Source organism: Neobacillus niacini NBRC 15566, assembly GCF_001591505.1.
Classification (GTDB): domain Bacteria; phylum Bacillota; class Bacilli; order Bacillales; family Cytobacillaceae; genus Neobacillus; species Neobacillus niacini.
In genome coordinates, this window is the sequence record NZ_BCVA01000015.1 from 1 (window position 1) to 57671 (window position 57671).

Genomic DNA, 57671 nt, shown 5'->3' on the forward strand with positions numbered 1-57671 from the left:
GGACAAAACCCAGAGCGAGTTGTTAAGATTTGTCCCCAAGCAGTGGGATTGGGGACAAATCCAAGAGCAAGTTATTAACATTTGTCTCTAAGCATGTGGATAGAGGACAAACCCAAGAGCAAGTTTACAAGAATTGTCCCCAAAGCAGGGTTTGAGAACTAATAAAAAAAGTCCTTAAGACGTTCTCTTAAGGACAAAACTCAATACTCAACCTATAAATCTATCTCTCATTCGTAAAAGGCCCATTGCCCCAGGCCTGTCATTTTAAAATTCTTCTGCAATACCCTGCTTATTCTTTTCCGAGAATCCACAATCCCACACCATTCATGAATAATTTTAGCGGTGACTTTCCGCTCAGGAAAAAGTATCCTAAATTCTTCTACATTACGAAGAACAGCGGTTGCTACTAATTCTTCGAATCCACATTTACCACAGATTAATTTCTTCCCCACTATTCTCACAGAAAAAGTGTTACATTTGCAACAAGTCATCCCTTTTTTCAGATTTTCATAGGTGTAGGTGGGTAGATGGATAATAGGTGGTACCGTTTGGTGCAATGAAATGAGTTTGTCCGCCAGATTCGTATGCGTCTGATTGAGCCGTGACGGTTTTTGATCTAATTTTTTCATAAAGGGATCGAGCTGGGTTGGAAGGATAAAAGGCAAATCAGGAGGAGTTTGATATAACGTAAAATGGGGGTTGATAAAAATGACATATGCTTCAATTGTTAATTTACTTCCTAGTGATTGAAGAACCTGATTCAGAAATAATTTACTACGTTTAAGTTGATCAAGTGGATTTTGGATATCCTTTCCGGAGGGTGTTTTAAAATATTCAGAGTCATAAACGTACTCTCCTTCAAAATTTTTCACCTCAAAAAGGGAATAGGTTTCTTGAAAAATAAGTGATGAATCAAGTTGAAAACTGGACTTATTACTCTCAAGCTGTAAATCATTCAAAATATGACAGCTGCGTTGAAGTTTCTCTGTCAATAAATCAAACTGGACTTCCCCTTCAAATCCTTTTTCTTGGTTTAAATAATACCTATGTTCATCGTCGGTTAATTTCATCCGTTTATTTAGGATTCTTAGAGTCTTTAATAAAACTGATTCGCTTCGGGCTTTATATGGCATATTCCACATCCTTTCTACTTTCAATCATATAGAAAAATCAGAACCAAGAGTATGAATACTTTGTTAAAAATAAGAGTTACATTCCGCTGTTCAAACTTCCGTCAAACCATTTTGAACGTATTGTGAAATGATTCACATATCTATGTTATCCAAGGTAAAAACGAGTATAGTGTAAGTATAGAGAACAAGTTAAATTTGAAAGGCGGAATGACTTATGTTTAACAATTTTTTAAGAGAAAATAAGATCTCAGCTGCTATTTTAACCGTTATTCGTTTATATCTTGGTTATTCTTGGTTCACAGCAGGTTTTCATAAAATCACAGGCGGATTTGACGCTTCTGGATTCTTAAAAGGATCGATTGCAAAACCAGTAACAGGTCCGGATGGCAACATGGTATATGCTTGGTATGTAGATTTCTTAAAACACTTTGCCCTGCCAAACATTGATGTATTCAACTTCATTGTGCCTTGGGGAGAAACATTAATTGGATTAGGATTACTACTAGGATGTTTAACAACAGCCGCAATGTTCTTTGGTCTAGTGATGAACTTCAGCTTTTTCTTAGCAGGAACAGTATCTCATAACCCAACTGACATCTTTTTAGGCTTCATCATCTTAACTGCAGGTTACAACGCAGGCAGATATGGTTTAGACCGCTGGGTGGTTCCATTTATTCGTAAAACAACAAAGACTAATACTTCAAAACATAAAGCAGCAGCCTAACTAGTAGGCGCAAAAAGACGATTCGCTCCCCCCGAATCGTCTTTTTGAATTTAAAAAAAGGAGTTGAGAAGTGAAATGTTGAATTAATCATTCTGGTAATCGTAAAAATAAGGAGCAATCATATGAAAATTTCTAGTGAATTTCAGGAGAAAATCACCAATGCTTTTGGCCATGCTGGGAAGGCGTGGATAGATTCTTTAGAGCAAAGAGTCGAGACATATTTACAAAAATGGGAGCTTACGAGTGAAGGTCCAGTAGATAATCTTTCTTATAATTTCGTTTTAAAAGTCAGAGATTCAAATGGAACCCCTTTGATTTTAAAACTAGGGGTACCAAACTTTGATACGAGAAATGAGATGGTGACCCTCAAAGCCTATAATGGAGAAGGGTGTGCTCAGCTTTTAAAGTCAGATCCCGAAAATGGCGTCATGCTGCTGGAACGAATTGTCCCAGGCACAATGCTTTCAGCGGAACGTGATGAGATGGTGGTTATAGAAAACTTTATAAAGGTTTGTAAGGCTATTCGCAGACCGGTACCTGGTGGAACCTCGACGCCATCGCTCACACACTGGTTTGATGGGCTAACTCGCTATCGTAATGCCGGAGAGGGGCCTATTTCATTGGAACATGTTCAGTTAGCAGAAGAATTTTTTCAAGAGGTAATGGAAACATCGAAAGGACCTGAACTGTTGCACGGTGATTTACATCATGAGAATATACTCTATTCCGAGGAAAAGGGCTGGATGGCGATTGACCCAAAAGGTGTTGCAGGAGACCCCTATTTTGATGTCGTTTCGTTTTTAATTAATCAATTAGAATCAAAGGCTGATCCAAAAAGTACGCTAAAGCTTCGTGTCGATACAATCAGTGAACAAATGGGGCTTGATCGACAACGATTGTTGAAGGCTGCAATTGCATTAGGAACACTATATGCTTGCTGGGGTGTAGAGGATCTAGCTGATTGGGAAACAACGTACGAATGTGTCAAATGGTTTATTGAATTTCTAGGGTAGGGCGATTCAAATTGAATCGTCTTTTTTTGTCTAATAAAACTGAATGAACAGAAACCATTTTAAATAGAATGAAAGGAGGATATTTTAACACAGCCTAAAAGTCCAAGTGAATGGTGGGAATGGAATGAAGGAAATAACCATTGACCCTTATATCCACGTTCGAATGGTAAAAAGTTTTGAATACGACCCGAGGGGAAAGAAAATTAGCTTTATTTCTGATTTTACAGGGGTACCCCAGGTATGGGAGCTTGACCGGGAGGACAGGTGGCCGGCGCAAACCTCTTTTACCATGAAAGGAATCACCTTTATTAAATATATTGCTGGAACGTCCGACTTAGTTTATGGAATGGATAGCGACGGTGATGAAAAGGAGCAGCTGTACTTATTGAAGGAGAATGGTGAAAAAATCGCTTTAACCAACTCGCCGAAACATCTTCACTTATTTGGCGACAGCTCACCGGATGGAAAGTGGATTTCTTGGTCTAGTAACAGACGGAATGAAGCTTATTTAGATATTTATATTCAAAACTTGGAGACGTTGGAAATTCGCCGGGTATTTACCCAAGATGGAACCTATATGGTTGAGAAGTGGTTTCCTGATGGAAAGTCGCTTTTAGTAAAAAAAGCAAACTCTCCCCTTGATCATGATTTAGGGGTATTTTCACTTTCTACAGGAAAAATGGATTGGATTACTGCGCATAAGGATGAAGCCAGTTATAAGAATTTTCATTTTAATAGGGAAGGAGATCATCTTTACCTGTTAACCAATCAGGATAGTGAGTTCTTTGGACTCGCGGTAATTGAGATCTCTACAAAACAATTGACTTGGCTGGAAAGGCAGGAATGGGATATTGAAGACCTAGCCATGAATAAGGCTAAGAATAAAATCGCTTTTTCCGTGAATGAAGGGGGAGTTTCTAAGGGCTATCTTGTGGACTTGGACCGAAGTAAATTGTATACATGGGATACCCCAATGGGAGCGATATATAATCTCAGATTTTCACCGAATCAGCAAAAGCTGGGCTTTGTGTTAAATGGCCCCACCCATCCACCGGATATATGGGAGGTGGATATTAATACCCTTCAGGCAAAGCGGCTTACCTACATCTCGCGCACGCCGCTTCTAGAGGAAAAGCTAGTAGAGCCTGAGTTAATTTCGTTTCCGTCTTTCGATCAGCTTTCTATACCAGCTTTTTACTACAAGCCCAATCGTAAAGGTGGAAAAACCCCTGTGGTTGTCTATATTCACGGTGGACCTGAAAGCCAAAGCCGTGCGGTGTACAGCCCTTTTTTGCAATATTTCTTAAACCAGGGTTATGCGGTGGTGGCCCCTAATATACGAGGAAGTACTGGTTATGGAAAGACCTACACACATCTCGATGATGGGCGAAAGCGAATGGACGCGGTTAAGGATGTTATTTTTTTAATGGAATGGCTGAAAAAAACAGGTGATATTCAGGAAGATAAGGCAGCGATTGTTGGTGGAAGCTATGGTGGATTTATCGTTCTGGCTGCCATCAGCCACTTTCCGGAGCGCTGGGCGGCAGCCATCGATATTGTAGGAATGTCAAGTATCCGAACATTCCTGCAAACGACCAGCCCGTGGCGAAAAAAACTGCGTGAGGCGGAATACGGTACGATTGAAAAGGATGGCGAGTTTTTTGATCAAATTGACCCGTTGAATCATGCTGATAAGATTAAAGCTCCGCTCATGATTATTCATGGCGTAAATGATCCTCGCGTATCAATTCAAGAGTCAGATCAGATTGTCACGAAACTCAAGAAACGAAATCATCCAGTCCGGTATATTCGTATTGAAGAGGAAGGACATACGATGATGAAATTAAAAAATAAAATAAATTCCTATACAGAAATGGCGGAGTTTCTTGAAAACTATTTAGGAAAGTCAAAATAGCAATATTTTCATAGGCTAATAGTCCGATTTTAGATGAAATCTCTAAACAGAACAAATGTTTTGTTGTATGATAAGATTTATTATACTAATAGAGGTGGAACTAACATTGAATGGTACCGCACATACAGCCATTGGAGCCGCAACAGGATTTGTCGCTGCCAACACCTTTCATTCCAATCCAACAGAAACCATCATTCTCGTTGGACTAGGAGCGGTTTCAGGTTTGATGCCTGATTTGGATATTGATGGAAAGCTTCGCGGTAAAATTACTTTATCCCATAAGGTAATTCGCTTGGCGGCAGTATTAATTGGAGTTTTAATGGTGTTTTATAGTTTTTATGAAGGAAGGGCACAAGAGCAGTGGTTCGGCATAGCGAGCGGATTGGCCATCATAGGTGTTTCTTCGCTCATTAAACAAAAGCATATGCTCACGATTACAGGAATTGGTGTCCTTGCGGGGGGAATCTCGCTTTCGGAAGTATGGCTGATTTTGCTTGGGGTTTACATTGTCATTGCATCTATCTCCTCGCATCGCAGTTATACACATTCTATCTTAGGCGTCATTTTCTTTGGGGTCATTTCTTCAAAACTTGAAGGATCACTGGGAATCGAAGGGGTTTTTTATGCCTGTCTTGGGGGATATATCAGTCATTTAATTGCTGATTTAAAAATATTACCGTTTAATAGGCGTGGTATTAAGTTGTTTTTACCATTATCAAAGATAGAATTATAGCTGGTCACATCTAGGTTGATGTGACCTGTTTTTTTATATAAATTCCACAGTTTGCAAGACTTGCCGGCGAGCCTCGTTTCCAGCAGCCGGATAAAGCCGCGGAACACGCTTCCCGATTAAACAGACAACCTCATAGTTAATCGTCCCCATGAGCAGGGCAATCTCATCAACGGATTGAAACGCTTTGTCATTTCCTCCAAAAATAACAACTTCATCACCCTGCTGGCAGGAAGGTACGGTGGTAACATCAATCATCGTTTGGTCCATACAGACACGGCCTGCTACTAAAACCTTTTGTCCATTTAGAAGAAATTGCCCGCAGTTGGAAAGATGTCTGGAGAGACCGTCGGCATATCCGATTGGAAGAGTGGCAATCATACGTTCACTTGAAGGAGTATAGGTGCAGCCATAGCTAATTGGCTGCGATTTAGCTACCTTTTTGAGTCCAGCAATTTTTGTTTTAAGCGTCATCGCTTGCTGAAGTGAAATCGTATGTTCCTTTAACGACATGTCGGGATACAGACCATATAACCCAATTCCGACACGGACCATATCTAGGTGCATTTCTGGAAAATTCATTGTCCCCGCCGTATTACAACAATGCTTTAGCGGGATAGAAATTCCTATGTCTTCTAAATAGCTGGTAGCAGAAAGAAACCGTTCGAATTGTTCCAATGTATAAGATGGATCCTCACTATCTGCATTAGCAAAGTGCGTGAAAATACCTTTCAGAACAATAAAGGGTGATTCCAATGCTTTCAATGCTAAATCCAGTGCTTCTTCACGGGTTTGAACACCGATTCGGGTCATACCGGTATCGATTTTCAAATGGATGGCTGCTGTTTTTTGAAGCTCTTCGGTCTGAAAAATAATTTCGTCCAGTACATCCTCACTAAAAACCGTTAAATCAACTCCAGCCATAATGGCCTGCCGAATGGAGCGGGGCGGGGTATATCCTAATATTAAAATAGGCTCTGTTATCCCTGCCTCACGCAGTTCGATTGCTTCATCCAAAATAGCCACTGCCAGATAATCAGCGCCCGCTTCTACAGCGGCATTGGCTATCTGGACAGCACCGTGGCCATAACCATCCGCTTTCACCACGGCCATTAAGTTCACGGAGGATCCAATATAATTTTTAAATTGGTTTGTATTATGTTTAATGGCTTCTGACGAAACTTCAGCCCACGTATCTCGATAGCTTTTTTGAATCACAAGTCTTCCCCCCAGAATTTCCTATGAAAATACCCTCAAGATAAACTTGAGGGTACCAAGATGGTTAGTTCAATACAACTTCCTTTTCCAATGCAATTTCCACTGGTACATATACATATTTAAGGTCTCTTGCTACCGCTTCATAGGTGATTTCACCGTTCGCCACGTTTACTCCAAGCTTTAATGCCGGATTTTCAGAAATGGCCTTCACCACACCTTTATTGGCAATTTGCAATGCATATGGAACCGTCGCATTTGTAAGAGCCATTGTAGATGTTCTTGGAACCGCTCCAGGCATGTTCGCAACAGAGTAGTGAACAACACCATGTTTCTCAAATGTTGGGTTATCATGAGTGGTTACATGGTCAATCGTTTCAACGCTTCCGCCTTGGTCAATCGCAACGTCCACGATTACAGAACCAGGTTTCATCGTTTTAACCATTTCTTCTGTAACTAGTTTAGGCGCTTTTGCCCCTGGAATTAGTACCGCACCAATCACTAAGTCGGCTTCTTTCACTGCTTCAGCAATGTTAAATGGATTTGAGATTAATGTTTTAATTTGGTTTCCGAAAACGTCATCCAAGTAACGAAGACGGTCTGCACTTAAGTCGATAATCGTAACATCTGCACCTAAACCAATCGCCATTTTTGCAGCGTTTGTTCCGACAATACCGCCGCCAATGATCGTAACCTTACCACGGCTGACCCCTGGAACACCTGCAAGCAGAATCCCTTTACCGCCATTGAATTTCTGTAAGAATTGCGCCCCGATTTGTGCGGACATACGGCCAGCTACTTCACTCATTGGTGTTAGAAGTGGAAGCGTGCGGTTAACAGAAACTGTCTCGTAGGCAATAGCAATGACACCGCTATCTTTAAGTGCCTGAGCTAATGCAGGCTCTGCTGCTAAATGCAGGTACGTAAATAATACTAACCCTGGGCGGAAGTATTTGTACTCACTTTCAAGCGGTTCTTTTACTTTCATAATCATTTCAGACTGATTCCAAACATCAGCTGCTGGCTCAATGATTTCTGCGCCTGCTTGAGTATAGTCTACATCTACGAAACCGCTTCCAATTCCAGCCCCTTTTTCAACTAAGACTTTATGTCCAGCTTGTACGAATGAAACAACACCTGCTGGAGTTAATGCCACACGGTTTTCATTGTTTTTGATTTCCTTCACTACACCAATAATCATTCTCGTTATCCCCCTTGGAAGTCTTTAGTGATTTTTTCTGACTTTAGAATAATCCCTTCGAAACAATTTTTCTTTGTTTAGAAAGCAGAAATACGAGAACTCAATTTGTGAAATTACACAAAACGTTCACAAATTCCTTGATATAAAAGGAAAAATCACATGGGATAAAAAGTAAAAAAAATAAAATTTGTTTTGTTTAAATATTCAAACGGAAAGCGAGCCCCTCCTAGGTGTCTGGTGCCTGTCACCGTCCGTGGACAGTGTCCACCTGAGGTGGACACCTTTTGGGTGTTACCATTTATTTAAACTTTTCTAGTTTAAGGTCTAGGTAAAGGGTTATTTTTTGGTTTGGATCTTTGAGATTGATTTCACCGATTTCTGATATACGTTTGAGACGGTAATTTAGTGTGTTGGTGTGTACATTTAATTGATTTGCGGCTTCATGGACATTGCTGTCATGGTTTAGAAAGACTTCTAATGTTTCGACGAGATCGGTGTTATTTTTTTTATCATATTCCTGAAGCTTTTTCAGAGAATAGTTTTCATTTTGATCTGTACCGGATTTTTCAATCAATACATCGATATATTTATAGATTCCGAGACTTTGATAGCCATGGATTTCTTTTGCTTCACGAGGGAATTTTCTTTTTACTGATAATACGGTTCGCGCTTCTTTGTACGATTTTTCTACTTTACCTAAATCACTATAAACACTACTATAGCCCTGAACAATGGAGTCAATTCCAAATCTTTCCTTCATTTTGGCAACAAATAGCTCACAAAATGCATTTAGTTTATTCACTGGCTTCTGAATACCATCAAGGGAAATAAACAAGACTAATTGTTGATGGTCAATGGTGTGCAGCAGGATTTTTGGCATTTGAATTGTTTTTAACAGGTAAGCGATATGCTTTTCATCATCTCTGCCTAATTCTTTAGAAAATTGAAAAACGGCAACTGCAAAGGATGAAGGAGGCGAAATTTGCAGCGCATGAAACTTATTTATAATTTCTTCATTGGTAGAAAGGTGACTTGTTAATAGCTGCCAAAAAAACTCTTGAAATTGCTCTTCTTTTTTATTTTTGCGGTTTTGCAGTTGAATCAGTTTGTTTTTTGTTGCGTCTGCGGCTTGCTTCAAACAGTTCATTTCTTCTTCGCCTAGTGTTTTTTCAATCTCTAACGCCCAAATGAAACCGAGCACTTCATCGTTTTTCCAAATGGATACAGCAACCCTATTTCCCAGTCCAATCTCATCTACCGTCTTAACTCGGATAGGATCACGACTGTTTAATAGTGAAGGAATGACCCCTTCCTTCCATAAGGAATTAATGACCTTTTCCGGAACACGACGGCCGATGATTGTGGCAATTCGTGCCGGGTCGGTTCGATCATCATGGGTACTGTAGGCAAGAAGACGGTGGTTCGCGTCTTCTATCGTTATCGGACAATGTAACACTTCACTTACCATATCTGCAAATTCTTCTAGACTATCAAAGCTGGCGCGAAACGGATCATTTTTCATAAATTACCACCTTTATCAATGAGATTGTGCAATCTGTAACGTATTTGTTATTTAAAACAATATTTTTTTAATAGATTTGTATTTATTCTACAATATAAAATGTTCACAGATATGTTATATTAATTTCACAAAGTTTTAACTTTTCTTCATCTAACACACATTGTAAACGCTATCATTCCGAAAAAGAATAGGAGGATATTATTTAAATATAAACAGTAGGTTTTATTTAGAATAATATTGTAACTTTTTTAGTGAAAAAGGGAAATAGGAGATTTAAACTATTAGAGGGGGTAGACTATGCAAAAAAATCCAAATCAATTACAACGAGGTTTAGAAGAAAGACACATTACGCTCATGTCACTAGGAGCAGCCATTGGGGTAGGTCTGTTTCTAGGTTCAGCCACTGCGATTAAGCTTGCTGGACCAGGTATTATTCTCGGTTATGCATTTGCCGGTATGATTATGTTCTTTATTATGAGAGCACTTGGGGAAATGGCAATTCAAAAACCTGTTGCTGGATCCTTCAGTCAATATGCTCGTGACTATTTAGGTGCTTTGCCTGGTTTCTTAACAGGATGGAATTATTGGTTTTTATGGGTTGTAACGTGTATGGCTGAAATTACGGCTGCAGGAATCTACATGGAGTATTGGTTCCCTGATGTACCACGCTGGATTTGGGCATTGGCAGCACTCATTATTATGGCTTCCGTCAATTTTCTAAATGTAAAAGCCTATGGTGAACTTGAATTTTGGTTTGCATTAATTAAGATTATTACCATCTTATTCATGATTGTAAGTGGTCTGGGAATGATTGTTTTAGGGATTGGTAATGGCGGTATTGCTACTGGCATCAGCAATCTTTGGGAGAATGGAGGAATTCTTCCGAATGGGATTACTGGGGTATTAATGTCCCTGCAAATGGTTATGTTTGCTTTCTTAGGTATTGAGATGATTGGTATTACTGCCGGGGAAGTAAAGAATCCGGAAAAAACATTATCTAGAGCGATTGATACTGTCTTCTGGCGAATTCTTATTTTCTATGTAGGTGCCTTGTTTGTCATTATGTCGATTTATCCTTGGACCGAAATCGGTGCACAAGGCAGTCCGTTCGTTTTGACCTTTGATAAGCTTGGAATCCCTGCTGCAGCTGGTATCATTAACTTTGTTGTCTTAACGGCTGCGTTATCTTCGTGTAACGGTGGTATTTTCAGTACAGCACGTATGTTATTCAACTTAGCTGAAAATGATGAAGCACCAAAGAGTCTTGGTAAATTAAACAAGAATGGTGTTCCGAGTGCTGCGGTTTTAGTAACAGGGGGTGCACTATTAGTAGGTGTTGTTCTTAACTATTTAGTCCCGGCAAAAGTATTTACATGGGTAACAGCGATTTCAACGTTTGGTGCAATTTGGACGTGGTCGATGATTTTATTATCACAAATCAAGTACCGTAAGAGCCTAACGCCAAATCAATTGAACGGATTAAAATATAAAATGCCATTATTCCCATTCACATCCTACTTTTCATTAGCATTCTTATTACTAGTTGTAGGATTAATGGCATTCTTCCCAGATACAAGAATTGCTTTAATCGTTGGACCGCTTTGGCTCGGAATTTTAACTGCCTTCTATTATGGTAAGGGATATCATAAACGAGATAAACAAAATCAGGACCAATTTCAAAAAGTGATATAAGTGGTGCCTGTCAACCAAATATAATTCTCTATAAAAAAGCGTAAGTGGGCACTTGATCCATTTACGTTTTTTTATTGTTTTGAAGAAATTAACTCATACTGTTGTTAGATAAAAAAATGTAACCGTTTTAAAAAGAGCGTAAATTATCGGATATTTTTTAAATTTTTTCGGATAGTGAAAAAAATGAAAACCTTTACAATAAGACATGTAAGCGATTGATATTAATAAGGGGGAAACACCATGAAGAAGCTAGGCGTTTTAGTCTTAGGCTTATTATTACTATTTTTAACCGCATGCGGCGGTGGAGAAGAGAAAACTTCTGGGGACAGTAAAGTCACAGAACTTACCGTGTGGAATGACTGGACTGAAAATCGTCCGGAATATAAGGTTTATAAAGATATCATTGCTAAATTCAATGAAGAAAACAAAGGCAGTATCCACGTTAAAATTGAAAGTATTCCACATGATCAATATGAAACAAAGCTAAGAACACAAGCAGCAGGAAAGCAATTACCGGATATGTTCCGCGTATGGCCTGGTGCACGTATTCAGCCTCTAGTTGAAGGAAAAGTGTTACTTCCTTTAAATGATATCCTTGATACGTGGGAAGGAAAAATCCCAGAAGGTATCTTAAAAGATTATGCAGTTGACGGGAAACAGTATGCGATTCCAGCAAATATTAGTGAAACTAGCTTGATTTACTATCATAAAGATGTATTGGCAAAAGCAGGATTTGAAGAATTTCCAAAAACGTATGATGAGTTAAAAGATTTAATCAAGGCATTAAATGATCAAAAAGTAACGCCAATTGCATTAGGTAATAAAGCGATTTGGCCGCTGCAATCTGTATACATTTCAACCATTGCAGACCGTTTCACAGGCAGTGAATTCTTACCAAGCACGTTAAGTGGTAAAGATTCTTTTACAGATGAGAACTTTGTAAAAGCATTAGCAGTTGTGGAAGAATTAGCGAAGCTTAAAGCATTTAATGAAGATTTCAATACCATTGACGAAGCTCAATCTAGAACATTATTCAATAGTGGGGAAGCAGCTATGCACTTCGCAGGTTCTTGGGCTATTGGACCAATCCTTGAAGGTGTAGAAAATATCGATAATATCGGAGTTGCTCCGTTCCCAAGCTTTGGCGGCGAAGGTGATACAGCAAAAATATCTGGTGCAGCGGGCGGCGGTATCGCTCTTAATGCTGAATTATCTGGTAAGAAGAAAGAAGCAGCATTTAAATTCTTACAGTTCTTCTACGGCGATGAGTTATACCAAGGACTAGCTAAATCTAATATCGTTGTTCCAGTACAAGTAGAAATGGACGATAGCATTCCTGAAATTTACAAAACAGCTAACGGATTTGCACAAGGCGGTTTAGCACCAGTTTATGATGCTACCTTAACACCTGAGTTAACAGACATGATTAACAATGGATTACAATCGATCACAATCGGTGAAAAGACACCTAAAGAATTAGCTGAAGAAATGCAGAAGGAAAACGAACAAGGAAAGAAATAATCTTTTAAAATACAGGTTGCCTTCTCTAAGGCAACCTGCATTTCATAGGGGAGATAAATATGCAACTAACTGGAAAAAGTAAAGCGGCTCTTATTATCGGTTTACTGCCGGCATTTTTGATTTATACCGTCTTTGCTATCTATCCGATTATCCAATCGTTTTATTATTCCTTTATGGAATGGGACGGTTTTTCGGAAATGGAATTTATCGGTCTGCAAAACTTTGAGAATCTTTTTCAAGATCCGTTATTTTGGAATTCAGTTGGCAATAACATTTTTGTTGTCATCGCCTCCGTATTTGGACAGATTCCGATTGCTTTATTTATAGCTCTGTTATTAAATCGAAAAATTAAGGGCTTAAAGATTTTTAGAACCATTGGCTTTCTGCCTGTTGTCTTATCAACGGTTGTTATCTCGCTAACATGGAGCCTGATTTACAATACAAAGGATGGCATGATTAACGAAATTTTAAGAGCTGTTGGGTTAGACTTTTTGGCACAAAACTGGCTTGGTGATACAAAATGGTCCATGGTGGCTGTTTGTATTACGGTCATTTGGCAATTCGTTGGACTTTATTTAATTATTTTCCTGGCAGCTTTGCAAAACATACCGGAAGAAGTAATGGAAGCGGCAAAGATGGATGGTGCTTCTGAATGGGTGACTACATGGAAAATAACCATTCCAATGATTTGGGATACCGTTATTGTTGCGATTATTTTGTGTATTTCCGGTAGTTTAAGAACCTTTGATTTAATTTATGTTATGACACATGGCGGACCATCACATTCTACCGACGTGATGGCGTTGTATATGTTCAATGAGACATTTTCAAATCTGCAATATGGTTACGGCAGTGCGGTATCCGTATTTATTTTCTTCTTCAGTCTTATCTTGATTGGAATTGTAAAAAAAGTTCTTGGCCAAAAATTTATTTGATGGGGAGGGGCACAGAATGGAAACAACGATTAAAAAAACAACACAATCTGCATTGCCGCTGCCACAAAGCACAAGGAAATTGAGTGTAAAAAATACCCTCATTTATGCAGTCTTGATTATTTTTTCGGTGATTAATGTTTATCCTATTATTTGGATGATTATTAACTCTTTTAAGTCAGAAAAAGAATTTGCGGTGAATCAATTTGGTTTACCTAGGACTTTGGTAATTGATAACTATATTGAAGCGTGGGGCACTGCTAATTTAGGCGTCCTCTTCAAAAATAGTATTTTTATATGTTTACTTGCAACTATTCTTACTGTGTTAATCGGCGCGTTAGCATCTTATTTTCTAGCAAGAATTGAATTTAAGTTTAAGAACGCCTTGTACACATTCTTTATTTTCGGGATGTTAATTCCGATTCACGCAACGCTTGTTCCAATGTTTATTTTATTGAAAAATTTAGGGTTATTAAATAATCCGATTACCTTATTATTTCCGTACATTGCCTTCCATTTACCGATTACGATCTTTATCTTAACCAGTTTTATGAAGGCATTTCCGAAGGATATTGAAGAATCAGCGATTATCGATGGCTGCGGAATTTTCCGGATTTTCTGGTCGATTATTTTGCCGATGTCCCGTCCCGCACTTGCCACCGTTATCATTTTGAACTTTATTTATAACTGGAACGAGTTCTCGTTTGCACTCGTACTGCTAAATGATCCAGCCCTTCAAACATTGCCTTTAGGTCTAGCAAGTTTTGCTGGACAGTTTACCGTGAATTATGGAGCACAGATGGCAGGATTAACGATGTCCATGATACCAATTATCATTTTCTATTTATTCTTAGAAAAAGAAATTGTAAATGGTATGACAGCCGGAGCTGTAAAAGGATAAACTAACGGTAATAAATAAAAAGGCTGATGTGCAATGATCCGAAATTGGGGATTGAAAAATAAGTTTGTCACCGTATTCTTACTCTTGATTACCTTACCAACCTTTATTATTGGCTGCATTATCTACTATCAAACGACAACCGTTTTTAAGCAGCAGGCTGAAAAAAATGCGGTTGACAAACTAGAAAAAAATGAAGATAACTTAACTTCCCTCATTCGTGGGATTGAGAATATGTCTTCTTACATGATCTATGAAAAAAACTTCCGAACGTTTTTTACCGCTACGGAGGAAGACCTTACTCAAGCAGAGTATAAAGAGGCAGTTGCAGGGATTAATGGTTATTTTACCTTTCAGCTTATGAGTCATAGTTATATCGATTCGATTCTATTGGTCGCAAATGATGGACATGTTTTAGAAATTGGCAGCCATTTAATCGGAAATGAAGTCAGTATGAATCAAGGAGCCAGGGAGCTTGAAGGCCGTCCATATTGGAGCAATACCTATCAAGTGATTGAAAATGGATCTGCAAAAAAAAATGTTGTTAGTTTAACAAGGGTTATTAATGATATTAACCATATCAACACACCTATCGGAATGGTGAGAATACGATTAGACGAATCTAAGCTATATAAGACAATTGAAAGTAATTCCATTAACCAAACTGGTGATTATTTTGTATTGAACAAAAAAGGAGAAGTCGTCCTGCATCAGAATCCTTCATTAGCGGGGAAACCCTTTCCTGATTCAAAAATAACCGGCTGGATTTTAAACGGTAAAAATAAAACGTTGAAAACCAAGGCTGATCAAAGTGACTATTTACTAGTGAAAAAAGCAATTACAGGAACGGATTGGGTTTCGATTGCGATGGTAAATGAGGGAGAAGTGGTTAAAAGTTTATATAATGTCCGCGGCTTGTTTGTTTTTATGATTCTCCTTTTATTAGCACTTGGAGCATTAGCTTTTGTCGGATTTTATCAATCCTTTATCCGAAGGATTGTGGAATTGACGAAGCAAACAAAGCAGCTGGGAGAAGGCGACTTCAGTGCAAAGGTCCAAATCTCTTCACAAGATGAGATTGGGAAATTAGGACTCCGATTTAACCAAATGGTCACAACCATACAAAATTATATTAATCGAGAATATAAGTTAAAGATTAAGCAGCGTGAATCGGAATTGAAGGCTCTTCAAAGCCAGATTGATCCACACTTTTTATACAATACACTGGACATGATTCGTTGGACGGCCCGATTAGAAAAAGCGATGGAAACAGGTCAGTTAATTGAGCGGTTATCTAAAATATTCCGGATGAATTTAAACATGGGGAAAATGTGGGTAAAGGTAGAGGAAGAAATTCATTATATTCAAAACTACCTGGAGTTACAAAAGAGCCGAATTGGAAATCGTTTAAATTACAGTATTTTTTATGACGATCAAATAAAAGATATCTATATCATTAAGCAAATTTTACAGCCATTAGTAGAAAATAGTATCCTTCATGGTTTTAAAAATTTGCCTAGACAGGGCGTTATCCAGATTCGCATGTTTAAGGTTGATGAGGAAATTTGGATAGATGTAATCGACAATGGCTGGGGATTTAAGAGTGAGAAACAGGATGAAGATGATAAACGGAAAGGCGGCTATGCCATTCCTAATCTCATCGACCGCTTAGAGATGGCCTTTGGCGAAGAGGCAAAATTCGAGTTGTTGGATTCTCTTGCGGGAACATGGATTCGCTTGAAGCTTCCTATATCAGAGAATGATAATCGCAATCTAATTCCAAATGAGACAGGTGAGTAGTATGCCCTTTAAAATGCTAATTGTTGATGATGAACCCATTATTTGTCGTGGTTTGCAACAGACAATTCCGTGGGATGAATATATGGTGGAAGTTGTTGACCTTGCGTATGAAGGGGCGGAGGCTATTCAAAAGATTCAGGAACATGGTGATATCGATTTAGTCCTAACCGATGTCAGAATGCCGAATGTTGATGGCTTGAGACTGGCGGCATTCCTTGCAGAGAACTATCCAGATATTCGAATGATTATCATAAGTGGGTACGACGATTTTAAATACGCACAGCAGGCGATTCAATTAGGTGTAAAGGATTACTTATTGAAGCCGGTAGAGGTAGATGAGCTTTTACAGGTCATCACAAAAATCACCAGTACTTTACAAGAAGAAAGAAAAGCTGCACAGCAAATCTATCAGATGAATTTACAAAATGCTATTTTTCATCAAGTTCTAGATTTACCAGATACTGCTCCAAACCATTCGGGTTTATTTGCTGATGTGCGTATTTATCCCTTTGTTACCATGTTAAAAGAGTATAAAAATAAAACAAAAGGTCTTTCTGAAGAAGAACTGCAAAACGTGGCTGTGGACTGGGAAAACCAAGTAGAAAAATGGTTAAACAGTCAGGGGTTTTCATGTGTATCGGTGTTTCCAAGTAAAAATGTCTTACTCACTTGTGTAACCAATCATTTGTCTGATTTTACTCCTCGGAATTTGGATTTCCAAGAGTTAAATGGTGTTGTTAATGATACTGACATCACAATAGGTCAGCTGAATGAGGTTTACTTAAGATTATATGAAGATACCCGGTATATTCCTTTTAGTGAAGACGGGGTTGTTGTCAGCCCTGTAAGTGAATCATTGGCGAATAAGTCAAAGGCTAACGACTGGTTAATGGATAGGGCAGAACAATATATCAAAACCTTTTATGCGTCACCAATCAAGGCACATGAAGTAGCGGACGTCATTAATATTTCCCCTAATTATTTCAGTTCTTTATTTAAACAAAAAACGGGCAAAAGTTTTAATGAATATATTAATACCTTGCGTGTGGATGCAGCCAAACAGCTGCTTGAAGAAACCCCTTTTAATGTAAATGAAATAGCTGAAAAGGTCGGATATCGAGAATATAAGTACTTTGTGGATGTGTTTAAAAAATTTACAGGCTATACGCCAACAAAGTATAGAAACGTAAGGGCAAACAATATCAATTAATCATAAGAGTGACTTATGAAATTGGAGGTAAGTAGTATGCAAAAGAAAATTAATGTACCGAATGACTTTTTCCTAGGAGCAGCAGTGTCTGCATGGCAAACGGAAGGATGGTCAGGAAAAAAAGAGACACAGGATTCCTTTCTAGACATGTGGTATAAAGAAAATAAACATGTTTGGCATAATGGATATGGTCCTGCTGTAGCAACGGATTTTAAGAATCGATATAAAGAAGATATTGGTTATATGAAACAAATAGGTTTACAAAACTTTAGAACATCTATTAACTGGTCTCGTTTTTTACTAGATTATGAAAATGCCGTAGTAGATGAAGAATATGCTAGTTATATAGATGATATGATTAATGAGTTAATCAAGAATAACGTGGAGCCGATGATTTGTCTTGAACACTACGAGCTTCCTGCTGAATTATTTAAGAAATACGGCGGCTGGGGATCAAAACATGTTGTGGATCTATTCGTTAAATATGCAGAAAAGGTGTTTGAGCGTTATGGTGATCGCGTTAAGCACTGGTTTACTTTCAATGAGCCAATTGTTATTCAAACACGTGTCTATTTAGACGCGGTTCGTTATCCATTTGAACAAAATACGCAGAAATGGATGCAATGGAATTTTAACAAAAGCTTAGCAACGGCTAAAGTCATTCGTTTATTTAAACAATTGGCCTTAAAAGAAAAACATGGCGCAAAGATTGGTAACATCATTAATCCAGAGGTAGCCTATGCGCGTTCTTCTGCTGAACATGACCAAAAAGCTGCACGCATTTTTGATTTATTTTACAACAGAATTTTCTTGGATCCTTCGATTAAAGGGGAATTCCCTGAAGAATTGTTTGAATTAATGAACAAGCATGATATTGCTTTCGTGGCAACAGAAGATGAGTTGCAAATCATTAAAGAGAACACCGTTGATTATGTGGGATTAAATATCTATTTCCCATACCGTGTAAAAGCACGTTCAACCGCGTGGAATGAAGAGACGCCTTTCCATCCTGCCTACTATTATGAAAGCTTTGATTTGCCAGGCAGAAAAATGAATCCTCACCGCGGCTGGGAAATCTATCCTCAGGTGATGTATGATATCGCTATGCGAATGAAAGAGGAATATGGAAACATCGAATGGTTTATTGCTGAAAATGGCATGGGTGTGGAAAATGAATACCGCTTTAAAAATGAAGAAGGCGTGATTCAGGACGATTACCGCATTGAATTTATTAGTGAACATCTAAAGTGGTTATTAAAGGGTGTTGAAGAAGGCTCCAACTGTACAGGCTATATGCTTTGGGCTTTCAGCGACAACGTATCACCTATGAATGCTTTTAAGAATCGTTACGGCTTGGTTGAAATTAACCTCGAAGAAAATCGAAACCGTACGCTTAAAAAATCTGCTTATTGGCTAAAAGACGTCATCGAAACCAAACAATTTGAAGGACAGGATGACAATATCTATAAATAAAAAGCTACCTAGGGGCGTTTCTTAAAATGAGTAAATATTTAGCTTTTGATATCGGCGGAACATTTATTAAATACGGATTAGTGACCGAGAAGGCTGAAATCCTAGAGAACCATAAAGTGAAAACACCTAAAACATTAGATGAATTGCTTTCGGTTATTGAAGAACTGTCTGGGAAGTATTCGGATGTTAAAGGGATTGCGATTAGTGCACCTGGTGCTGTTTCGGATGAAGGCGTGATTTATGGTTCTAGTGCCATTCCTTATTTACACGGACCAAATATTAAAAATTTGGTGAGTGAGATAACTTCACTGCCGGTTTACTTAGAAAATGACGCCAATTGTGCGGGCTATGCTGAGCTGTGGAACGGCGCAGCAAAGGGGAAAAAGGATGTACTTGTTATGGTGATTGGAACCGGAATTGGCGGATCGGTGTTTAAGAACGGCCAATTGCATAAAGGGGCTCATCTCCATGGTGGCGAATTTGGTTATATGCTGCTAACTGGTGATATTCAAGATAGCAATGATGTTTGGAGCAGAGTGGCTTCAACAGCTGCGCTGGTGAGAAATGTCGCAAAAAGAAAGCAAATCGGTGTAGAGTCTATTTCAGGTGAAGAAATTTTTCAGCTTGCTGAATCAGGAGATGAGGATTGTATCGAAGCTATCCATCATTTCTATCATTTATTGGCCGTAGGAATTTATAATTTACAGTACATTTATGATCCCGAAGTAATCGTCATTGGCGGTGGAATCAGTGCTAGAGACGAACTGATTGATGGAATCAATGAGAAGCTGGATAGCATTTTAGCAAGAGTAGACTTAGCGAAGATTAAACCGGAAATCGTGGCATGTATGCATCGCCAAAATGCTAACTTACTAGGTGCAGTATACGGTGCCATGCACATTCATTAGGAATTCGATTTTTAGATAAAACCGCTTGGATACAAATTATCCAAGCGGTTTTTGCTTATCCATTCTAAAAATGATGAGTTATGGAAAGGTATTTTCTGATATAGTATAATATTAAGAATATACTATTAAGCATAGCAGGGAGAGGGAATTTTGGAAGGTTTTTTTGGACTTGCTTTAAATATCATTCTGACTATTTATTTAGTTATTGATTCTAAAAAGCATGGTAAGAACCCCATTCTATGGGGAATTCTAGGTTTTGTTTTTGGTGCCATTGCTTTAGGAATTTACTTAATTAAAACAGATCGAAAGGTAGTCGGCTGGATTGTTACCATTCTAAGTATTTTAGGTTATTTGGCTTTCCTCCTATTAGTTGGCTTGGCTATCTTATTTACGGTTGCAGGATTTTCATAAGAATAAGGAAGGGATTCTCTTCCTCAGATTGTCGAGAAAGGTTTCTTTCTCGGCAATTTTTATTTTTCTGCCTGCCGAGGGCCTGTTGATTTCCGCTCCAGGTGCTTCGCTTTCCGCGGGCTCCCCAGCCCCGTACTCCCGCAGGAGTCTTCGCACCTTCCGCTCCAATCAACAGGGGGAGAAATTACTTGGAGATTGCCACACTTATATTATTTGGAGCGATTTACCTCCATCAATAACCTTAAAAATATGATAGAATTTTTACATAATTTCATAGACTAGTTCAATAAAAATACACTGACATCAAAATGACTATTATTAATTTATCTGGTAAACTAATTTTGTTACCTTCACTTTAATAGAAAAAGGGGGGCTTATAATGTACAAAATAATCATTGTTGATGATGAGAAGAACATCCGTGACCGATTGGCCCATTTTTTTCCTTGGTCTGAAGCAGGATTCGAAGTAGTTGGAATAGCGGAAAATGGCGTGGAAGCATTGGAACTCATTAAACAGGAGCGTCCACATGCCGTATTGACAGACGTTCTTATGCCTGAGATGACAGGATTAGAGCTTGCGAAAGAAATTCAAAAATCATACGCAGAAATAAAAGTGGTCATTCTAAGTGCTTATGACGATTTTAAATATGCCCAAGAGGCGATTCGTTTTGGTGTGAAGGGGTATTTGTTAAAACCATTGATGAAAAATGACTTTTTCAATGTTTTTACGAAACTAGCTGAAGAATTAAGAGAAGATGAAGAAGCAAAAGCAGTGGATCGAGTTGAGGAATTAATGCTCTTGGATTTAATTAAAGGGGAAAATCTATCGCAGTATGCGGACCAGTGGAATCAGCATACCCAAAGTTTTAGAGTCGCTATTTTTTCCTTTGATCGAATGTTTAAAGAGGTATCGACTTTTTCAATCAGGCAGAAGATTACAGAGCTTGCTGCGAATTTTTGGAATCGCTATCAAGTTTCCATTTTGTTTTACGGGAATAGTCTGATTGTGTTAAGTACCGATTCCAAGATTGTTTCGAAACAGAATCTCTTACCGAAAATTAATTTGTTCATTGATTCACTAAGAGATAACCTTGGTGACTTATTTAAGGAACAAGAAAATTTTGTGGTAGGTGTTGGCGATTCAGTATGCACGTATCAAGAAATTTGCCGTTCCTATAATGAGGCGGTTTACGCGTATAGCTATAAATACTTTAAAGAATATGAAATCGTAATCTTCTATGAAGATTTGAATGTCGAAGGTGATAGAGGGAATCATACAGAACAACAAAATTTCATGTTAGACCATGTGAACAAAATTGAAAATCGCCTCATGGAGTCAATGAAATCAGATGGAAAAATGTCTATTGGTGACTTAGTCAATCATTTCTTTGACCCATACAAACAGATTGGTGGACTGCCGATTGCCGAAATACGCAGTTCTTGTTCTGAACTTATTATTATCCTTATGTTCCGATTTAAAGAGAAGGGACTATCTCTTGCGTCTATTGATCAGCAGCATGTACTAGGCAGAATTTACGAGATTGATTCTTTAAAGGAATTAAAGCGATGGCTGACGCAAATGTTGGAAACGATTTCTTTTGATTTGATGCATCAGGATAAAAAGGATGTAAACAGTTACGTCCTTATGGCTAAGGAATATGTAAAGGAAAATTATCAGGAACGGATTACGCTTGAGGATATTTCACATCGATTATTCTTGCATCAAGCTTATTTCAGTGCGATTTTTAAAAAGGAAACAGGACAAAATTTTATCGATTATGTCAATCAAGTTCGTGTCGAAAAAGCGGTGCTGCTTCTTAAAAATACAGATTATAAAATCAAAGTAATCTCCGATATGGTCGGTTTCCAAAGCCATTCGTATTTTAACAAAGTATTTAAAAATGAAACAGGTGTTACCCCTGTTGTGTTTAGAAGACAGTAAACGAGGTCAGCCTTCAGGAGGTAAACCATGAAAAAAGCTAAAAAGCTTCATTTCCATACCTTTTTATTAAAATTTTCGTTGATCACTGTATTTGTATTTCTTTTGCTGTTAAGCAGTTTATATTTTATAAAAATAAAAAACTTTATTGAAGAAAAGAAAGAATCGTCAATCCAGTTAAGAATGGAACAGATTTCCCATGAGCTGCAGACAGAGTTTAATAATATCTATGATACGACAAATAACTTAAAGACCAATGAGATTGTTATCCGCTACATCGATGAGTTGAGCGGTTCAAAGATAAGCCCATCAGAAAAGTATTACCAGTATGCGGGTTTTGAGGATTATTTGAATACAATCAAACAGAACAATAAACTTATTGAAAATATCCTCATCATTACACCGACAACTCAATACAGTTCAGACCAAAAATATGTAGATTTCAAATTTAATGGTATGAAGGTTAAAACGGAAGTCGAAAATAATTTTTATTTTATTAACATGGGCGAGGCAAACAGAAAAATTGAACTCCCTTCATTTACTGGGGAAAACGGGTTGAAAGCATCGGAATGGAATGACTTAAATAATCATCTGTTTTTTGGAACAAATATCAATTCTCCAGACGGGGTTCATAAAGGAGTCATTTTAATCTTTATTAATCCAAAAAATCTTGATGAATCTCTCTTTTATGCCGATCAAATTCGTTTATTTGATCAAAATGGCAGGCTTTTTTTTAAAGGCGACCAAGTAGAAGGGGAGAATCCGGAAAAGCTAGATAGTCAAAGTAAAAAGGAGTTATTGATATCCAGAGGAGATAAGGGAGTCTATTATTCAAGCATCCCCTATTATAATTTTCAGCTTATTTATGAGGATTCATTAGGCTTTTATAAAAAACAAATTGGGCTAATGTGGAAAATGATTTTAGTAACGTTCGTTTGTTCCGCTTTAGTTGCGATTATTTTTTCCAGAATGATAGGCCGAAAGGTTATTCAGCCGCTTCATCAATTAATCGCATCGATTAAGGAGTACGAAGAAAGCAGGAATTACAGCAGTCTTGTACAGCAAAATAAAACGTTTGGCATAAAACTAAGCTTACAGGAGCGCTTCTTTTTTTATTTTGTGATAACCGTTTTGCTTCCACTATTTATTTTTATCGGAATTCTCTATGGACAAACTTCTAAACTTGTTTCGGGAGATATGCAGGAAAGCTATCATTCCGTCCATGAAAAGATGGCTCGGTTGATGAATAACGAAATTAACCAACGAGAGCTGACGATGGCACGAATTGCGCATAATAACAATGTCCAGCTTCACATTATGGATCATGATGCTGAAAAGATAGGCCAAGAATTAGTAGACAGGAAGCAATTCCTTGAATTAAGACGGCAAAATATCAAAATTTATGATGAGTCAGGAAAAATTTTGTATACAAACATGCACAGTCAGGAGAAGGAACTAGCTATTGAGTTCATGAGAAATTTAGAAGTCTCAGGTCGGAAGATAAGTTATACACTAGAAAGGGACCGCTTTGATAATGTTACCATTGTGATTGGGATGCCGGTTTTTTCCCCGGTGGAATATTCAAAAATTATTGGCTATATAACCGTTGATATTGAAAACAATCAATTGGAAAAGTATTATTCTGATTGGCAAAAAACGGGTCTTGAAATGCTGATCGCAGATAAACGAAACATGATTCTTTCCCATCCGAATCCGCTAAATATTGGCAAAGTTTTTGATAGTAAAGAGAAAATGCTGAAAGCTGATGGGTCTAAGGTTCATGCTTACAGCACAAAAATTACTGGTCTGGACTGGGTATTTATTTCAAAATACAATTATTCTGATATACAAAAGCAGGTCAATCAATTGTTTATCAGTGACCTCTATCTATTTTTTTTCATCATCCTTTTGCTGCTTGTCTTTGCCTATTGGATTTCAAAACGGATGCACAGGCCGATTGGACAGTTGAACGAGTTGGTTCAAACCTTTGATTTAAAGGGCTCCCATCATGATGTAATGGAACGATTATCTGGAATTGAAGAGGTTGACGCCCTTACAAAAAACTTCAATCATATGATGGAGAGAATAGAAGGATTGATTCATGAGACAATCGTAACGAATCAAGAACGAATTCAATTAAAATATGAAAAACGCGAGCTGCAGCTAAATGCGCTGCAGTCGCAAATTAATCCACACTTTTTATATAATACGCTCGATAATTTAATCTATCTCGTCGAAGCCAATGAGACCGATAGAGCGACCGAGATGATAGAGTCTTTAAGCCAGTTTTTTCGATTTGTTACCAATCGGGAACAATTTATGATTACACTACGAGATGAGCTTAAATTTGCGAAAACCTATATTAAGATTATGTCCTACCGGTTTGATAATTTTAAATGCATTTGGGATGTTGATGAAAATGTATTAAATTATAAAACGGTTAAGCTGATTATGCAGCCGGTCATAGAAAATGCCATTCACCACGGAGCAAGGAAAACCAAGGACATGGTAACCATCCATATTTCATGTGAGCTTAAAGGAAGCGAAATTCATATCGTTGTAGAGGATAATGCAGTAGGGATAGGAGAAGAAGAACTGTTAATCATAAAAAGTCACCTAGCTTCATCTTCACTGGATAAAGCCGGTATTTATAATGTAAATGGGAGAATACGGCTTCATTTCGGTGAAAAATATGGACTTAGTATAGAGAGTGTACGAGGTGAGGGCACAAAAGTTACGATTGTGCTTCCCGCTGCTATTTAAGACTAATGTAGAGGTTTTCTGTAAGGGGATCTTTTCCTTTGGAACAGCCTCTTTTTTTTGTTTTTTAAGAAATGAAAAAAGCTTTAAATAGTTTTAATTTACATTTAAAAATTTTAAGGAACTTAAAATAGTGCTATTTAACCTTAAGAAAGTATAACTTCACCAAAAGAAATTATACTATTCTAAAAATAGAAATCGGTTTCATTTTACAAAATAAAGAGGAGGATAGATTCAACTAATCGGTTTAATCATCACTGTCAATGCAAATATGGAAAGAAAAAGTGACACTACTTGGTTAAGGGGGAGCAATAATGAAAAGAAAATTGAAAGCACTTTCTTTGGCAGCTGTTTCAGGTGCACTCATTTTTACATCTGCATGTTCAAATAAGGAAGCAAGTAAAGAAGCAGAAAAAGTTGAAGTAGGAAGCTTGCCTAAAGCTGGTGATTTTTCTAAAGAGGTTGAACTTAATCTTTCAGGGTCTTTTACAAGAGGCAAAGCGGAAGATGGGAACTATGTTCAAAAGAGATTAGAAGAGCAATTTAATGTCAAAATTATTAATACAAAAACAGATACTTGGAATACTGACCAAGTAAACTTAATGGTTGCATCCGGGGATCTTCCTGATACATTTGGTTTTACAGCAGGCGGCAAGTCAGCACAAGAGTTATTTGATTCTGGATTAACTAGAACGATTCCGAAAGAGATGCTTGAAAAATATGCACCTCGATATATGAAAATGTTATCTGAAAATCCACCGGGTCCAATCATGAACTTAAAGCAAGGAACTGATAATGAGTACTTACAACTAGTTGGTCAATACGACCATGTTGATGGGGTGGCTTGGGGGCCAACATTCAGATTGGATTGGCTGGAAAAATTGGGTATTAAGCCTCCTGGAGAAATAAAGCAAGTTGGTCCTAGCGGAGGTCGTGAAAAAATTTATTTCACAGATGCTGCATATACACTTGAAGAAGTGGAAGAAATTTTGAAAGCCTTTACTTTTGATGATCCGGATGGAAATGGTAAAGACGATACGTATGGTTTATCGCCTTATAACAATCAAATTCACTGGTCAGCTTCGTTAATGGGGGCATTTGGATTGGCTCCTGGTTATAATTTTATCGAAGATGGAAAATTGGTTCAAACTGAGGTTTCACAAAAATATAAAGAATTCCTAAAATTAATGGCAAAATGGTACAAAATGGGATTAATAGATCCAGAATTTACAACTCTTGACAATAATAAGAGTTGGGAAAAATATAAGCAAGGAAAGATCGGCTACTATATAGCCCAGCCTTCTTATATTGCCATGGATGATTGGGCAAAAGGCCGTGCTCCGCAGAACATCGTTGAAAGTCCAGATTCTACTGCAAAATTACTTGCGACTGCACCAGAGATTGGCAAGGGCGGCCAACAAGGTGTAGGAGCCTATCTTCCTGTTGTAAATTTAGCTGATGCATTCTATGTTTCAAAGCATGTAACGGATGAAGAATTAGCGAGAATCCTTCAAATCTTTGATTATATTAATTTTGACAATGAAGCAAGATGGACATTGTATGGAGAAGTAGGCGTGCATTCTGATTGGGAAGGTACACCAGAAAAATCCGCACTTAAAGTACGTCCAGAATTTGCAAAGGAAGAAGGGAATTCAGGATTTTGGGCCTATAACTTCCGTACCTATGATAAAGAGCGGGTACAGTGGTTCCAATCTGAATATACCAATAAAATAAAAAGTGAATTCTATGCTCGTGAAGATGTGAAAGAAAAGATGCTGATCCGTCCATATAAATGGGATATCTTAAATGAAACAAAGTTAAAGGAACTTTCAAAACGATATAGTGGTCAGCTGACAACCATTGTCGACGAATTTAGAATGAAAGCGATTGTCGGCGAAGTTGACATCGATAAAGAATGGGATAAATACGTTGAAAATTGGATGAAAAACGGCGGGAAAGAAACCCTGGATGAGTTAGAAAAGGCTCCTAAGGTTTCCGACTTATTAAGTAATAAATAAGGTAACCCAAATAAAAGGCGCATGAATTTTTCATGCGTTTTTTCTTTTTTACTATTCTTAAAATAGTGTTATTTTTACCTAAAGATAATAAAACTATTACATTAAAAATTGTATTATTCTAAATACAGGAAACGTTTTCAATGTAAGTAATGAGAGGAGGACATCATATGCAAACAGTAGTACAAAAGGCGGAAACAAAAACAAAACCTAAGCGAAAAGCAAATACGAAGTGGATTGAAATGAAAAAGATGAAAACGCTTTATATTATGCTAGCAATCCCAATGGTAATGCTATTTATCTTCCATTACATTCCAATGTATGGGATATTAATTGCTTTTAAGAATTTTTCACCTGGCTTGGGTATATGGGATAGTCCATGGAACAATTTTGACCACTTTAAAAGGCTGTTTGATGATTTCTTATTTTTAAGGGCATTACAAAATACAGTTGTCATCAGTTTATTAAAATTAATTATTGTTTTTCCAGCACCAATCATCTTTGCAATCTTGTTAAATGAAGTTAAAAATGAAAAGTTCAAAAAGGTGAGTCAATCGATCTCCTACTTACCACATTTCATGTCCTGGGTTATTTTATCGGCAATGGTCATTGAAGTGTTTTCACCGCAAAGAGGAATTATCAATTTCTTTATTACTCTTGTTGGCGGGGATCCAATCAACTTTATGTCGGACAAAGCATCCTTCATTCCAATTTTGATCTTAACAGATATGTGGAAAGAAGTTGGTTGGGGAGCAATCATTTACTTAGCATCAATTGCCTCCATTGATCCACAGTTGTATGAGGCAGCTGAAATGGATGGAGCAGGAAGATTCCATAAAATGATTCATGTTACTCTTCCATCGATTATGCCAATGGTTATCATCTTGTTTATTCTTAGACTTGGAAGTGTGTTGAACGCAGGTTTTGACCAAATACTTAACTTGTACAACCCATTAGTCTATGAAGTGGCAGATATTATTGATACGTATGTATATCGAAGTGGTTTGGAGCAATTCCAATTTGACTATGCAACAGCAGTGGGATTATTTAAAAACGTTGTCGGAATTATCCTGATTCTTTCTGCAAACGCTATTATTCGCAGAAAAAGTGAACACGGAATTTGGTAGGAAGGAGGACTTACTATGGGGGCTACACGAAAAAAGATATCACTATTCGATATTCTCAATGTGACGGGATTCGTTTTGTTTTCAATACTCGTGCTATATCCTTTTTGGCAGACAATTGTTCTATCATTCTCAGACGCAAACGCATCTTCAAGTCTAGGAGTTCATTTATGGCCTGATCGATGGATTACAGATGCGTATGAATTTGTGTTTTCATATGGGAACATTATGAAAGCGTATATAAATACGATAGTTCGTACCGTTGCTGGTACCATCTTGATTGTTACATTTACGATTCTGGCTGCATATCCGCTTTCAAAAAAAGAATTGCCTTACCGTAATTTCTTTACAATCTTTTTCTTGATTGCAATGTTTTTTTCAGGGGGAATCATTCCCGATTATTTATTAGTAAAGAATTTAGGTTTATTAGACAGTAGCCTGTCGCTGATTTTACCATCAGCGGTGAATGTATTCTTTATTATTATCATGCGAAACTATTTTATGACCATTGATAAAGGGATTGAGGAATCAGCGATTATTGATGGAGCAAATTACTTCCAAATTCTAACGAAAATTATTATTCCCATTTCAAAGCCGGTTATTGCCACAGTAGCACTTTGGGCAGCGGTGTATCATTGGAATGAGTGGTTCCACGCGCTAGTTTATATCCAGGATGACGCGAAAACTGTGTTACAAATCGTAGTTCGGGACATGCTGACGGCGATGGATCTATCAAATAATTCAAGTACCGCAGTGGGCGGCGGTGGTATGAGCGGTTCAGAGCTGTTGTTGAGTAATGTTCGGGCAGCAACTGTAATCATCTCTATCGGTCCAATCGTACTGGTTTATCCGTTCGTACAGAAATACTTTATTAAAGGAATTATGATTGGTTCATTAAAAGGATAAAGGAGAAGTACTCATGAAAAAATTGGCGAAGAAACTTTCATTTGCAGCAATTTCCGGCGCATTGCTTCTAACAGCGGCATGCGCTAATCAAGAAGCAAGTAAAGAAGAGAAAAAAGTAGATGTAGCAAGCTTACCGGAAGCAGGGGATTTCTCAAAGCAGCTTGATCTGAATCTATCAGGATCGATCACAAGAGGTAAAGCCGAAGATGGAAACTATGTTCAAAAGAGATTAGAAGAGCAATTTAATATCAAAATTTCAAACACAAAAGTAGATACTTGGAATGCTGACCAAGTTAACCTAATGGTTGCCTCTGGAGATCTTCCTGATACGTTTGCGTTCACTACAGGCGGGAAGACAGCTCAAGAGTTATATGATTCTGGTTTAACGAGAACGATTTCGAAAGAGATGCTTGAAAAGTATGCACCTCGTTATATGAAGATGTTATCTGAAAACGCTTCAGGTACAAAGAGGAACTTATTGAAGGGTACAGAAAATGAATATGTAGCATTAATTGGTCAATATGCCCATGTTGATGGGTTGGTTTGGGCCCCAACATTCCGTCTTGACTGGCTGGAGAAATTAGGAATTGAGCCGCCAGGTGAAATCAAGCAAGTTGGACCAAGCGGCGGACGTGAAAAAATCTATTATACAGATGGTGCTTACACGCTTGAAGAATTGGAAGAAGTTTTAAAAGCGTTTACGTTCGACGATCCTGACGGTAATGGAAAAGATGACACGTACGGAATTTCACCATGGAATAACAATATCAACTGGGCTCATACGCTAATGGGGTCATTTGGAATTGCTCTTCAACCAAATTACAACTTACTAGAAGATGGAAAATTGGTTACAACCGAGATTTCAAAAAACTATAAAGAGTTCCTAAAGCTGATGGCAAAGTGGTATAAAATGGGCCTAATTGACCCTGAATTTACTACACTTGACGATAAGAAGAGCTGGGAAAAATATAAGCAAGGAAAAATCGGCTACTATGTAGCGCAGCCTTCTTACATGGCTATGGATGACTGGGCTAAAGGCCGGGCACCACAGAACATTGTCGAAAATCCAAACTCTACTGCAAAAGTACTTGGAACATTACCTGAAATTGGCAAGAATGGACAACAAGGTGAAGGTGCCTATATTCCTGTAGGAAATTTAGCTGACGCCTTCTATGTTTCAAAGGATGTAACGGATGAAGAATTAGCAAGAATTTTGCAAGTCTTTGATTATATTAACTTTGATAATGAGGCTAGATGGACATTGTATGGAGAAGTTGGAGTGCACTCTGATTGGGAAGGCGAACCAGAAAAGTCAGCTCTGAAGGTACGTCCTGAATTTGCAGCTGAAGAAGGTAATTCAGGCTTCTGGGCATATAACTTCCGTACGTATGATAAGGAAAGAGTATCATGGTTCCAATCAGAATATACAAGTAAGTTAAAAAATGAATTGTATGCTCGAGAAGATGTGAAAGAAAAAATGTTGATTCGTCCATATAAGTACGATTTATTAAACGAAACAAACATTAAGGAAGTTGAAAAGCGTTACAAAGGACAACTTGATACAGTTGTTTCAGAGTTTAGAATGAAAGCAATTGTCGGCGAAGTCGATATCGACAAAGAGTGGGATAACTACGTTGAAAATTGGAAGAATAATGGCGGAAATGAAGTGCTTGCTGAGCTAGAAAAAGCACCAAAAGTATCCGATTTAATGAAACAATAACTAAAATCGTAAGCGCCCTTTGCGCTGAAGCTGGTTAACTAAAAACTAAATGTGGGTGCTTTAGTACCCACATTTATCTTTAAACACTATCGTTAGGAGCGAATGAGATGACAACGATTCAAGCGGAAGCAATTTTTTATCCAAATCTTGCAGGTTCAAGAGCATACCGGATTCCATCCATGATTACAACAACGAAGGGAACAGTTATCGCTGGCATTGATGCGAGAATTGTCGATCAAACAGACAATCCTAACCAAATTGATGCTTCAATCCGACGCAGTGAAGACCATGGGGTAACATGGGGTCCTGTACAAAAATTAGTTGCATTTGCAGGTGAAGGTTTAGACGGAGCTGCTGCCATTGATACATCGCTTTTACAAGATGAAGAAACAGGAACCATTTTTATGATTTATTGCCACTCACCAGGTGGAGTTGGTCTATGGAATAGTGAACCAGGAATTGGTTTCGATGCAGATGGACGCAGAAAATTATTTGATAACGAAGGAAATGTTTACTATTTATCACAATCAGGAAACGTTTATGATACTGAAAACAATGTAACGAGTTATACCGTTGACGAAAATGGTTATGTTTTCAATGATGAGCAAGCCGAGGGGAATATTTATTTTAAAAAGGGAATTGACCCTAATGAAAGTTTACTAGAAGCAAGAACATGCTTTTTACAAATCATTCAAAGTGATGACGACGGACTTACTTGGTCGAAACCAAGAGAATTGAACACCAGTGTTAAGGAAGAATGGATGAAGTTTATTGGCTCTGGTCCTGGCTGCGGTATTCAACTAAAGCATGGGGAAAAGAAGGGCCGGTTAGTGTTCCCAATCTATTTTTCAAATGAAGCAGGAGCTCTGTCTTGTGCTTGTATGTATAGTGATGACCATGGTGTGACGTGGCAGCGCGGTGAATCTCCAAACGACGGACGAGAGCTTGACGGTGAGGTTCTATCAGCCAAAACCATCTCTGAAGGTAAACAATATTTAACAGAGTCACAAGTCATTGAATTGCCAACGGGTGAATTGAATTATTATTTGCGAAACCATTATGGACTCCAAAGAACAGCCGTTACAACTAGTACGGATGGAGGCGAAACATGGGGCGAGGTTACGTTTGATATGGAATTGATCGATCCAATCTGCCAATCTAGTGTTGTTACTTATCCAGATTTAGGAGATGGAAAGGTACGAGTATTATTCTCCAACCCAGCGGATGAAAAAACGAGAGTAAAAGGAACCGTTCGCTTAAGTGAAGATGGGGGTAAAACATGGCCGTACAGCAAGGTGGTTGAAGACGGCTACTATGGGTATTCTTGCTTAACAGTCCTAAAAAATGGTGAAATTGGTGTCCTATATGAACGGGTTTATGATTACTCCGATTGGAATAACATGGACATAGCGTTTGTTAAGTTTTCGTTAGATTGGTTGAAGTCTTAACTAGTTTTATAGCTGGATATAATTGGAGGAATAAACTTGAAGCAGATTCCATTATCTGAAAAGTTGTTTCATGGAGCCGTTTCATTGGAAAAAACGAAAGAGTATGTGAAGCCTTGGAGAATCCCTTTCGACAAGAAGGAGTTTTATCCACCTAAGGGTATAAGTGGGCAAGCGGTGCTTCCGGCAGGAGTTCGGATTAAAATCCACAGCAATACTCAATCGATTAAGATTGGGATTGTAGAAGCAGTGGAATTGATGGAAATGGATTGTCTCATCAATGGTTCTCTCGTAAAAACGGCTTATATTCCAGCAGGGAAAACAATGGTTTCCTATGATTCCCTCGGTGGGCAATCAAAGTTGATTGAAATCTACTTATCTCAAAAAGTACCTGTTCCTATTTCAGGAATTTGGATTGATGAAGGGGCAGAGTGGGAACTAGTAGAGGATTCCCGTTTGCACTGGATTACGTATGGGAGTTCTATCACTCATTGCTATTATTCAGATAGCCCATCGCAAACATGGCCGGCTCTCGCTGCTAAGAAGATGGATTTCAATCTTACTTGCCTTGGATACAGCGGAAATTGCCACTTAGAGCCCATGATAGCAAGGATGATTCGTGATCTGCCTGCTGATTTTATTTCCATATGTGCAGGAATCAATATCGTGGGGGGAAATACATTATCGGACAGAACTTTTTCCCCCGCCTTGATTGGGTTTATTGAAACAATTCGTGATGTGCACAAGGATGTGCCGCTGGTGATCATTTCTCCTATTTTTCACAGGGAGAGAGAAAAGGTTGAAAATCAAGTTGGATTGTCACTGGAAAAAGTAAGGGCTGAAATTGTTCAGGTCGTGGATCTTCTAAAGCGGCATGGCGATCAAAACATCTCTTATATAGACGGTCTTGACTTGTTTGGCGAAGAATATGAAAAATATATGCCTGATGGACTGCATCCAAACGGAGCAGGCGACAAAATCTTGGCAGTGCGTTTCCAGCAGTTAATCGAATCGCACGTGCCAATGAAAGTAATACCTAGTTAATTTTAATCTAAAAAGAGGTGGGAATATGTTTCACGCTGGCTACATGGAGAAGTTAAACACAATCATGGAATGGATCATGAGATTTTTTGTCCTTCAATTAATTTGGATATTATTCTGTCTTGTGGGTCTGGTGATTGGAGGCATATTCCCGGCCACTTTTACGATGTTTGCAATTTGCCGAAAATGGCTTAATAAACAAACGGATTTCCCCATTTTTCGAACGTTCTGGGATATGTACCGAAAAGGCTTTCGCAAAACCAATCTTCTAGGTTGGGTTACCACGTTAACGGGCTTGAGTCTCTATTATTATTTCCAGCTGTTCAAAGGAGCAGAGGGGATGATCGATCTTGTATTACTCATTGTCGTGTGGATTGCAGGAATCCTTTATTTGATGACGGTCCTGCTAATGATTCCAGTCTATGTCCATTTTGACATTAAACTGATTAACGTTGTTAAATATGCACTGATTATTGCTATTTCAAATCCATTCCATTGTCTAAGTATGGCGGCGCTTATTATTGGCTTCAGCATGGTAATGATTCTAATTCCAGGACTAATTCCGTTTTTTAGTTTCAGTGTGCTGGCGTTTGGACTAATGTGGATGGCAAAATCGGCTTTTACGAGAATGGAACAAAAAGTTTCAAAATTAGAGAAGATAAATAATAGCTTAGTATAAAAACTTGATTTAAAAAAAGGTGGATATCATGACACAGTTAAGAATTGGTGTAATTGGTACAGGATTAAGGAGTACGATTGCGAAATATTGGCATAACCCCGATGGAAATTCAGTTGTAGTCGGCGCGGCTGATGTGTCTTCGAAGGCGCTGGAACGATTTAAAAACGAGATTGATAAAGATGTATATGTAACGACCGATTATAAGGAACTGCTAAAAAGAGAAGACGTCGATGCCGTTGCGATTTTATCCCCAGATTATTTACACGAAGAGCATGCAGTAGCCGCATTGCAGGCAGGAAAACATGTATATTGTGAAAAGCCTTTGGCGATCACCCAAGAGGGCTGTGACAGGGTTCTTGATGAAGCCCAAAAATCAGGAAAACATTTAATGATCGGTTTTAATATGCGCTACATGAGCATGTACCAAACGATGAAAGAAATTATTGATACGGGTGTCATTGGCGATATTAAAGCCGTATGGGTCAGACATTTTGTCGGACTTGGCGGCTATTATTATTACCATGACTGGCATAGTACTGCAGCAAATACAACATCATTATTGTTACAAAAGGCCTCTCATGATATCGATGTGATTCATTGGCTGACAGGCAGTTATGCAACCAAAGTATCGGCTTTTGGAAGTCTAAATTATTATGGCGGGGACAAACCGAATGACCTGCATTGCCCGGACTGCGAACTCAAAGATACTTGTCCAGACGCTAGTTTACAAACCTTAACACAGTGTGCCTTCAGAGAAGAAATCAATGTAGAAGATAATAATATGCTGATTATGGAGTTAGAGGGCGGAATTAAAGCTTCTTATATGCAATGCCATTTTACACCTGACTATTCGCGAAATTATACCTTTATTGGAACAAAAGGCCGTCTCGAAAATGATGATGTGAATGACAAAGTCTATGTGAAAACAAGAAAATCAGGTTCGTGGCATGAGATGAGTGATATCACCTATGAAATGAAGAAAATGCCTGGGACTCATAGCGGTGCAGATCCACGCATCTGCCAGGACTTTGTGAATTTAGTTTTATATAATAAGCAGCCGTTAACAACACCTTTTGCCGGACGGATGAGTGTTGCTGTTGGCTGTGCAGCAACAGAATCGATTCGCTCAGGCGGAAAAGTTGTTCAGATTGAGCAAGGGAGACATAAACCAAATCAATCAGGTTTAGAATTTGTAGAATTATAGAAGAACAACTGCCAGTTTTACTATAAAAGTCTAAAGGGGAAACCAACATGAAAGCTTGGGATTTAGATCAATTTAAAGGTGTATTTGTTGCCATGTATTCAGCCTATGATGAGGCTGGTGAGGTTTGTGAGGAAAGAGTAAAAAAGCTGGCTCGTTCCTATGTAAATAGCGGAATGACAGGTTTATATGTCGGGGGCAGCTCTGGCGAGGGAATCCTGCAAACAGCGGAAGAAAGAAAGAAAGTAGTAGAAGCTGTTACAGAAGAGGTTGGCCGAGAGCTAACGATTATTGTACATGTTGGGGCGAACTCTACAAAAGAAAGCAAAGAGCTTGCGATTCATGCAGAGAAATGCGGTGCCCATGCGATTTCAGCCGTTCCAGCAATCTATTACCGTTTGTCTGAGCAATCCGTTGAAAAGCATTGGCAGGAAATGATCGACAGCACTTCATTGCCATTTATTATTTACAATATTCCACAGACAACAGGATTCAATTTAACTCAGCCACTATTCCAGAGAATGGCTGCTCAAGAAAAAGTAATCGGAATTAAAATGTCTGGAGAAAGTGTATTTGACTTGCAACAATTCAAAGCGAATGCAGGAAAAGAGTTTCTCGTTTATAACGGACCAGATGAGCAATTCTTAGGCGGACGCATTATGGGCGCTGATGGCGGTATTGGCGGAACATACGGTGTTATGCCGGAACTATTCTGTTCACTCGATAAATTGTATCGCGCTGAGAATCTCGAAAAGGCTCAAAAATTACAATTTGAAATTAATAGCGTGATTAAAAAGCTATTAAGCTATCCATCTTTATATGGTGCTTGTAAGTATATTTTATCACTTAGAAATATTGAAACAGGTTCTCCAAGACTACCATTATTACCTGTAACTCAGCAAGACCATGCCTCTCTTGCTGAATTAAATGATACGATCCAAGCTTTAATCAACACCTATACAAATGAAGTAGAAAAAGTATATTAATAGGTTATTACTTGTCCTTCATAGCTTTATGAAGGACAAACTGCATTAAAGAATGGCTGTTGATTTGCGATTGCTGTAACCAGCGAAGGAAAAATAAGCGGAGACTTTTCGGTTAAATGCAGAATGAAGCCTGTTTCGGGGTAAATAAGGGGAAATTTTCCGGTTATGGAAAGCAATATGATCCGATTTCACGTATTTCTGGTCAATAGGCGGAATCCCTCCGTCTATTCAGGCTATTTTTAATAGTAATGACTAATTAAGCGGAATTTTTCCGCCTATTTAGATTCTTAAATAACTCAACAATAACCTTTTTCACGGCATAAAAATAAAAAGTTATAAGGAGATCATGACATGAACACTCATCCTTTTTTCACGACAATACACAAAGATTTAATTGTATCCTGCCAGGCGCTTGAACATGAGCCGCTGCATGGATCTGAAATCATGGCGAAAATGGCTCAGGCAGCTAAGGAAGGCGGAGCAAAGGTAATTCGAAGCAATTCTGCAGTTGATGTCGCTGCGATTAAACGCCAAACAGGACTGCCGGTCATTGGACTAGTCAAGCGTGATTATCCAGATAGTGAGATTTTTATCACCGCAACCCTTAAAGAAGTAAAAGAACTACTGACGGTAGAGGCTGATGTCATTGCACTTGATGCTACTTATCGCAAGCGGCCAAACGGAGAAAACTTAAAGGATTTAGTCGACTATATTCATGAAAATAGTAATGCGTTAATAATGGCGGATATCGCAACGATTAGGGATGCCGAATATGCGCTAGAATGCGGTGCTGATATGGTCTCTACGACTCTATCAGGCTATACCGATGACAGTCCAAAACAAGATGATCCAGATTTTGAACTAGTCGAACAGCTTTCCCAACGATTACCGATCCCTGTCATTGCCGAAGGCCGCATTCAAACACCAGAACAAGCACGCAAAATGCTGGAATTGGGCGCTTGGTCGATTGTGGTAGGGGGCGCGATTTCAAGGCCGCAATTGATCACGAAAACATTTGCGGAGGGAATTCGCAAAAATGAAGCACTATCTGGCATTTGACATCGGGGGTACACAAATTAAATATGGGATTGTGACAGAAAGAGGAGAAATCCTTTCTCATTGGATTATGGACACCGAAGCGCATCTCGGCGGCCGGGCGATCATTGATAAAGTAATTGCAGCAGGTAAAAGCATTGTAGCGGACAATGCTGTCAGCGGAATCGCCATTAGCACAGCCGGACAAGTTAATTTCCATACGGGAACCATTGTAGCTGCAGGTGATACAATCCCTCATTATACGGGTGTCGAAATTAAAAAACTTGTCAGTGAGGCTCTCGGTCTGCCAGTTGAAGTTAGAAACGATGTCGACTGTGCAGCCCTTGGTGAAATGTGGCTTGGTGATCACGGCTCAAGCAATTTTATTGCTTTGACCGTAGGTACAGGCATTGGCGGAGCGATTGTGATTGATGGAAAAATGTATTCGGGGCATTCCTTCAGTGCAGGGGAATGGGGCTATATGCTCGTTGACGGAGAACCCTTTGAAAAAAATGCTTCAGTTTCTGGATTAATTCAGTTTGCCAATCACTATAAAGAAAAACGTCAATGGACTGGAAAAGAGATTTTTGATCTTTATGATCAAGGTGACGAGCAGATTCAAGAGGCTGTCAGGAAGTTTTATCGTTATTTAGCAATTGGAATCTCCAATCTTATTTATATTTTCAACCCGGAAAAGGTCATCATCGGCGGAGGTGTCACGGCCCGGGGAGAGAAATTTTTACAAGAGGTACAAACAGAACTCAACACCTATTTGCTTCCTTCTTTTCAAAGAAATACAGAGGTTGTTCTTGCTAAACTCTCTAATCATGCCGGAATGATTGGGGCGGTTTATCACTTTATGGACGATTTATATGAATCAATTAACTGAAGGCAGTAAGGAAATTGAACTTGTTGGGTTGACTCATCAAGTTCCGATGGTATAATTTAGATAATTTAGATTAATTAAGGAGGCAATGGCTGATGGAACTAGAATTTGTAACAAGATGTTTAAGTTCTTTAACAAAGGTTTTTGCTGATCAAGAATTGAAAGATCAGGCCTTTAACAAAGGTTCAACGCTTTTAAATGAATCGTACTCTTTTCAGATTGCCTATAAATCTAGCACACTCGTAAAGAATATTAAGGTGAAAGTAAATTCAGCTTTTCATGATAAAATCACAGTCCGTTCCGTAGGACTGGTTCCATCCGAATTACCATGCTATCACGATCATGATGATCTCATACTGAGATCAACACCGGGATTATACCCTGATCCGCTTTATCCGATTCATGACAAGGAGGGTCTAATCGCTTTTCCAGAGCAGTGGCGTTCTGTTTGGATTACTGTTGATCTTCAGGGAGACAGTGATCCAGGCAAATACGCGATTGAAGTTAATTTTGAAAAAGAAAATGGGGAATGCCTAGGCAAGCAAGCGTTCGAATTAGAGGTTATGGCCGCCGAACTGCCCAAACAAAAATTAATACATACAGAGTGGTTCCACACCGATTGCCTAGCTACTCATTACCAAGTAGATGTCTTTAGTGAGGAACATTGGAGAAGAATTGAGCAATTTGTTCAAACGGCTTCAAAGCATGGTATGAACATGATCTTAACCCCATTATTTACCCCGCCTTTAGATACCGAAGTAGGGGGAGAGCGTCCGACCGTTCAACTGGTTGATGTAGACAAGTCTGGTGAAACGTTTCAATTCCACTTTGAAAAGCTAAAAAGATGGATTGAATTATGCAGTAAACAAGGGATAGAGTATTTTGAACTTTCCCATCTCTTCACCCAGTGGGGAGCAAAGCATGCGCCAAAAATAGTGGGTATTGAAAATGGAGAGGTTAAAAAGTTCTTTGGCTGGGAAACGGATGCTGCAGGCGTTGAATACCGAGGTTTTCTTCAACAATTTCTTCCTAGTCTGCTAGAATTTATTAACCAGAATGATTTAGAAGATCAATGTTTTTTCCATGTGTCGGATGAGCCGCATTTACCACAGGTTGAATCGTATGAAAAAGCCAGCACCATCCTGCAAGAATACGTAAAGGATTTTCCAGTGATTGACGCACTTTCTGATTATACCTTTTATGAAAAAGGACTCGTCCAAACTCCGATTGTTTCCAATGATCATATCCAGCCCTTTTTGGATAATGGAGTAGAAAATCTTTGGACCTATTATTGCTGTGCTCAATATCAAAAGGTTGCAAACCGATTTTTCTCGATGCCATCGTTCCGTAATCGAGTTCTAGGTATCCAACTATATAAATATAACATCGCTGGTTTTCTTCATTGGGGATATAACTTTTGGTATTCACAACATTCGAAAAAAGCCATTGATCCATTTAAAAATACAGACGCCAATTATTCATTCCCTTCCGGAGATGCTTTCCTCGTTTATCCCGGTGAGGACGGTCCTATCGAATCGATAAGGCTTGAGGTTTTAAATGAAGCCCTCCAAGATTTGAGAGCACTTCAATTGCTGGAAAGCTTCGTTGGCAGAGAACAAGTTTTAACCTTTTTGGAAGAAGGGCTGAATTATGAAATCACCTTTGACCAATATCCCCAAGACCAAGAGTGGTACCTGTTAAAAAGGGAGCAGATGAATAACAAGATTAAAGAAATAACCCTTACTACTGACTTAAGCTCAAGGAAGAAGGTGTAGGATGTCAGCATTATCATTTAATCATCAATCGTTTTTATTAGACGGTAAAGAAATCCGGCTATTAAGCGGAGCGATGCATTATTTCCGTACGGTGCCAGAATACTGGGAAGACCGTTTATTAAAAATAAAAGAATGTGGGTTTAATACGGTAGAAACCTATGTAGCATGGAATTTACATGAGCCTGAGGAAGGGCAGTTTGTTTTTGAGGGAATCGCTGATATTGAAACTTTCATCAAAACGGCAGAAAAAGTTGGTCTACATGTCATTGTCCGACCAGGTCCTTATATATGTGCTGAGTGGGAGTTCGGGGGCTTTCCTTATTGGCTCTTGACCGTACCAAATATCAAATTACGCTGCTACAATGAACCGTATTTAGAAAAAGTGGACGCGTTTTTCAATGTCTTATTTGAACGATTGCAGCCATTGCTTCGTTCTAATGGCGGTCCGATTATTGCAGTCCAAGTCGAAAATGAATATGGAAGTTTTGGAAATGACAAAAAATATCTGAATTATATGCGCGATAGCATTAAAAAACGGATCAATGATGAATTGCTATTTACTTCCGATGGTCCAGCACCAAGCATGCTTCATGGCGGGATGATTGATGGTGTTCTCGAAACCGTAAATTTTGGATCCCGCACAGAAAGCGCTTTTGAACAATTAAAGAAGTTTCAGCAAAATGCTCCGCTCATGTGTATGGAGTTTTGGCATGGCTGGTTCGATCATTGGGGCGAGGAGCACCACACTCGACCATCTGAAAGTGTTATTGAAACATTGGAAAGTATTCTGCAGGAAAAGGGTTCTGTCAACTTTTATATGGCCCATGGCGGAACGAATTTTGGTTTCTATAATGGAGCGAATCATAATGAGGAAGTTTATCAGCCAACGATTACTAGCTATGATTATGATGGCTTATTGACAGAATCAGGTGATATAACGGAAAAATTCATTGCGGTGAGAAAGACGTTTGAAAAATACGTTGATTTGCCTGAAATGGAACTGCCTCCTGTCACAAACAAAAAACGATACGGTGAGGTTTATTTCACAGAGCGTGCTGCCTTACTAGATTCATTGAATCAACTCTCTAGTCCAGTTGCGAGCCAAACACCATTAACGATGGAGGAGTATGGGCAGGCTTATGGGTTTATCGTTTATGAAACAGTGATAAAAGGAGCTTACGGAAAGCAGACGATAACCGTTCAAGATGTTCATGACCGCGGTCAGATTTATTTGAATGGTGAATATGCAGGGTTAGTTGAGCGTATCGGCGGCCGCTCCCGTATCGAGGTGGATATTTCAGAGCAAGAAACAAAACTTCAAATTATCGTGGAAAATATGGGACGGATTAATTACGGACCATTCCTCGAGGATCATAAAGGAATTACAGAAGGAGTCCGATTAGGCAACCAATTTTTATTTGATTGGACTGTGTATCCTTTACCGTTAAAGGATGTGAGTTCCTTAACGTTTACGAGTGATGAGGCAAAAGAAAATCATCCTTATCTTCACAGGGGGACTTTGAATATTGATGAAGCGGCAGATACGTTTGTCGATATGTCAGGATGGACAAAAGGGGTTGTCTTTGTGAATGGACATAATCTTGGCCGATACTGGGAAATCGGTCCGCAGCAAACCCTCTATGTACCAGCTCCGTTTTTGCATAAAGGGGAAAACGAAATTGTCGTACTGGAATTACATGAGCATAAGGAAAGTATAAGGTTTGTGGACCAGCCTGTATTAGGATAACTTGCGGGAGCAATCTACGACCAAAAAGGAGTAATCATCATGATCGTGAATCATATTAGCAATTTTAATTATTACAAAGGGCTCAATGAAAAATTCGATAAAGCCTTTGAATATATCCAAAACACGGATTTTGAAAAGTTGGAGCCAGGCTTCTATGAAATAGAAGGAGAAGAACTTTTTCTTAATCTAGTTGAATATGAAACAAAAGGTATAGAAGACCGTGTGTGGGAATCACACAAAAAATATATCGATATCCAAGTCATCGTCGAAGGTAATGAATGGATCGGGTATGAGTTATTTGATCGAATGAAAATCAAAGATGACTACAATGAGCAGGATGATATTTATTTTTTAGAAGGAAGCCTGCAATCAAAGGTAAAGCTTGAAAAAGGTGACTTCATTATTTGCTACCCGCAAGATGCTCATATGGCTGGAATTATGGTCAATGGTCACGAAAAGGTCAAAAAAGCTGTTTTTAAAGTCAAACTATAGTAAAACTGTACAACAGCAGCCCTGATGTCTACGTCAGGGTTTTCCGTTTTTTGGAATCGTCGTTTAAAAACAAACCTTGCTATTCAAACCTTCTTGTTCGTAATGCCCCAAATCATAAATTACAACTCCATGCCGTATTTAATAGAAAGGAAATCGCGATATGTCAGTATTTAGCAAGGATAAAAAAGAATACGCTATTTCTTATCGTTTAATGTTTTTTATTATCATAATTATCTTAATTGCTCTTGCTGTAACATGCTCTTATTCTATTTATATTTACCAAAAATCAACACAGGAAACCGCTATAAAACATGCCCATGAAGGATTAGAACCGTTGATACAACAGATAGAAGGTGTTTTTAATAGTATGGAAGTATCTGTGAACTCATTATGGACACATCAGGATCTTCAGTATTTATTACAAATCCCATTAGAGGAGTGGAATGAAAATCCACGTCACATTCTCAACATTAATCAGCATATGTCCTTTTTGTTTTCCTGGCAGCAGGGAATTAAAGGAATCTACATTATTACTGATGACGGTGGAATTATTTATGATAGTTCCAGAACGGTATTGAACCGAAACTACAATATTCAAAATGAGCCCTTTATCCAAAAGAGCAGACTCATGACGAAACCTTTTATTGATGGTCCTCATGATTCTAATTATAATTTGGATCGTGAACAAGTGTTTTCTTTAACAAGACCCTTATATGAAGTGCCAAGTATTAAATGGCGGGGTGTTATTCGGATTGATGTTAGTGCGGAAAAAATGTTTCGGATTCTGAGAAATGTTGATCAGAGAAATGATACCAATCTACTTGTGGTAGATGATAATAAAAGGATCGTTTATAGTCGCTCCTCAACTCTTATTGGCACAGATATATCAAATACTGATTACCGATTGATGTCACCTTCGAGAGAAAACAGTACTGATCTTATTCAAAAAGTAAAAATAGACGGCCATTCTTATTATGCTTTCAGCGAGTATTCACCTGTTTTAAACTGGACATTTTATCGATTAGAACCGATCGAGGTGACACAAACCGTTGTCTCTAAAATGATTCTCCTTGTAATTGGAATAGGCTTATTCTCATCACTTGTTATTTTTTTAATTGGCTGGAGGCTGCTTCTTCAAGCTTTTAACCCTTTAAAACAACTCGTCCATGCATTTCAACGATTAGGAGGCGGTGACTTTTCGTCACAAGTAGAACCCACTAGAATCAAAGAAATGAAGCCTGTAGTAGACCAATATAATAACCTTGTCAATCGACTTAGCCATGTCACCGAGAATTTATACATTGAGAAGCTAGAGCGTCAGCAGACTGAAATTCAAAACCAAAAGATCAAACTGCAGAAACGCGAGATTGAAATCAGACAAAAGGAAGCCGAGAAACGGCAATTAGAGGCACAAATAAATCCTCATTTTCTGTACAATACACTATCTTGTATCCAAAGTATGGCTGAACTTGATGACAATCACCGAATAGAAAGTGCTGTCAACTTATTAAGCAGACATTTACGTTATACGGTGTCAAATGAAAAACATTTTGTCACCATAGAAGAAGAACTTACCTACGTAAAGGTGTTTACGGAAATTCAAAAATTTAGGTATAACGATAAAATCAATTTCATTTTTGATGTACCACGACCATTGTTCCCTCTAAAAATTAATCGGCTGCTTATTCAGCCTATTGTTGAAAATGCCTACATCCATGGATTAGAAGGAAAACTAGGAAAAGGGAATATTTTTTTAAAGGTTTCTTATACTGAGCCATTTTTATCCATTGAAGTACGAGATGATGGAGTGGGAATGTCCCAAGATAAATTACAGGAATTGAATGATTTTATTCAAAGTCATAAAAAAGAAGATTCATTGATTCCTAAGGTAGACTCAGGTTTAAAAAATGTCATTAGACGCATTTATTTAACGTATGGCAGGTCGTCTATGGTTCACATTGATAGTGATAAAAACAAAACTGCTATTCAAATACGTATAAAATTATAAAGGAGTTCCCAATGATTAAAGTCATGATTATTGAGGATGAAAAGTTTTTCCGAGAGTCATTCGAACGTAAACTCAATAAATTTCAAGATATAAAAGTGGTTAGTTCCTTTGAAAATACTAGAGAGGCCAAAGTAAAGCTGACCCAGTTGGTTCCCGATGTCATTTTCTCAGACATTCGAATGCCTGGCGAAAATGGGATTGAGTTTTTAGCGTATATCAACCACGAAATTAAGCAGCCAGTAAAATATGTATTGGTAAGCGGCTATGCGGATTTTGCCTATGCAAAACGTGCTATGCAGCTAGGTGCCTTTGACTTTCTTGAAAAGCCTATTGTGATGGAGGAACTGGAAGCTCTTATTCATCGTATTCGAAAAGAGGTCAATCCCCATTACCTCTATCAAGCTGGACAAAATAACTCTATTGATGACTCGCAAATGATGAACAAGGCGAAGGATTGGATATTAACCCACCTTGAAGTGGCTACGCTTGATAACCTGGCTCAGTATTTACAAATGAATTCATCTGCGCTTAGCAGGAAGTTTAAAAAGGAAACAGGGATGTCATTTATTCAGTTTGTCACACAAGAAAGAATGAAATATTCAAAACAGCTTTTAAATAATCCTTTAATTAAAATTCAAGAGATTGCAAAAATCCTAGGTTATGAGGACCAGCGTTATTTTACCGAAGTGTTTAAAAAACATTTTCAACTTTCACCACAAAGATATAGGCAAATAAAAGATGAACAGGAGAAATAGGGCAAAAAATTCCCACGTATTTGCAAAAAAATGAAACATTCTTACTTTTCAAAAAATACATTAAAATTTTATTTGTAAGCGTTAACATCTAAAAAGGGGTGGGAAGATGAAGAGGCGAAGTAAAATTTTCGGTGTTATCATGATTTTATTTATGCTAGTACTAGCAGGCTGTCAAAATGAGAGTTCTTCGACAGAAGCCGGAAGTGGGAAAAGTGAAGAGAAGGAAGTAACCATTAAATTATTTTCTGCACATGGACAATTTAGAAATGGTCAATACGGATATGAACGAATCCAGGAATTTATGAAGAAGCATCCAAATATTAAGGTAGAAGTCACATATGCACACGGTAAAAATTGGGACGATACATTTTTAGCATTGGCATCCTCTAACGAACTGCCTGATATTATTCAGCCTACAGGAAATTTTCTGATCGGTGACTTAGTTCAAAATGGCTGGGTGCAGCCGTTAGATGCACATTTTGATATTAAAGATCGTTTTCCAAATGAAGTTTTTGTTGAAGGGGTTAACATGCTTGATGGTAAGATTTACTCCTATCCAAGAATTAGTCCAAAGAGTGGATCATTCATGCTTTACCATACAGACTTAATGGAAGAAGCAGGTTTAGACCCGGCAAGTCCACCGAAGAATTGGGACGAGCTATTGGAAATGGGCAAGCAAGTAACAGAAAAGGTTGATGGTGTTTATGGCTTTGCAATCCCATTGAAGGATAGTGCAGCCGCACATACTCTCCTTCTTGCACGTACTCTTCAGCCAACATTGGATGGAGAAGGATTTGATTTTCAAAAAGGAAGATATGACTTAGACTCTGAAAATGTCGTTAAAGCGATAGAATTTTTGTTAAAGATGAAAGATGCAGGAATCGTGCACCCCAACTCACCTACGTTAGGATTACTAGATTATCAGGGATTGTTTGCGAACAAGCAGGCTGCCTTTGGATTTAATGCACAATGGATTGTTCGTGTAAATCAGCATGAACTGGGTGGAGTAGAAGACTATAACGTGGCAGAAATTCCAGTCTTAAAAGAAGGAGATCGTTTGTATCAGGGAGTTGTCCCTGGAACCTATGACGCCTATTTAACAAAATCAACCAAACATCCAAAAGAAGCTGCAGAGTTGTTAAAGTGGCTAACTTCCAAGGAAGACTATTATGTTGGTCAAATGAAGAAGGATTTATTGCTTCCGCCACATCCAGATTTAATTCAAGATGAAAGCAATTATTCAAGTGAGCAATTAAAGAAAATGGCTCAAATCTTGGAAGACACTGTCGTGTATCGTCCGGTTTATGAAAGTAATCCAGGTGCATTTGAAGCTAAAAAAATCGAAAAAACCATGGCTCCTCCAAGGCTGCAATTAAATGATATTATCATCGGTGCGTATATTGGAGAAATGAAAGACTGGAAAAAAGAATTAACAAAATTAAATGACGCATTAAATACACGTCTGGATGAGGCAATCAAAAAGGCCGCAGCAGAAGGACAAGATGTATCAAGAGATGATTTAACATTCCCTAATTTCGATGGTAAATCGAATTATAATCAATAGTTACTAAAATCTGTGCTCCTCCAAATAATTTTTTGGAGGGGCATTTAGGGGGAGGCACTATGATTTCAAAATCTACTATTTCGGAACAAAAGCTTGTATCAAATGAACTAGAACGAAAAACGAGGAAAAAAAGTGGATTGAAACGGAAGCATTATATGTGGTGTTACTTGTTTTTAGCACCTCAGATTATTTTGTACCTTACTTTTACTCTATGGCCAATTATTGGAAGCTATTATTTTGCATTTTTTAATTGGAACGGAATAGGATGGCCAACAGAAATTGTCGGCTGGGAAAACTTTGTCGAGGTTTTAAAAGATTCCTATTTTTGGAATGCATTTAAGAATAGTTTTGTTTATACCTTTTTCCTAGTCATTATTGTTGTCCCAACTAGTTTAATTGTTGCCCTCATTTTAAATAGTCCCAAGCTTTATGGTGCTGCATTTTTTAGAACCTTATTTTTTCTTCCGGTTGTTTTAACGATGTCGATTGTCGGTATTATTATGCAGAATATGTTTGCTTTTGAGGGTGGATTTATGAATGAAATTCTTCTTTCAATGAATATCATCGACGATCCTATTAATTGGCTGGGAGGACCTAACCTGGCGATGACCTCCGTCGTGATCGTCGGTGTTTGGAAGGGATTTGGAATTAAGGTAATTTATTGGTTAGCGGGATTACAAACCCTGCCAAAGGATATCTATGAGGCAGCTAAAATTGATGGGGCCAATCTTATTCAACAATTTGTGTATATCACCGTTCCTCTTCTTATTCCATTTCTTATTGTCATCACTTTTTTCCAAACCGTTTGGGCCTTTAATGTGTTCGATTTAGTCAAAACCTTTACAAATGGCGGGCCTTTATTTGGCACAGATATGGTACCCTTATATATTTATCGTTATGCTTTTGAAATGGATGGAGGGCTGCCAAGAATGGGGTTTGCTTCAGCTGCGGGGATTGTTTATGGGATGGCAACGATGGTTATTACCCTAATACTTGGTGCTCTAGTGCGTAAATATGGGAAAAATCGCTACTGAGCGTAATGGAGGTAAATGTTATGAAACGAAGAAAACTCATTCGGTTTTTGTTTCATTTTGTTTTTCTAGTGTTAACTCTTGCATGGGTTTATCCATTAATTTGGACAGTTAGTTCTTCATTAAAAACAAATCGAGAAATGTTTAGCGGCAGTGTAAAGTTATTCCCTGATAAGTTTGAGTGGAGTTTTCTCCTGCCATCCAATTGGGGCCAACTTGAGGAAATATTGCAATTTGATAATTATAGCCGAGCTTGGTATATAGCGAATTTCAGTCAATATTTTATTAATACACTTTTATTTACTTTCGCGGTTGTCATCATTGTTATTACCCTTTGTGCTTTAACAGGATATGTATTAGGCCGATACGATTTTCCAGGTAAATTTTTAATTATGGGTGCGATTATCGCCACCATGTTTATTCCAGCAGGATATACGATTATCCCCTTATGGCAATTAATAAATGCTTTAGGACTTGGTAAATCAATGGCTGGTCTTGTATTAGCTGAAGCAGGGGGTACTCATGTACTTTATATACTGCTATTTACAGCATTTTTCTCTAGAATACCAAAGGAGTTGGAAGAAGCTAGTCAGATTGATGGAGCTGGCTTTGTAAGAACATTTTTTACGATTATGCTTCCATTAGCTAAACCAGTTATTGCAACTACATTTATTTTACAGTTTATCAATAGTTGGAATAGTTTCTTTGTCCCGCTTGTCTTCACTATCCATCGCCCTGATTTAAGAACGCTGGGGGTAGGTATGTATTCTTTTGTTGAAGACAACAGCAGTGATTTAGCTGCAATGGCCGCCGGAGCAACGATATCATTTATTCCGATTGTTGTTATTTTCCTCATTTTCCAAAAGTATTTTGTCGATGGAATTGCAGGTTCAGTTAAAGGTTAAGGTGGAGGAGAAAAATGAAGCCAAATGTTTTATTGATCATGGTCGATCAAATGAGATTTGATTGTTTAAGTTCTGCCGGTCATCCAATTGTTGAAACGCCAAATCTTGACCAGCTGGCAGCGGAGGGTGTCACATTTGGGAATGCTTACTCTGCAACGCCGACATGTGTCCCAGCCCGTGCAGCAGTATTAACAGGTATGTCGCAAGTGTCAACTGGACGGGTGGGGTATCAGGACCGAGTGCCTTGGGATTACCCGCATATGTTGCCGGAAGAAATGAGCCGTGCCGGTTACCATACTCAATGCGTAGGGAAAATGCATGTGTATCCATCCAGAAATTTATGTGGTTTTCACAATGTCATTTTACATGACGGCTATTTGCATCATAATCGTTTTAAAAACACGCCATACCAAGAGTCGTTTGAACAAACAGATGACTATTTACCTTGGCTTAGAGAGCGGCTTGGCGGTCATCGCGATTTAACGGATATTGGTTTGGATTGTAATGCTTCTGCGATGAGCCGTCCTTGGCATTTGCCGGAAGAGTTTCATCCAACGAACTGGGTTGTTACCCAATCGATTGACTTCTTGAGACGCAGGGACCCAAGAAAACCATTTTTCTTAAAAATGTCATTTGTCCGCCCGCATCCACCGTTCGATCCGCCCCCAGCCTATTTTGATTACTATATGAGTAAAGAAATAGATGAACCAGTGATTGGAACATGGGCAGCTGAAGATGAGGCGGGATTAGGACTGCTACCCACTACAAGAAGAGGTGTGGTTCCGAAACAGCGCCTTAAACGTGCTCGGGCCGCTTACTATGCATTAATTGCCCATCTGGATGATCAAATTGGCCGTTTTATTCAGGCAATGATTGAATATCAGGTTTATCAGAATACAGTCATTTTATTTGTCTCTGACCATGGGGAACTGTTGGGGGATCATCATTTTCTGGCGAAATCTCTGGCTTATGAAGGCAGTGCGAAAATACCTTTTATCCTTTCTGACCCTGGAAATCAGCTTGGGATCCAAAAGGGCACAACCTGTGACAACATCATTGAACTGCGCGATATTATGCCGACTTTATTAGAGGCAGCCGAGGCTCCGGTACCTGAAACGGTAGAGGGGAAAAGTGTTATTCCGCTTGCAAGAGGTATGGAAACAGAATGGAGACCTTACCTTCATGGGGAGCATGCATTTGGTGATTTATCCCATCATTATATCGTAAACGGTAAGGAGAAATATATTTGGTATTCACAAACAGGTGTAGAACAGTATTTTGATCTAGCAAATGACCCGAAAGAGATTCATAACTTAAGTCAAGACCATAGGTATTCAGAGAAGGCAGCATACTTAAGAGATATTCTCATGCAAGAACTAAAAGGAAGAGAAGAAGGATACAGCGATGGAACACAGCTGATTATTGGCTGTCAGCCGGAGGCAGTGTTGAATAATGATAATAAATAATAGAACTCGCCCGAGTTCTATTATCTATTATTAAGTTTTCCATTTATAAAGGATACCGTATTATCGGGAACAATATAAAATAATAAGACATTTTTAGTGAGTAATAGAAATATTTTAATAAAGTCCGAAATTCCAATAAATCTAACGGAATATGATGCTATTCTTTGGAGGAGTAGGTGTAAGGGTTTTCAAAAGGTGTGAGCCTGAGAAAATACCATAATTCAAAAAACAGAAACTTTTTGGAGGTATTCTGAATGACTAAGAAAAATGATTGGGAAAACATTACGGTACTACAAAAAGGAAGATTGCCAGAACGGGCTTACTTTCTATCGTTTTCCGACGAAAGTTCTGCTCTGACATATGATAGAGGAAATTCCCAAGGATTTAAACTATTAAATGGAAAATGGAAGTTTCATTATGCAGAAAATCCAGCCCTCGCTCCCGAGAATTTTTATCAAGATTATTTTGATGTGAGTGACTGGGATGAGCTTGTCGTTCCTTCCCATTGGCAGTTGAATGGATATGGAAAGCCGCATTATACCAATGTTGTGTACCCATTCTCGGTAAATCCGCCGTATGTACCGACAGAGAACCCAACGGGCTCCTATCGCAGGAATTTTTATATCCCTGCTCTATGGCTGCAGGAAAAAATCATCTTACATTTTGAGGGTGTAGACAGTGCGTTCCATGTGTGGGTCAATGGCCAAGAGGTCGGCTATAGCCAAGGCAGCCGGATTCCAGCTGAATTTGATATCACCCCTTATATCCATGAGGGAGAAAATACGTTAGCCGTTAGAGTCTATCAATGGTCGGATGGCACCTACCTAGAAGATCAGGATATGTGGTGGTTAAGCGGAATCTTTAGAGATGTGTATTTAGTAGCAAAGCCAAGGGTTCATATTCAAGACTTTTTCGTTACCACCAACCTTGATGAGCAGTATCAACATGCGACTCTTTCCATTAATACGGTCATTGAAAATGGCACCAGCCAAGTAGTTGAAAATTACCAGCTTGAATATCGGCTTCTTAATCAAGACGGGGCTTTTGTGACAGGAAATTCACAGGAGGTACATCTCCCGAGCAATCAATTAATCAGTGTTAACATCGACATTCCCGTAGAGAACCCTGAAAAGTGGTCTGCCGAACATCCGTATTTGTACCATTTATTGATTGCATTAAAGGATGCTGCCGGAAATCGTATTGAGGTAATTCCTAATAAAACAGGATTCCGTTCAATCGAATTGAAGGATGGTGTTTTACTAATAAATGGTGAAGCCATTAAATTCAAGGGTGTCAATCGTCATGACTCTCATCCAGATCTAGGACGGGCCGTGCCACTCGAAGCAATGGAGAAGGATGTCATTCTGATGAAACAGCATAATATCAATGCGGTCAGGACAGCCCATTATCCAAATGATCCGAGATTCTATGACCTTTGTGATGTATATGGTCTTTATGTCATCGATGAAGCGGACTTAGAAACCCATGGCTTTGAACATTCCGGAAATGCTTTACTTGGTAATAATCCTGATTGGGTAAAGGCGAATAGTGATCGAGGCAAGTTAAGTGATGACCCAGAGTGGGAAGAGGCGTATATTGATCGAGCCAAACGGATGGTCGCACGCGATAAGAACCACCCTTCGGTTATCATGTGGTCATTAGGAAATGAATCAGGATTTGGATGTAACCATGAAGCAATGGGCAAATGGATCAAAGAAAATGACCCGACACGCCTTGTTCACTATGAAGGTGAAGTTAGAAGCATAATGATGCAAGACGACGATAATCCAAAAAGAGATCCTGCCGTTTCCGATGTGCATACCACAATGTACACATCGATTGAAATAATGGAACAATTAGGGCAAAGAACGGATTTAAACAAGCCTCATATTTTATGTGAATATATTCATGCGATGGGGAACGGTCCTGGCGGCATTAAAGAGTATTGGGACCTATTTTACCAATACAAACGTTTACAAGGTGGTTTTGTCTGGGAATGGTGTGACCATGGAATCCGCCAATTTACCGAAGAAGGCGAGGAATACTACGCTTACGGCGGCGATTTCGGTGATAAGCCAAATGATTATAATTTTGTCGTTGACGGACTTGTAATGCCTGATCGAACACCATCTCCAGGGTTAATTGAATTTAAAAAAGTCATTGAACCTGTTCATGTAGAAGCTGTTGATTTGAAAACTGGAAATGTGCAGATCAGGAACCGTTATGATTTTATTTCCTTAGCTCATTTGAACTTGTCGTGGTCGATTGAGGCAGATGGCAAGATAATTGATCAAGGCGTGAGGCCAGCTCCTGATGTGGCACCAGGCGAAACGATGACACTGACAATTCCTTATAAGCTTCCAGAGCTGATCCAGCCGGATACGGATTATTGGTTAAACCTCCAATTTACGTTGGGTGCTGATACACTATGGGCAAAAACAGGGCATGAGATTGCTTGGGCGCAGTTTGAACTGCCTGTCACAAGCAGTGTTGAAAGGGAAGTGGCTGACTCTCTTCATCAGAACCTAGATTGTCAGGAATGGAATAACAAGCTGCTGGTTCAAGGGGAAGAGTTTCAGGTGGAGTTCGATCTTGTTTATGGAAAACTGAATTCTTGGTCTTATCGAGGAGTTAATCTATTGGAAGAAGGACCAAAGCTTCAATTATGGCGTGCTTTAATTGATAATGATCACCGTTCAGCTGCTGACTGGAAGCGATATGGCTTACATTGGCTTCAACACCGTGTCAATAGCGTCGAGTGGCAGCAAACAGCGGGCGATAAGGTTGTCATCACTTCCAGCGTTCGGATTGCCCCGCCAATTTTAGCTTGGGGAATTAACGTCACCTATACGTATACGATTCATAGCAATGGTGAGCTATCAATCGATGTAAAAGGCAGCCCTGAAGGAAAAGGACCGGAAACCTACCCGCGTCTTGGCTTGCAAATGAAGCTGCCGGTTGCTTTAGATGCTGTGTCCTGGTATGGACGAGGACCGGGCGAAGCCTATAGCGACAGCAGAGAGGCTAATCGCGTAGGCGTTTATGCTAAAAAAGTGGAAGAGCTATACACTCCATATATTTTTCCACAGGAAAATGGCAATCGCCATGAGGTACGCTGGGTATCGTTAACGAATGCGGGCGGCATAGGCTTTGTGGCAGCAGGTGAGCCAATGCTTGATTTCAGTGCCCACTACTATACAACGGAAAACATGGATCAAGCACAACATACGTATGATTTAATCAAGCAGGATTTTATTACATTGAACCTTGATCATCAGCAGCATGGTCTTGGATCTGCCAGCTGCGGACCAGATGTGACGGAACCATACCGCTTAAAACATCAAGAGTTCCAATTTGCTGTTCAATTTATGCCATTTTCCATTGACGAGAATTCGCAAGTGGAAATTAGCAAGTCGTTACGCGCAAAGTATAGGAAGAAGGAAAGCTGTATTCCTGTAGTATAGAGGAACAAACTGTAAGTGAAAGAATGTTTTTATAGTAAATAAAGCGTAAGTTGCTGCAACTTACGCTTTTTTACTAAGTTATTTATTCATTTTATTAAGGAAAACAGCATAAATGGAATTCTCCAACATTTAAAAGAGGTGGATAAATTGGAAAAAGTTAAACTTGCGCTGCCTACCGAGGATCAAGTTGCTTGGCAGAATTTAGACCTAGGAGTTTTTTGTCACTTTGGAATCAATACCTTTTGCGATCAAGAATGGGGGGAAGGCAAAGATTCCCCGCAATTGTTTAATCCAAAGGAATTAGATGCAGGACAATGGGTCAAGCTTGCCAAGGATGCAGGATTTAACTACTTTATATTAACAGCAAAACACCATGATGGTTTTTGCCTTTGGCCAACTGCGACTACGGATTATTCAGTAAAATCTAGTCCTTGGAAGGACGGAAAAGGTGATATCGTACGTGAATGTGCAGAGGCCTGTCAAAAGGAAGGTATGCACTTTGGCGTCTACCTTTCACCATGGGACCGGCATGAACCTTGTTATTCGGATATTGAGGCCTATGATGATTTTTATTGTCAGCAGCTGACAGAGTTGATGACACAGTATGGTCCATTAATAGAAGTTTGGTTTGATGGAGCAGGATCAGAAGGAAGAAAATATAACTGGGAAAGAATTATTGGGATTGTAAAGCAATATCAACCGAATGCGATGATCTTTAATATGGGGCAGCCAACCATTAGATGGGTGGGTAACGAAGAGGGGGTGGCACCATATCCTTCGTGGAATACAGAAAGTGCAGCAAGAATCAGTATGTTTTCTAATGAGAAAGTAGCATGGCTGCCAGGGACACCAGAATGGCTCCCGGCAGAATGCGATGTTCCGATTCGAAAAAGCCATTGGTTTTGGCACCCTAACGATGAAGATAGTTTACTATCATTGGATGAGTTAATGCAAATCTACTATCAGTCAGTAGGACATGGGACCAATTTATTGTTAAATGTTTCCCCTGATGACCGGGGATTGATTCCTGAAGCCGATGCGAAAAGACTATTAGAATTTGGCAGTGAAATAAAAAGAAGATTTTCCAATCCACTAGGAAGGATATCAGGGAGTGGAAATGAACTAGTCTTAGAGTTAGAGAAAGAAACGTCCATCGATCATATCCTATTAATGGAAGATATTGCATGGGGGGAACGTGTCAGGAAATTTGAAATAGAAGCTTATTTTGATGAAAAGTGGGTCACAATTGCAGCGGGTTCTGCCATTGGTCATCGGTTTATTAAACAAATAACTCCTGTAACGGCTCAAAAATTAAAACTTAACATACTAGAATCGGTAGAAAATCCTATATTAGGAGAGTTCTCCTGTTACGATTCAGAAGAGTAAAAGATCAGTAAAGCTTAAATTGCCTCAAGCATAGTTAGAGAATATTAGCAGCATGTTTGTAAGAGATACAGGCCACATTTTGTCATGATTTTTAAGAGGGGGCGGACCTTTGAAAAAGGTAAGAGTAGGATTTGTCGGGGCAGGCGGAATTGCCAATGTTCACCTGCAGCATATCAGTAAAAATGAAATGGCACAGGTAACCGCATTTTGTGATATTCATGAGAAAACAGCTTTGCTAAAAGCGCAGGAATATGGCGGGGCTGCTTACACGAAGGTGGATGAAATGCTTGAAAAAGAGCCGGTAGACGCGTTATTTATTTCGGTACCGCCCTTTGCTCACGGGGACATTGAAGAAAAGGCAGCACGAAAAGGAATTCACTTAATGGTCGAAAAACCATTGGGTCTCGACTATCAAAAGACAGCTAAAAAAGCAGAAATTATTAAACAATCAGGAATCATATGTGGGGTCGGCTATTGCTTACGCTACTTAGACACAGTAGCAAGGGCTAAGGAATATTTGCTTGATAAAAAACCAGCTATGGTCCGAGGTCATTATTTATCATCGTTTGTTACTACGCCTTGGTACCGCGAATGGGAGAAATCTGGCGGTCAGCTAGTTGAGCAATCAACCCATATCGTTGACCTCGCCAGATACCTAGGCGGGGAGATAAAGCAGGTCTATGCCAATATGAGTCTGCAGGTTCATTCTGATGTTCCTAACATTACGATACCAGATGTAACCTCTATGAATTTCGTCTATGATTCAGGAGCGGTTGGCCATATCGACAGCACCTTTGCTCAATTTGACCACCGGACCGGAATGGAAGTTATGGGAGAAGATTTTCGGGTTGTCATCGATGGAGGAAATCTGACTATTATCGAAAAAGATTCAACAATTAGCTTCAAGTCCGAGGTCGACTTTTACGAGGAACAAGACCGGATGTTTATTGAAGCTATTGTAAAAGGTGATCAGAATTTACTTTTATCCTCGTTTGAGGATGGCTTAAAGACGCTTGCAGTCACATTAGCCGCCAATCAATCGCATGAAAAAGGACTTCCGGTGAAAGTTTCTTCTATTACAAGTCCTAAGATAACCTGGGAGGTTAAATGAGATGAAATTGGGTATTAGTTCATACAGTTTACAAGGGGCTATCAATTCGAAGGAAATGACGATTTTAGATGTTGTTCAATGGGTCGCAGATCAAGGCGGGGAGCATGTGGAAATTGTTCCGATTGGGTTTAGTTTGGCGGATAATTTGCCATTAGCCGACGCAGTCCGCCAAAAAGCAGAAGCAGCAGGTATCGAAATCTCGAATTACGCTATCGGTGCTAATTTCTTGACTGACGATTTTGAAAAAGAAATCGAGCGGGTAAAACAGGAAGTCGATATCGCTCATCGCCTCGGTGTAAAGCTGATGAGGCATGATGTTGCTTGGAAGTCTCCAAACGAAATCTCGATTCGTGATTTTGAAAAGGATCTGCCAAAAATGACCGAAGCCTGCAGAATCATTGCTGATTATGCTGCACAATTTGATATTGTAACAAGCGTTGAGAATCACGGGTACTATGTTCAGGCAAGTGACCGGGTGCAGCGCCTGATACATGCGGTCGATAAGGAAAACTTTAAGACTACGTTAGATACTGGGAATTTCCTATGTGTTGACGAAGACCCAGTAGCGGCTGTTAAGAAAAATATATCGTACGCATCAATGGTTCATGTTAAAGATTTTTACCAAAGATCTTCTTCACTTGGTCTGGGAGAGGGCTGGTTCCCATCAAGCTCAGGCAAGTACTTAAGGGGTGCGATTACAGGGCATGGTGATATCAATTTGCCAGAAGTCTTAAAGATTATTAAACAATCAGGCTATGATGGCTATATTTCTATCGAATTTGAAGGAATGGAAGAATGTAAAAAAGCCGCAAAAATTAGTTTGGAAAATGTAAGAGGGATTTGGGAAGCTGTTTAGTCAGAATCATGTATCACCTTAAATAAGTCTTTGATCGAGGAGGATGAAAATATGGGTAAATTAAAAGTGGGTGTAATCGGGGCCGGTTCAATTTCAGATATGCATTTTCAGTCTTATGCTAATAATGAAAAGACGGAAATTTATACTATTTGTGATCTTAATAAGCAGCGCGCAGAGGAAAAGAAGAATAAATACAATGCCGAAGTGGTTTATAACAACTATGAAGACTTAGTAAAGGACCCTCAAATTGATGCCCTGAGCATTTGTACATGGAATAATTCACATGCAGAAATTGCGATTGCTGCCTTGAATGCAGGCAAGCATGTTTTAGTTGAAAAACCACTATGTAAAACAGTGGAAGAAGCACTAAGGGTACAAGAAGCAGTTAAGATGAGCGGCAAAATCCTGCAGGTAGGTTTTGTCCGCAGATTTGGAACGAATACAAATGTTTTGAAATCTTTTATTGATTCTGGTGATCTTGGCGACATCTATTATGCAAAAGCCTCAATTTTAAGACGGTTAGGAAACCCTGGCGGCTGGTTTGCTGACAAGGAAAGATCAGGCGGCGGGCCTCTTATCGATATAGGAGTTCATATCATAGATTTATGCTGGTATTTAATGGGGAAACCAAAAGTGAAATCTATAAGTGGCAATACTTATTCAAAGCTTGGAAATCGAGCGAACATTAAAAACCTTTCTTTTTATCAAGCAGCAGATTATGACCCTAGTATCAATAAAGTGGAAGACCTAGCGAATGCCCTAATTCGTTTTGAAAATGGCGCTTCCTTAATGATCGATGTCAGCTTTACCCTTCACCTTAAGAAGGATGAAACGTCGATTAAGATCTTTGGTGATAAAGGCGGGGCGGAGATTGAACCAGAACTCGTTATTGTAACAGAAAAGAATAATACGATCTTAAATGCACAGCCGCAAATTGATTCCTTGACCTTTGATTTTAATCAAGCCTTCCAAAATGAAATTAATCATTTCATTGCATGCTGCCAAGGGGAAGAGCAACCCATTAGTCCAGTCGAAGATGGTGTGGAATTGATGAAAATATTATGCGGTATCTATGA

At 38.8% G+C, this 57671-nt stretch carries 44 protein-coding genes (1 of these 44 running past the window's edge); 40 read left to right on the forward strand and 4 right to left on the reverse strand.

The features are described 5' to 3' along the window. Window positions 1-227 precede the first annotated feature (227 nt). Window positions 228-1133: a nuclease-related domain-containing protein gene (locus BANA01_RS13320; protein WP_063253485.1), complete on the reverse strand. Its 906-nt coding sequence runs from the start codon at window positions 1131-1133 to the stop codon at window positions 228-230. A 214-nt stretch (window positions 1134-1347) separates the two neighbouring features. Here BANA01_RS13320 and BANA01_RS13325 point away from each other — a divergent pair, with 214 nt between their 5' ends. The 4 genes from BANA01_RS13325 to BANA01_RS13340 all read left to right on the forward strand — a co-directional run bounded on the left by BANA01_RS13325 (window position 1348) and on the right by BANA01_RS13340 (window position 5518). Beyond that, on the forward strand, window positions 1348-1857 hold the full coding sequence (locus BANA01_RS13325; RefSeq protein ID WP_034677160.1) for a DoxX family membrane protein: 510 nt from the start codon (window positions 1348-1350) through the stop codon (window positions 1855-1857). Between the two features lie 122 nt (window positions 1858-1979). Next, on the forward strand, window positions 1980-2870 hold the full coding sequence (locus BANA01_RS13330; RefSeq protein ID WP_034677163.1) for an aminoglycoside phosphotransferase family protein: 891 nt from the start codon (window positions 1980-1982) through the stop codon (window positions 2868-2870). A 124-nt stretch (window positions 2871-2994) separates the two neighbouring features. Then, a complete protein-coding gene (locus tag BANA01_RS13335; protein ID WP_034677188.1) occupies window positions 2995-4785 on the forward strand; it encodes a S9 family peptidase in 1791 nt (596 codons plus the stop codon). A 106-nt stretch (window positions 4786-4891) separates the two neighbouring features. After that, on the forward strand, window positions 4892-5518 hold the full coding sequence (locus BANA01_RS13340) for a metal-dependent hydrolase (protein ID WP_034677167.1): 627 nt from the start codon (window positions 4892-4894) through the stop codon (window positions 5516-5518). Window positions 5519-5551: 33 nt separating this feature from the next. Here BANA01_RS13340 and alr read toward each other — a convergent pair whose 3' ends face one another. The 3 genes from alr to BANA01_RS13355 all read right to left on the reverse strand — a co-directional run bounded on the left by alr (window position 5552) and on the right by BANA01_RS13355 (window position 9453). Next, a complete protein-coding gene (gene alr, locus BANA01_RS13345) occupies window positions 5552-6733 on the reverse strand; it encodes an alanine racemase (RefSeq protein ID WP_174524423.1) in 1182 nt (393 codons plus the stop codon). Window positions 6734-6797: 64 nt separating this feature from the next. Next, window positions 6798-7931: an alanine dehydrogenase gene (gene ald, locus BANA01_RS13350; RefSeq protein WP_034677169.1), complete on the reverse strand. Its 1134-nt coding sequence runs from the start codon at window positions 7929-7931 to the stop codon at window positions 6798-6800. A gap of 298 nt (window positions 7932-8229) precedes the next feature. Next, window positions 8230-9453 carry a PucR family transcriptional regulator gene (locus tag BANA01_RS13355; RefSeq protein WP_034677171.1) on the reverse strand — a complete coding sequence of 408 codons (1224 nt, stop codon included), beginning with the start codon at window positions 9451-9453 and terminating at the stop codon, window positions 8230-8232. Between the two features lie 297 nt (window positions 9454-9750). Here BANA01_RS13355 and BANA01_RS13360 point away from each other — a divergent pair, with 297 nt between their 5' ends. The 36 genes from BANA01_RS13360 to BANA01_RS13535 form a co-directional block, all read left to right on the forward strand. After that, complete coding sequence (locus tag BANA01_RS13360) at window positions 9751-11145, forward strand: amino acid permease (RefSeq protein ID WP_034677174.1); 1395 nt, start codon at window positions 9751-9753, stop codon at window positions 11143-11145. 240 nt (window positions 11146-11385) lie between these two features. Further along, a complete protein-coding gene (locus tag BANA01_RS13365) occupies window positions 11386-12666 on the forward strand; it encodes an extracellular solute-binding protein (protein WP_034677176.1) in 1281 nt (426 codons plus the stop codon). Between the two features lie 59 nt (window positions 12667-12725). Beyond that, window positions 12726-13601 carry a carbohydrate ABC transporter permease gene (locus tag BANA01_RS13370; protein WP_034677179.1) on the forward strand — a complete coding sequence of 292 codons (876 nt, stop codon included), beginning with the start codon at window positions 12726-12728 and terminating at the stop codon, window positions 13599-13601. 16 nt (window positions 13602-13617) lie between these two features. Then, window positions 13618-14499 (forward strand): carbohydrate ABC transporter permease, encoded by an 882-nt coding sequence (locus BANA01_RS13375; protein ID WP_034677181.1) that lies wholly within the window; start codon window positions 13618-13620, stop codon window positions 14497-14499. Window positions 14500-14550: 51 nt separating this feature from the next. Further along, window positions 14551-16296, forward strand: a complete 1746-nt coding sequence (locus tag BANA01_RS13380) for a sensor histidine kinase (RefSeq protein ID WP_235847137.1) — start codon at window positions 14551-14553, stop codon at window positions 16294-16296. Beyond that, a complete protein-coding gene (locus BANA01_RS13385) occupies window positions 16280-17506 on the forward strand; it encodes a response regulator transcription factor (protein WP_082799517.1) in 1227 nt (408 codons plus the stop codon). Before BANA01_RS13380 ends, BANA01_RS13385 begins: the two co-directional genes overlap by 17 nt. A gap of 36 nt (window positions 17507-17542) precedes the next feature. After that, the gene (locus BANA01_RS13390) at window positions 17543-18979 is read left to right on the forward strand and encodes a glycoside hydrolase family 1 protein (RefSeq protein ID WP_034677184.1); all 1437 of its coding nucleotides are present in this window, start codon (window positions 17543-17545) and stop codon (window positions 18977-18979) included. Window positions 18980-19005: 26 nt separating this feature from the next. After that, entirely contained in the window at window positions 19006-19887 is an 882-nt protein-coding gene (locus BANA01_RS13395; protein WP_034677186.1) for an ROK family protein, read from the forward strand. A gap of 150 nt (window positions 19888-20037) precedes the next feature. Further along, a complete protein-coding gene (locus tag BANA01_RS13400; protein ID WP_157411788.1) occupies window positions 20038-20298 on the forward strand; it encodes a hypothetical protein in 261 nt (86 codons plus the stop codon). Window positions 20299-20677: 379 nt separating this feature from the next. Beyond that, window positions 20678-22240, forward strand: coding sequence for a response regulator (locus BANA01_RS13405; protein ID WP_063253487.1), 1563 nt, complete (start codon window positions 20678-20680; stop codon window positions 22238-22240). A 27-nt stretch (window positions 22241-22267) separates the two neighbouring features. Then, window positions 22268-25000: a sensor histidine kinase gene (locus tag BANA01_RS13410; RefSeq protein ID WP_063253488.1), complete on the forward strand. Its 2733-nt coding sequence runs from the start codon at window positions 22268-22270 to the stop codon at window positions 24998-25000. 311 nt (window positions 25001-25311) lie between these two features. Continuing rightward, window positions 25312-27015 carry a type 2 periplasmic-binding domain-containing protein gene (locus tag BANA01_RS13415; RefSeq protein WP_063253489.1) on the forward strand — a complete coding sequence of 568 codons (1704 nt, stop codon included), beginning with the start codon at window positions 25312-25314 and terminating at the stop codon, window positions 27013-27015. A 167-nt stretch (window positions 27016-27182) separates the two neighbouring features. Further along, entirely contained in the window at window positions 27183-28139 is a 957-nt protein-coding gene (locus BANA01_RS13420; protein WP_063253490.1) for an ABC transporter permease, read from the forward strand. A gap of 15 nt (window positions 28140-28154) precedes the next feature. Next, window positions 28155-29042 carry a carbohydrate ABC transporter permease gene (locus BANA01_RS13425; RefSeq protein ID WP_063253491.1) on the forward strand — a complete coding sequence of 296 codons (888 nt, stop codon included), beginning with the start codon at window positions 28155-28157 and terminating at the stop codon, window positions 29040-29042. 13 nt (window positions 29043-29055) lie between these two features. Further along, window positions 29056-30762: a type 2 periplasmic-binding domain-containing protein gene (locus BANA01_RS13430; RefSeq protein ID WP_063253492.1), complete on the forward strand. Its 1707-nt coding sequence runs from the start codon at window positions 29056-29058 to the stop codon at window positions 30760-30762. A 107-nt stretch (window positions 30763-30869) separates the two neighbouring features. After that, window positions 30870-32210 carry a sialidase family protein gene (locus tag BANA01_RS13435; protein WP_063253493.1) on the forward strand — a complete coding sequence of 447 codons (1341 nt, stop codon included), beginning with the start codon at window positions 30870-30872 and terminating at the stop codon, window positions 32208-32210. A 36-nt stretch (window positions 32211-32246) separates the two neighbouring features. Further along, the gene (locus tag BANA01_RS13440; protein WP_063253494.1) at window positions 32247-33251 is read left to right on the forward strand and encodes an SGNH/GDSL hydrolase family protein; all 1005 of its coding nucleotides are present in this window, start codon (window positions 32247-32249) and stop codon (window positions 33249-33251) included. Window positions 33252-33294: 43 nt separating this feature from the next. Then, window positions 33295-33927: a YesL family protein gene (locus BANA01_RS13445; RefSeq protein WP_169803691.1), complete on the forward strand. Its 633-nt coding sequence runs from the start codon at window positions 33295-33297 to the stop codon at window positions 33925-33927. 28 nt (window positions 33928-33955) lie between these two features. Further along, window positions 33956-35131: a Gfo/Idh/MocA family protein gene (locus BANA01_RS13450; protein WP_063253496.1), complete on the forward strand. Its 1176-nt coding sequence runs from the start codon at window positions 33956-33958 to the stop codon at window positions 35129-35131. Between the two features lie 47 nt (window positions 35132-35178). Continuing rightward, a complete protein-coding gene (locus tag BANA01_RS13455; RefSeq protein ID WP_063253497.1) occupies window positions 35179-36114 on the forward strand; it encodes a dihydrodipicolinate synthase family protein in 936 nt (311 codons plus the stop codon). A gap of 351 nt (window positions 36115-36465) precedes the next feature. Next, complete coding sequence (locus BANA01_RS13460) at window positions 36466-37173, forward strand: N-acetylmannosamine-6-phosphate 2-epimerase (protein ID WP_063253498.1); 708 nt, start codon at window positions 36466-36468, stop codon at window positions 37171-37173. Continuing rightward, on the forward strand, window positions 37151-38038 hold the full coding sequence (locus tag BANA01_RS13465) for an ROK family protein (protein ID WP_063253499.1): 888 nt from the start codon (window positions 37151-37153) through the stop codon (window positions 38036-38038). Before BANA01_RS13460 ends, BANA01_RS13465 begins: the two co-directional genes overlap by 23 nt. Before the next feature lie 92 nt (window positions 38039-38130). Then, window positions 38131-39810 (forward strand): DUF4091 domain-containing protein, encoded by a 1680-nt coding sequence (locus BANA01_RS13470; RefSeq protein ID WP_063253500.1) that lies wholly within the window; start codon window positions 38131-38133, stop codon window positions 39808-39810. Between the two features lies 1 nt (window position 39811). Continuing rightward, entirely contained in the window at window positions 39812-41557 is a 1746-nt protein-coding gene (locus BANA01_RS13475) for a glycoside hydrolase family 35 protein (RefSeq protein WP_063253501.1), read from the forward strand. A 39-nt stretch (window positions 41558-41596) separates the two neighbouring features. Beyond that, a complete protein-coding gene (locus tag BANA01_RS13480) occupies window positions 41597-42049 on the forward strand; it encodes a NanQ anomerase/TabA/YiaL family protein (protein WP_063253502.1) in 453 nt (150 codons plus the stop codon). A gap of 160 nt (window positions 42050-42209) precedes the next feature. Beyond that, entirely contained in the window at window positions 42210-44057 is a 1848-nt protein-coding gene (locus BANA01_RS13485; protein ID WP_063253503.1) for a sensor histidine kinase, read from the forward strand. 11 nt (window positions 44058-44068) lie between these two features. After that, on the forward strand, window positions 44069-44812 hold the full coding sequence (locus BANA01_RS13490) for a response regulator transcription factor (protein WP_063253504.1): 744 nt from the start codon (window positions 44069-44071) through the stop codon (window positions 44810-44812). Between the two features lie 106 nt (window positions 44813-44918). After that, window positions 44919-46376 (forward strand): ABC transporter substrate-binding protein, encoded by a 1458-nt coding sequence (locus BANA01_RS13495; RefSeq protein WP_063253505.1) that lies wholly within the window; start codon window positions 44919-44921, stop codon window positions 46374-46376. Between the two features lie 59 nt (window positions 46377-46435). Next, window positions 46436-47410: a carbohydrate ABC transporter permease gene (locus tag BANA01_RS13500; RefSeq protein ID WP_034673819.1), complete on the forward strand. Its 975-nt coding sequence runs from the start codon at window positions 46436-46438 to the stop codon at window positions 47408-47410. A 20-nt stretch (window positions 47411-47430) separates the two neighbouring features. Next, a complete protein-coding gene (locus tag BANA01_RS13505) occupies window positions 47431-48312 on the forward strand; it encodes a carbohydrate ABC transporter permease (RefSeq protein ID WP_034673821.1) in 882 nt (293 codons plus the stop codon). Window positions 48313-48326: 14 nt separating this feature from the next. Continuing rightward, the gene (locus BANA01_RS13510) at window positions 48327-49778 is read left to right on the forward strand and encodes an arylsulfatase (RefSeq protein WP_034673823.1); all 1452 of its coding nucleotides are present in this window, start codon (window positions 48327-48329) and stop codon (window positions 49776-49778) included. Window positions 49779-50032: 254 nt separating this feature from the next. Further along, entirely contained in the window at window positions 50033-53242 is a 3210-nt protein-coding gene (ebgA, locus tag BANA01_RS13515; protein ID WP_034673825.1) for a beta-galactosidase subunit alpha, read from the forward strand. A 147-nt stretch (window positions 53243-53389) separates the two neighbouring features. Then, window positions 53390-54628 (forward strand): alpha-L-fucosidase, encoded by a 1239-nt coding sequence (locus BANA01_RS13520; protein ID WP_034673827.1) that lies wholly within the window; start codon window positions 53390-53392, stop codon window positions 54626-54628. Between the two features lie 109 nt (window positions 54629-54737). Then, window positions 54738-55739 carry a Gfo/Idh/MocA family protein gene (locus BANA01_RS13525; protein WP_034673829.1) on the forward strand — a complete coding sequence of 334 codons (1002 nt, stop codon included), beginning with the start codon at window positions 54738-54740 and terminating at the stop codon, window positions 55737-55739. A 1-nt stretch (window position 55740) separates the two neighbouring features. Then, on the forward strand, window positions 55741-56595 hold the full coding sequence (locus BANA01_RS13530) for a sugar phosphate isomerase/epimerase family protein (protein ID WP_034673831.1): 855 nt from the start codon (window positions 55741-55743) through the stop codon (window positions 56593-56595). 51 nt (window positions 56596-56646) lie between these two features. Continuing rightward, on the forward strand, window positions 56647-57671 hold the 5' portion of the coding sequence (locus BANA01_RS13535; protein WP_034673834.1) for a Gfo/Idh/MocA family protein. The gene runs 55 nt beyond the window's last position; 1025 of the gene's 1080 nt are visible here — the first part of the coding sequence; the start codon lies at window positions 56647-56649; the stop codon falls past the right edge of the window.

Bases quoted from the DNA above. Each gene is read 5' to 3' on its own strand.
- BANA01_RS13330 (WP_034677163.1), top strand. From the start codon at position 1,980: ATGAAAATTTCTAGTGAATTTCAGGAGAAAATCACCAATGCTTTTGGC.
- BANA01_RS13470 (WP_063253500.1), top strand. From the start codon at position 38,131: ATGGAACTAGAATTTGTAACAAGATGTTTAAGTTCTTTAACAAAGGTT.
- BANA01_RS13410 (WP_063253488.1), top strand. From the start codon at position 22,268: ATGAAAAAAGCTAAAAAGCTTCATTTCCATACCTTTTTATTAAAATTT.
- BANA01_RS13360 (WP_034677174.1), top strand. From the start codon at position 9,751: ATGCAAAAAAATCCAAATCAATTACAACGAGGTTTAGAAGAAAGACAC.
- BANA01_RS13530 (WP_034673831.1), top strand. From the start codon at position 55,741: ATGAAATTGGGTATTAGTTCATACAGTTTACAAGGGGCTATCAATTCG.
- BANA01_RS13455 (WP_063253497.1), top strand. From the start codon at position 35,179: ATGAAAGCTTGGGATTTAGATCAATTTAAAGGTGTATTTGTTGCCATG.
- ebgA (WP_034673825.1), top strand. From the start codon at position 50,033: ATGACTAAGAAAAATGATTGGGAAAACATTACGGTACTACAAAAAGGA.
- BANA01_RS13370 (WP_034677179.1), top strand. From the start codon at position 12,726: ATGCAACTAACTGGAAAAAGTAAAGCGGCTCTTATTATCGGTTTACTG.
- BANA01_RS13450 (WP_063253496.1), top strand. From the start codon at position 33,956: ATGACACAGTTAAGAATTGGTGTAATTGGTACAGGATTAAGGAGTACG.
- BANA01_RS13485 (WP_063253503.1), top strand. From the start codon at position 42,210: ATGTCAGTATTTAGCAAGGATAAAAAAGAATACGCTATTTCTTATCGT.
- BANA01_RS13355 (WP_034677171.1), bottom strand. From the start codon at position 9,453: ATGAAAAATGATCCGTTTCGCGCCAGCTTTGATAGTCTAGAAGAATTT.
- BANA01_RS13460 (WP_063253498.1), top strand. From the start codon at position 36,466: ATGAACACTCATCCTTTTTTCACGACAATACACAAAGATTTAATTGTA.
- BANA01_RS13420 (WP_063253490.1), top strand. From the start codon at position 27,183: ATGCAAACAGTAGTACAAAAGGCGGAAACAAAAACAAAACCTAAGCGA.
- BANA01_RS13325 (WP_034677160.1), top strand. From the start codon at position 1,348: ATGTTTAACAATTTTTTAAGAGAAAATAAGATCTCAGCTGCTATTTTA.
- BANA01_RS13445 (WP_169803691.1), top strand. From the start codon at position 33,295: ATGGAGAAGTTAAACACAATCATGGAATGGATCATGAGATTTTTTGTC.
- BANA01_RS13405 (WP_063253487.1), top strand. From the start codon at position 20,678: ATGTACAAAATAATCATTGTTGATGATGAGAAGAACATCCGTGACCGA.
- BANA01_RS13415 (WP_063253489.1), top strand. From the start codon at position 25,312: ATGAAAAGAAAATTGAAAGCACTTTCTTTGGCAGCTGTTTCAGGTGCA.
- BANA01_RS13500 (WP_034673819.1), top strand. From the start codon at position 46,436: ATGATTTCAAAATCTACTATTTCGGAACAAAAGCTTGTATCAAATGAA.
- BANA01_RS13365 (WP_034677176.1), top strand. From the start codon at position 11,386: ATGAAGAAGCTAGGCGTTTTAGTCTTAGGCTTATTATTACTATTTTTA.
- BANA01_RS13395 (WP_034677186.1), top strand. From the start codon at position 19,006: ATGAGTAAATATTTAGCTTTTGATATCGGCGGAACATTTATTAAATAC.
- BANA01_RS13385 (WP_082799517.1), top strand. From the start codon at position 16,280: ATGAGACAGGTGAGTAGTATGCCCTTTAAAATGCTAATTGTTGATGAT.
- BANA01_RS13390 (WP_034677184.1), top strand. From the start codon at position 17,543: ATGCAAAAGAAAATTAATGTACCGAATGACTTTTTCCTAGGAGCAGCA.
- BANA01_RS13465 (WP_063253499.1), top strand. From the start codon at position 37,151: ATGAAGCACTATCTGGCATTTGACATCGGGGGTACACAAATTAAATAT.
- BANA01_RS13425 (WP_063253491.1), top strand. From the start codon at position 28,155: ATGGGGGCTACACGAAAAAAGATATCACTATTCGATATTCTCAATGTG.
- BANA01_RS13320 (WP_063253485.1), bottom strand. From the start codon at position 1,133: ATGCCATATAAAGCCCGAAGCGAATCAGTTTTATTAAAGACTCTAAGA.
- BANA01_RS13480 (WP_063253502.1), top strand. From the start codon at position 41,597: ATGATCGTGAATCATATTAGCAATTTTAATTATTACAAAGGGCTCAAT.
- BANA01_RS13375 (WP_034677181.1), top strand. From the start codon at position 13,618: ATGGAAACAACGATTAAAAAAACAACACAATCTGCATTGCCGCTGCCA.
- BANA01_RS13335 (WP_034677188.1), top strand. From the start codon at position 2,995: ATGAAGGAAATAACCATTGACCCTTATATCCACGTTCGAATGGTAAAA.
- BANA01_RS13495 (WP_063253505.1), top strand. From the start codon at position 44,919: ATGAAGAGGCGAAGTAAAATTTTCGGTGTTATCATGATTTTATTTATG.
- BANA01_RS13430 (WP_063253492.1), top strand. From the start codon at position 29,056: ATGAAAAAATTGGCGAAGAAACTTTCATTTGCAGCAATTTCCGGCGCA.
- BANA01_RS13510 (WP_034673823.1), top strand. From the start codon at position 48,327: ATGAAGCCAAATGTTTTATTGATCATGGTCGATCAAATGAGATTTGAT.
- ald (WP_034677169.1), bottom strand. From the start codon at position 7,931: ATGATTATTGGTGTAGTGAAGGAAATCAAAAACAATGAAAACCGTGTG.
- BANA01_RS13505 (WP_034673821.1), top strand. From the start codon at position 47,431: ATGAAACGAAGAAAACTCATTCGGTTTTTGTTTCATTTTGTTTTTCTA.
- BANA01_RS13435 (WP_063253493.1), top strand. From the start codon at position 30,870: ATGACAACGATTCAAGCGGAAGCAATTTTTTATCCAAATCTTGCAGGT.
- BANA01_RS13475 (WP_063253501.1), top strand. From the start codon at position 39,812: ATGTCAGCATTATCATTTAATCATCAATCGTTTTTATTAGACGGTAAA.
- BANA01_RS13490 (WP_063253504.1), top strand. From the start codon at position 44,069: ATGATTAAAGTCATGATTATTGAGGATGAAAAGTTTTTCCGAGAGTCA.